Here is a 57671-nt window from a genome sequence, read left to right as displayed (position 1 = left end):
GCTGCCGCCAATATGGTTGGCGGCGGTGGAGTTGGCTCGGCCTGTCGTTCAGCCAGTTTGTATTCACTGCGTGGATTGGCGACGCTGGCACGTTTGGAGTCGTCGGCTTTCCTGCTTTCTTTGGCCTTGCTGGTTTCCATAGCTGGCGGCATAGCATTGTCCATGCTCGCTGCTTCTGGTGGCGCAAGCTCGGCGGCGACCTTAGCCTGCTTCGCCAAATCTGCCTGAGCTAGTTGTGGTAATGCTGAAATGATCTTTTCTTGTGGCACATGCGCATCTGGAGCGGCCACAGTCACAGGGTCTGTCGGGAAAGTTTCCTGGTTCTGCTGCATGACCACGGGTATGGCAAACAGTACGCTCGCAGCCAGACTCAGTGGCAGCTTCCAGCGCCATAAAAATGATGGCGGATTGCCGCTGCCTTCAGGGCCAATGACATCATTGGCTGCCGCTGGCACAATTGCTGGCGAAGTCGCTGTCGCTAATGGGGCTGCAAGAGCACGTTCGGCCTGCGCGATGATAGCCGTATCCAGCTCTGCCGTCGGTTGTGCTTGCGGCAAATCTTGCAGCAGGCTGGCGAGTTCGCCCTTACCTTGCAGGAAATCCTCAAATTCAGCTTCGTGCATGTCGTCGTTCCTAGATGTCATGCTGGCTCCCCCTGTTTCTGGGCATGCAATTCTGTGCGCAATTTTTGCATGGCATAACGCAATCTGCTTTTTACGGTCTCCGTGGATACGGCGGTAATGGCGGCAATTTCTTCCAGACTCAGGCCATTGAATTGCTGCAAGACCAGCGCTTCTTTCTGTTCGCTGGGCAGGTTCCTGATGGCTTCATGCAGACGCTCGGTCTGCTGTTTTTTTTCCAGCCGGGTTTCTGGTGACCTGGTCAGCGGTGTCGATTCTTGCGTGCTTTCCAGTGTATGTTCATATTGATCCGGGTCACTGTCGAGCAGGCTTTCCCTGTGACGCAATATGTCGATCAGGCGGTTGCGGGCAATCTGGTACAAGTAGGTCTTGAAGCTGGCAAGCGCGGTGTATTGCGACCTGGCCGCATGCAGTGCAGCCCAGCTGTCCTGCACAATCTCATCCACCCATTCCTGACGCGGTGAACGCCAGTCTATAAAGCGATACAAACCCAGGCGATGGCGCTGGTACAACTCTTTGAAGGCGAGCAGGTCGCCATCGCAATAGAGCAGCATCAAGGCCTCGTCTGTCTGGGGTTCGGTCATCATGGCTGCTAGTTTAACGGAAAATTCCGTCTCACCAGCATAATTTCCATGTGCCGTTAAGGTGAAACTGTAGCGCAAGCAAGCAGCTTTCAGCGTTTTTCTGGCAATCATTAACTTGCCAGAAAAACGCCCAGGCCGGCCTTTCCCTTGTATTAGGGCGCGATGCGTATTGCCAGCGGAGTTGTCCACGTCTTGTCAGTATCGTTATAGTACAGATAGGCAGAAGAGGCAGGCCCGGTATAACTGCCCGGCACCGTCGCCACAAGGTCCACCGCCAGTTTTTTCACTTCGCCTGGCTTCATGTCACGGAAATACAGTATCACTTCACGGGCTCGGGTTTCATAGAAATCGATCTGGCCTTTTTCACGCATTTCTTTCAACTGCCAGTTCTGGAAAGTCAGGCCACCGGGTAAGCCCAGACGTACCAGACTCATGGGCTGGCCGATTTGCGTCTTGTTGCTGATGACTGCATCCAACCTGACAGTTTCACCCATTTTCAGATTTGCCTTCGCCAGCCGGGTGTCAAGATTGATGACGGCGGCATTTGATGAGGCCGGTTCATTGCTGCGATATTCAATCGCCATGGAGTAGGGCAGGGCAGAGCCGCTGGCAGTCTTGAGGGTGATGCTATGTTTGCCAGGTGTCAGCAGGTTCTCAAAACCATTGAACAACAAGGGCTCACGTTTGCCTGCCTCATAGCTTTTCTCGCTGACCACGACGCCATCGACAAGCAGGCTGACTTTACCAGCAGTGGGTGCAACTTTGGTCGCCTCGTCAAAAGCGATCATTGCTTTCAGCGCCAGCACAGTGGCCTGTGTTGCACCCCATTGACCATAGCCGCTGCGGTTTGCCTGTAACCAGGTAATGCCTTTGCGAGCCTGTTCAAGGTGGCCATCTGCTTTCAACATGGCCAGCACCGCCAGCGATGTGGTTTCTATATGCAGATTGCTGCCACCGCTGCGGGTGATGGAGTGATTCGCGTTAGTCCACGAACCATTGGCATTTTGCATGCCTTCCAGTTTATTGATTGCGGCACGCCGGGCTTTTTCTGAGGCCGCCGTTTTTGCAGAAGGTGCCAACATGGTGCCGCTTGCCAATGCCAGTTGATAGGCGTCTTGCGTGGTTTCTGCCAGCTTGACGGATTTGCCTATTTCCTTGTCCAGCCCGCTTTCACCAGCGCTGACCAAGGCCCAGGTAATGTAGGCATCAGTCACTTCTGGTGCTGCACGGCCAAAACTGTCGAGCGCCTTGGCATCACGTTGGTAACCACCATTGCCATCACGTCTGGTTTTAAGCCAGCTTGCAGTACGCGCCAGCATGGCGCTATCGACGGAACCATAGATATTTTTCATATCGGCAAATTCCAGCAAGCCATAGGCAGTCAGTGCTTCATGGCCGGGGTCTCCACCAAACCATTCGTAACCTTTTTTCGGTGATTCAAAACCAGCCAGTTTTTTGTAGCCGCTATCGAGCAATTTGTTGGTGCGTTCCAGCAAGGCGCTGTCTGCAACATCATGTTGCTTGAGGTATTGCATGATCATCACGTTAGGGTAATTGGTTGATGAGGTTTGCTCGAAACAGCCAGACGGCTCGCGCAACATGCCTTCCAGTCCAGACACCATGGTCGAGAGTGGCGAGGTGTACACTTTGATCGAAGTCTGCACGCTGCCTTTGTTGGCCTTGCTGAGATCAATGTCGTGCGTGACCTGTCCCTTGATTTGGCCTGACTTCTCCAGCAATTGCGGAAAGCCAGGAGCAACCACCGGTATGCTGCGCAAGACCTCATCTTTCAAACCCGATGCAGTCGCTGACAACTGCACCTGAGACAAACCCTGTGTGCCCGTGACTTCAAGCGGGATGAACATGCTCTTGCGCTGACCAGCAGCGATAGCGCCCACTTTGTCGTTACTGTTACTGGCTTTCAAGAGCTTGCCAAAGTTGCTGTTGAGCGTGACATTGACAGCCTGCTCGCCTTCATTGCTCAGGGTGACGGGGATCAGCGGCTTGTCACCTGCCGATATTTCCAGTGGCAGCTTGGCCGACAAAGAAAATGGCAAGGAAGATTTGAGCACGTTTTCACTATGCCCGGCCTGCCCGCCACCAACACCTTCCGCTGTGACGCGGAAGGATGTGACCGCATCCGACAAGGCCAGCTTCAAAGTGGCCTTGCCATTTTTGTCGGTTTTTACTGACGGCGCCCAAAGCACGGTGTCGCGGTAGTCATCACGCGGGCCTGCATAGTCAGGCGTATATGCCGGAACCGGGAACACCCGTACTGCTGCCAAGGCTGCTGCTATCTCTGCTGGTGGCAGCGCTAATTTCGCTTCTGCCCGGGCAAAGTCTTTGTCAGCCTTGGGTGTTTCTGGAAAATATCTTGCTTCCATCTCTGCAGGTGGAGCGGCCACGATACGGCCTGCTGCAAATCCTTCTTTCATTTTTGCCATTGCAGGTTTTTGCGGTGCTGCTGGTGCTTCAGCGGCCGCCAGTTTTTTTAGCTCTGGTGCTGCTGCAACTACGGGAGCAGGCGCAGGCACGGGGGCTGCCATTGGTGCCGCCATTGGTGCCGGAACCGCTGCAGCTTTCATCAAAGGCGCAATATAGACAGGCGCTGCCGCATTCATCTCTTGCCGCCTGATATGGTTGCCGGTGACGGTAACCTTTTGTACGGGTGCGAGCACCTGCACCCAGTCAAAGCGTCTGTAGCCACGCGTGCCCATCAGCATATCCAGTGCCAGCGCGCTTTTGTCCTCACCCAGGTCGGTATAAAAATTGGGCTCTTCTATCTTGCCGGGCAATTCACTTTCCAGCATAAGACGCGACAGCATATTGGCACTCTTGTCATCGGCAAACGACAGCACAGTGTCATCGACAACAGACAGCGCCAGTTCTGCTGGCACAGCTTTGCCGCTGGCATCTCTGGTGCTGATGCTCAGGGCGACTTCGCCGCGCGGCACATAGGTCTTCTTGTCTTGTTCTACCTTGATCTCAAGCCGGTTGCGGCGATTGCGGAACACCAGACGCTCTGCCAGCGGGTCCAGGTTCTGGCTAAACAGCGTTACACGGGCGATGCCTGCAGTTGAAGTCGTGACAGGGTCTTTGGCTTGCAAATACATGACTGCCGGTTTGGCTGGGCCAGCCTCCATAGTGCCTGCATCAAATAATTTATCGCGCACGGTGGCAGCCACCACGATTTTTTGCGTGGTGCTGCATTGCACGGCAACACGCAAGGCTTTTTCCTGCCCATCCAGATCATCATAGCTGCGCATGACACAGCCTGTTTCTTCTGCCAGCGGCAAAGCATAGTGCTCAGTGACGCTGCTGGGTTTGCTGACTTCTGCGTGATAACTGCGACCTGTCGCCGGGGTGAATACCAAGCGGCCCAGACCATTTTTATAAGTGCTGAATTTGGCAACGGTGTTACCAAGGTCATCAACCAGTTTGCCCTCGGCATCTGCTGGTTTCCCTAATCTGGTTTTGGCTTCAAAATAGAGACGGGCAGGCAGACCCGCAACCATCTTGCCACCTTCAGGGAAGAAAGACAGCGCCAGCTTGTTTTGCAGGATGGGGATGGATTTTGAAATTGATTCAGTGACGCCGCCATCTTCCACCAGTATCGTCAACAAACCGTCACCAGTGCTGATGTTTTTCGGTAAATCAAATTTCACCAGCGCCTCACCGGTGGCATCTGTGGTGACATTCACTCGCGGTAATTCGACACCATCGACAGTAGCCACTGCGACCAGGCGCTTGCCAGATAGTATCTCGCCTGTGGGGCGTTTGACGGCAATCGTGGCGCTGACCTGCTCACCTGCACCATAGGATTTTTTCACAAATTCCAGAGTTTTTTTTATGCGTGGCGCTTCAAAGGCAGACACGATGACGGCACGTTCCAGGGTTTTGCCATCGCTGCTTGTTATACGTATCTTGTATTCACCACCTTGCGCCTCAGGGGGCAATTCAAAGTCATTGGCTGCACCGCCCGCCTCGACACGCAAGCGCTTCTTGATCACACTAGCGCCCTTGGGGGAGATCAGTTCCGCCGTTGACTCATTAATCGCTGAACCCGCCAAATTACGGGCTTTCAAGTCCCAGCTTTTAAACCAGATCGTTTCACCGGGTTTATAGAGTGGCTTATCTACCTGTATGTAGAGATTGCGACTCTCATGCGTGTCAAAGTAGCTATTGATCAATGCTGGCAATTCTTCTGCGCGCACTTGCCTGATTCTGGCTGATGCCGCCGGCGCAGGTTCTGCCGCAACCGGGCCCAGCACTGGTTTTTGCCCGTCCTGAGATGCGATAGGTTTATTTTTCTTGTTGCCTGCTTGCTTGGAGTGTGTTGCATCCGACTGCGGGCTTACCATCACATCACCCGTGGCAGCCACGCTCTCTGCGACATCGCCAAACTGATAGCTGCCCAACATCAGCAGCAACAAGGGGCACAAAATAGGTGCTTTAAAGTAGTGGCCAGATTTTTTCATTATTGATAATTTCCTGTATTTTTAGTGTGAACGAGGGCCTGGGGAACCCCCATAGAGGTGCTGCATGACATCAGGTATTTGTCGTGCGCTACATTTGCCGCGCTTTAATTCGGGTCAGGTACGAAACCACCGGGGAAGGGATTGGCATCATGATGGCGGCCACGCGGGATAATGCCGCGTGCGACCAGATGGGCATAGGTGTCATACTGGATACTGATGATTTCTTCAGGCTGCGGGCTGGCACGGCGAAAATCGGTATTTCTGACGCTGCTGTCTATGCGTTCGCCATGGCCTGTACCTATCCTGGCATCCATGGATTTTTCTGCCAGATCAGACTTGCTCTTTGCTAGATTGCCCATCGTTTCAGCAGAAGGTGAGTTGGAGGCTACAGGTGCCGGGGCCGCAGCTTCGGCGCGGCGTGAATACAAGGGTTCTACAGGCACAGGCTCCTTATATTCTCTGAACAGGGCAACGCCAATGACACCGACATTGTCTGGCCTGCCTGTGCGCGCCGCATACGAATCAGGCAACTGGGTGAAATAGAACGCTGCCACTTCATCCATGCTTTTGCGCCAGCCCTTGATCTCTACTGGTTGCCTTCCTGCCAGCACATAGCCCGATTGCTGGGGCGATGCCGTGGCACCCGTCAAGACATTGACACCATCGACAGACAAGACCGACAAAATACGCCCACCCGTCTTGTTGGTGATTTCTACTGCATAACGCTCTCCAGGCTTGCCTGCCACATAATTATTACCCTGATGACGCCATATAGGCAGCCTTTCCCCCGTGCTTTGACTGATGATGCTGACGCCAGCAAGCTGCCCCGCATTTGCCATCGTGCTTATCGTGGCCATAGTTCCCATTGCCAGAGCAGCCAGTACAGATATCCATTTGTTCATTTTCTTCTCCATAAAAAACGAGGGTGATACTCATTAAACGGAGCAGCAAAACAAAAGGGGTTAAGATTTTTGAAAAATAATTGAATAGATTGCGGTGTAAGCGTCATCTAGTCTCACATTTTCAATTTTTAAGGATAATATCAAGCTATCGCGGTATAGCAACCAGCCGCAGCTTACATTTGAGGAATACCCATGAACACAGAAAACACCAGCGAGTCGGCCATCCCGGCAGCAGATACACAATTCCTGGACGCAGTTGAAGTGCGCGTACTGGGCGTGCTGGCAGAAAAAGAAGCCGCCACCCCTGACAATTACCCCTTGTCACTCAATACTCTGGTGAATGCCTGCAACCAGCTCACCAGCCGCGACCCCGTCATGTCCGTCACCGAGTCCGAAGTGCTGGAAGCCATAGACAGGCTGGCTGCCAAGAAGCTGGTGAATGCCATCCACCAGGCCGGTGCCCGCGTTGCCAAGTATGAACACCGCATGCGCATCAAATGGATGCTCGACCAGCCCAAGGTCGCCGTGCTAACCATACTCATGCTGCGTGGCTTCCAGACCGCAGGAGAAATCCGCGCCCGCGTTGGCCGCCTGCATGAATTTGCCAGCGTCGCCGACGTAGAAAAATGCCTCGACTACCTGATGGACAAATATCCACCTCTGGTCGCCCGCCTGAACCTGACACCAGGTACCAAAGAGCCACGCTATGCACATCTGCTGTCTTGCGATGAAGCCAATTTGGATCAGGCCGAAGCCAGCAGCCCTGGCAGCACTGGTGGTTCAAAAAATGACAGGGTCAGCCTGCTCGAAGCAGAAGTTGCCCAACTCAAACAGCAGGTTAGTGACTTGAGTGCCCAGTTTGCAGAATTCAAGAAGCAGTTTGAATAGAAGTTTCGGGTATGTTTCTTGAAACTATTGAGGCAGCATGATTTCAAAACAATATGTCAGCCGCGTCAGCTTGCGCAGGGATATCGTCGAGTCTTTTGAGCGTTACCCGTTTTCATTACCGGCTATAAAAAACTTCGAGTATGTGGATCTGCATCCCAAGATCACCTATTTTGTTGGTGAAAATGGCTCAGGTAAATCTACCTTGCTGGAAGCTATTGCCGTTTCTTTGGGTTTCAATGCCGAGGGTGGCACCAAGAACTTCAGCTTCGGCACGCGGCGTTCGCATTCTGTGCTGGATGAATATTTGCGCATTGCCAAAGGTGTGCGCAAGCCACGCGATGGTTTCTTTTTGCGTGCCGAGAGTTTCTTCAATGTGGCCACTGAAATTGAAAAACTGGATGAAGGACCAGGTGGTCCGCCGATTATCAATTCCTATGGCGGCATCTCCTTGCATGAACAATCGCACGGCGAATCCTTTCTGAAACTGATGACTGAACGCTTCGGCGGCCAGGGCTTGTATATACTCGATGAACCTGAGGCCGCCTTGTCACCACAAAGGCAACTCGCAGTATTGTCACGCATCCATGACCTGGTCGAGGACAATTCGCAATTCATCATCGCCACCCATTCACCCATACTCATGGCTTATCCCGATGCCTGCATCTACCAATGCGGCAAGGAAGGCATTGCAGAAATTGCCTATGAAGAAACCGAACACTACAAGGTGACGAGGGATTTTCTGGCAAATCCCAAGCGCATGATGGATATGTTGATGGAGCGTTGAGCTTTGGATTGCAGTGGATCTTTGAAAGACCAAAAAACTCAAAGAGGGGGCACAGAGAATGCGCCGTGTCCCTCTGTGTTGAGATGTCTTGATACTGATTATTTTTGATTGAGCATAGCAATCACGACGATTACTGCGATTGCCAATAACACCGCCCCCGCAATCTTCCATGCAGAATACGGGCGTTCACCCTGTACTTCGCCAGTCTGGCCATTCACCAGGAAGCGGTACACCTTGTCACTGTATTTGTATGACGACAGCCAGATAGGCAGCAGGATATGCTTGAAGCTGATATTTGAATAGCGCGGTTGCATGGCGCTGATGCGCTGGTGGTCACCACCGATATCGCGGCAGATGGCATCGCGGATCACGCTTTCCATCTGGTTGCGCGCATCCACAAAGCCGGGTTCCAGGCCGACCTGGTAAGCCTCTACCGTGAAGCCGGACACATAATCATCGCGATAACCCTGCAATTTTTCCAGATTCCAGGGGGCCAGGTTTTCCGCATATGAAGTCGGCAGGGTTTTTGAACCTATGACCAGTACATCATCAAAGGCCACCTGCACCGCACCCGCCGCCGGATACCAGTTGGTTCTGGTCACCTGCCGGGTCTTGGTTTCGCCATTTTCGGTATAGGTTTCTGTCACCGTGTAGTCAACACCGCGCTGGCCCTGATAGGTGGTATAGCTGTCGGCATCATAAGTCCAGTAAGGGGTGTAGATACCCTTGAGGCCACGCTCAGCCCGGTAAGCCTTTTTCAGCGCATTGGGGGCAAACCACAAACCTTTGACCCAGTCGGCAAATTTGCCACGCGCTTCAGATTCCTTGATATCAAACGGTGCAATCGCCTTGGGCCTGATTTTGCGCGCAGCATAAGCATTGGTCGCGATCAGCGGTACGGCACAAAACGGGCAACGGTCAGACACCAGGTTGGCCGCCAGTTGCGATTCTGCCCCACAGCCTGTGCACTTTACGTTCTGGCTGGCGATGGTTGGCTCATTGCCTGCCTGGTCTGCCAGATACGCCTGATAGTCCAGCTCTTCTACGGCCGCAATGGTGGCTTCCTGGTCTTCCGGTATATCATTCTTGGAACCGCAATAGGGACATTGCAAGGCATGCTGGCCAGGCGCGTATTCCAGCTTGGCACCGCAAGATTTACAGGGATAGTTTTTTGTCGTCACAGGTGATGATTCCAGAACAAAACACTGGGCGTCGCCCCCAGCAGGGGCGACGCCATATCAGATGAAGGATGGATTGCGTAGGGCTGCGATGGATTGTTAAGGCAAAGGTGGTGGCATGGATGCAAACAAGCCAGCCAGGTCAGCCTGGTCACCCGCTTTGCCCCAGGCAGCCATGCCCTGACGCCACACCAGGCTGTCACGCGTCAGGCTGCCATTGCCCACTTGCGATTGCAGCACATGCATATCGAAGGGCCCTGTCTGCGCGCCATTCTGTGCGACAAAGTATTGCACTGCCGTTGGCAAAGGTGGCGGCATGCCAGCACCTGCAGCCGGGGCAGCGGCTGGCTGCGGGTTATTGCCAAATAGTGTGCCCATGCTCTGGCTCAGCATACCGCCTACACCCACGCCCATCATGGTGCCTGCTGCGCCGGGGTTTTGGGCCGCATCACGCAAGGCTTGCGCACCCTGATACTGGGCAAACTGGTTCATATTGCCTATCACGCGCATGGCACCTTGCTGGTCTATGGCTTTTTCCACCTCTTCCGGCAAGCCTATGTCCTGCACCTGTACTTCGCACAGTTCCAGACCATATTGCACAAAGTCAGCCGCAATTTTTTCCTGTATGCGCCTGCCCACTTCGGTGACCTTGGCTTCCAGGTCGATGATGGGCACACCAATCTCAGGCATGACTTCCTTGATGCGCGTGCCGATCTTGCCGCGCAGGTTTTCTTCTATATCCGCTGTCGTAAAGTCAGCCTTGGTGCCCACCAGCTCCACCAGCATGGCCTTGGCATCGACTATGCGTATGCCATAAATACCAAAGGCAGTCACACGCACCACGCCAAATTCAGGGTCGCGCATGGTCGCAGGGCCAGCCGTGCCCCATTTCATATTGGTGAAACGGGTCGTCTTGAAGAAATATACTTCTGCCTTGAAGGGGCTGTTGAAGCCATATTTCCAGCCCTTGAGCGTACTCAGCAAAGGCATATTGGCGGTCGACAATTCATACATGCCGGGCGTGAACACATCCGCGACCTGCCCCTTGCCCATCTGGCCTTCATTGACCATCACCGCAATCTGCCCCTCGCGCACCGTCAGCTTGGCACCCATCTTGATTTCATTCTGATAGCGCTCAAAGCGATGCACCATGACATCGGGACTGTCATCCAGCCATTCGACAATATCGATAAATTCATTGCTGAGCTTATTCCACAGACCCATAGTGTTCTCCAAAAAACAAAATTCTTGCAGGATGCTGGCAGGCAATTCTATTGATAGCGGCCAGCAGCTATTCGGCGAATAGGCGCAAGTGACTGAATTTCACCAGCACATTCGGCGTAGGCAGAGTATTGCTGAATTGGTACATTATCACAAGGGTGGGGAGATATTTTAGGAAGAAAAAGCGCATTGCGTATTTCGGACGATTTTGATGCATCACTAAGTCGTAACGGAAATTATGTTCAGTTTATTGCCAATGTCTCCGTGAACGAAGGTTCTATAATTGTAAGGAAGCTATAAAATGAGTAAATTTTTGGCAATTGTATTGTTACTCGTCAACTTCAATCAGTGTTACTAAATTTAGTCGTTTTAGTTCATCAATTATTATTTGGTTTAGTCCGGCAGCATTTATATCGACAGTTTTTAGAAATTTCTTTGCGGAAGGAACATCGAGTTTAGAATCTGGATAAAGCTGATCTAGTGCAGTAGCAGCGATTCGAGATAGGCCGAGCTCGACATATGATTTACTGGATTCTGTTGCAACACCTAACTCCAGTGCTAACGAAAAATCGAATATTTTAGATGTCATTTCACCTTTACTTTCGGTTCGAAGTACGAGTGTCAAAATATCAATGTACATTTTTCCAAACTGTACAAATTGGTATCTTATGATGTCTTCAATTACATCAAAAACAGATCGAATAACTTTGTTTACATTTATTTGTATTGGACGAACATGTGTTTCTCGCTCCCCGCTTTCTTCGGAAAGGGAATTTATTTTTTTGCGTTCGTAGTCGAGTGCTTTTTTGACGATGAGCGGATATGGAAGACCTCGCATCCAAGGTAAAGCATAGACTGCCACATAATTGCCATACTTTTCTGAGTACCCAATTATTTCCTTTGAGACCAAATTGAAGATATTTGAGTAGACGTCATATGCTCGAACGTCATGAGGATTAATCGGTATTATTAGGTCAAGATTACCTTCTTTGACTATTAATACCAGTTTCTCATAAAGTCTTTTTTGTCCAAATGGATCTATAGTCCAATTGGACGAAAGTAGTTCTGCTGGCAAATTAATCGCTTTTGACGCATCAATCGCAGTTTTCGTCACATTTGCTAGTCGCTCCTTTGAAATTTTTGGAACAACTCGCGTCACAAACTCCGATATATCTCCACGTGCTGCCCTAGCTATTAATAATCCGGTAGCTGATCTAATTCGACTTGGGCGATCATTGTTGCGTGCCAATTTCGGCATGTCCCCATTTAATGCCCTGATTACTTCATCATATGAATCCAGAATAGTTTGTTTGAATGCAGGAAGTATCTTGAATTTAACTAGATTATTCATGGATTGTTGAGGCCATTGGTCATAATCTACTAAGAAAACATTTCCTACAATATCCTTCCTCATTCTGCCTGCACGCCCTGCAAAGTTCCATAATAGAGCAGGTTCCAATATTGTCCCCTTACCGCGAGTTGGTGTTCCAATGAAGACATTTCGTGCGGGAAGATTAACGCCTTGAAATAGAGTAGTCGTGCACGTAAGGAAACGAATTGCTCCTGATTTAAACGCAGCTTCAATTGCCTCGCGTAATAAATTGGGCATTTTCCCATAGTGGAATGCAACACCATTACGTATCATTGACGCAAGGTTATATTCGTTATGTATATGTTTTTCTATGAAGGTAGCAAGCTCTTCAAGAGCATTGTTCTTTTGTATTTTGTATTCTGCCGAAATTTGTGACGCGACTTTCTCTGAATCACTTGGGCCAGTGGCGTAAACTAGGGAACCTCCTTGCGATCCAAGTTCTAGGGCGACTTTGGCAAGTCGCGATCCTGTAATATTAAAATCGCGATCACTGGAAATTTGACCTATTGGTTGGATACCTTTTGAAGTCAATAATTGAAGAGTTAGTCCGTTTTTATTTTCAGACTCATTTACGAGAATTCTGTTTTGAAGTACAGGTGAAACAGTGGTTGTAGCGTAAGTCAGATTATCTATACCCACAGACTCTGCAGCTTCTTCGAAACCTTCCGCTCCAGGCGAAAGCATAACAATTCGTGTGTTTTTCCCGCGTTGTATCAGCTGATCTATGCATTCTTGAAGGATCATGCCACGTGATCCGTCCGATAAATTTTGTGCTTCGTCAATTATAACTAAATCAAAAGGTGCGTTTGAAATAGCTATTAGTACCTGCAATCTTTCTTGAGTTAGTACAAATATTTGTTTTGGATTTTTTTCAGAATCCAGCGACGGAATCGCCGATACTCGAACACCTGCTACGTTTTCCATTCTCGCTTTAATTGTTTGAAGAATTTCGGCAAGAAGCGCTCGCGTAGGCGCAACGTACACAGTAGAAAATTTCGCTGCGAATTCAACAGAGCGACACATATGCTCAATTACCAAAAAGGATTTTCCAGCTGATGTTGGGGCTGAAATTGCAAGAGATTTTGTATCTGGTAACGCTTCCCATATTGATTTTTGATAGTCTGTAAGCGGGAGACGAAGGCCTCCAATAGAGACGGTGTTCAATTCTTGAGATAAACGTCTTTGTAATATTCCGAGCAATGTGTCATTTGATGAATCATAGTCCTTTTCTATATAAGCTAGTCCTGGAAAATTTCCTAATTCCGTCATTATTCGGGTGCATCGTTCATGAATGCTTTTCTCTTTGCTAATAAGAAAAGAATTAAGTGCAATGGATTGCGCCATTGTCTTAAAAATGTCTGAGTTAGTTTGCGCAAACACAGAGGCGCAATAGAGCAGCATGAAGTGCTGGTCAATACTCAACTCTACATGTTTGTATTTTAATTTATTTGGAAGAGTTGACCCCGCCCCTTTGCATTGAAGTGCCTGAAATGCAGTCCAATATTCAGGATATTTTACTAAGCGGTTCGCGAGATCTGTCACAAAACTGCTCATTTTTTCTTGCCTTCCGGTTTTTGCGCATGAGATATTTCACTTATTCCCATTTCGGAATAAAATGCTTCGCGGAGTTTGTCAACACTAGGTACAGCGACAAAAAAAACTATGCACTTATTTGGATTTGCGCCGTGATCCTTCAAGTGTTTCAGTGTTGCATCATAGTGATGACGGCCTTCATTGCCATATATCCCTGAAAAATGTTTTTCGTGAATATCAGTAGGGCCATCTGAAACAGGAATCACGTTAGAGAAATGTTTTTTTTCCGAATAGCAGATAACACCTACGTAGCGCTCACGACGTTGAATTTCTGGTTTGCCGATTACGTCGAAGTGATCAAGAGCTAGTTTGCGTACTTCACCTTCAAGTACATCTAAATTCCCCAGATCGCCTACTAGTTCATATTCGCGCAAATATTGCTTCTCATTCTTTGAAAACCCGGCTACTGATTCAGCAAATTCACGAACGCCAGCGTTAGCAGTTTGTGAAAGTTTTGATTCAAGAAAATAAATTGATAATTGACCTGAATCGAAAGTTGCATGAATACCGTCAAGACCATGAATTGGCATATTTGTAGATGTCTTTAGTGACATCTTTGCTGCTACTTGCGCAGCTTGTAAATGATGAACAGCAACACAGTAGGCTAGTACTTCTCCGACCTCACTAGCTCTGGATGGATACTTCTTATTAAAATCGACGAAGACGTCTCGAACCACACGAACTATTTCTGTGGTGGCAGAAATATCCCCTGGGGCGGCATTTTGTATGGTTTTTTGAAATTCTATGCGACGTTTTCGCGAGAGTGCATAATTTACGCATTGCTTCCAAAGAAATCTAGCAAGGCTATGGACTTGCGGCATATCTTCATTAAAACGGACATAAAGTAAAGTTGTAGGAGGAAGGAGAGATGCATCATCAATTTTTGATGAATAAGCACAATTGACAACAGTATTTAAAGCAACTTTGTCTAGTAATTCTGCGAGCGAATGCTCCAGTTTTTTATTTTGATCTTCTACACTCAAGGAATATTTTCCCTATCTGCAAGTCAACGTTTTAGTATTTGCGCGAGGCGCATCCCACGAATACCAATTTTATTATATTAGATAACTTACAAAATAATTAATAATTGAGGATTTGGTGTAACTTTCTTAAAATATAACAATATTAAAGCTGACTTCCCTAAAATATTCCCTGTGAAGTGTGGTTTTTTAATATGTCGTTAATGTGTTTTCAATAAAATTAATGATGATCTGTTAGATTATTTGTAATAATTAGTGATTCGTTAGAGTAAGTTCTTTTTTGCTGATTTATGTGTGACTTATTGGATATGGCTATACTAGTAGTATAAATTTGACCTATTCGCCTCAATGACTTTGCCCACTATCGTCAACGTCTTTTTCGAGATAGGCAGATCCTGCGCTGCGCTCTTGAAGTCAACACCTGTAATTAACTCCAGCATCTCATCAATAATATTCTGCGCTTCTTTTTCTTTCATCCCACTGTCTTGCGCAACTTTCAGGATATGTGCCCGCGTTGGTGATTTGCCTTCGCCAGCTATGTCCATGAAATGCTCGCCGCGATAACCAGCGCAATAGGTCAGGTCATATGGCGGGGCGAGTTCCCATTCATTGTTTTTGTTGAGCAGGTAGGACAGGTTTTTGGCATGGTCGTCGCGATTGTTCATCAGTACGTTGAAAACGCAGCGTTGTAATGCTTTTTTTAATTCTCGTGCATCCCTTGTCAGTCTGCGGGTTGCGCGCATGAATTCGCTGTAACCTAAACTTGGTGTTTGAAAGTGGACGTGCAACATGCCTGCGAGCGAGTGGACGTGAATGCGCTGCTCCTTATCTCGGTCAAAACGTTTTGTGCCAAATGCTGTCATGCCGTCTGGCAATTCAAAGAATTGTGTGTCGCCCATGCCCAAGCCGCATTTGCGTGCCAGCCGGGCATACAGTTCTTCCAGTGCGCAGCTATCGCTGGCGTCTTCTTTTGCAGGGAACTTGATGAGCCAGGATTCTGCATCTGGCATATATTCAGTGCTCATTTTCCCGGTTGCTGGTTGGTAGTAAACCAGCGCCTTGGGGCGTGCACCGCCGGGGGAGCCGCCTGCCTTGGCCAGTTCATCAAGGACTTCGTGGCTATCGTCTGCCAGCAATGCCCGCACTTCTTTTGCGAGTTCTATTAATGCTAGGTCGGTGACTGCCAGATGGGTCTCGGTGCCGGGTTCATAGGTAAAAGCACCCATGGTGTTATCACCAAGATAGGCGAGCATGTCTAGTACAGAGACAGTGTCGGTATCGATGCCTTTGGCTTTCATGCGGCGTTTCATCAACTGTAAACCCCAACTGTCCGGCAAGGAGTCGTAGACTAATCCCGGCACCCGCATGATGGGCAGGTAATCGGTCTGTTTGTCAGGGTAGGCATTTGGACGCAGTGGCAGGCGTATGGGGGATAGATCCAGGCCACGTGCGAGTGCAACAGGCGAATACTGGAACAAGATATCGCGGCCATCGTCGGCCAGTGTTCCCATCCAAAGGGATACGCCATGCGCGTTATAGTTGACCTTGAGTTCTTTCATGACGGGCTTTTGGTTTTGCGATATGCCCGCTGCCTGGCTTGTACGGCAGACTTTGCCCGCATGTCTTCTATGGTATTGGTTTGCGGCACCAGGACCGTCTGTAAATCTGGCGTGGCATTCAGTGACTCAAGTATGCGGACAAAGTTGGCCAGTGTGCATTTGCCAGTACGTTCAAAGCTGCTGACAGTTTGTGCCGAGATGCCTGTGCGTTGCGCCAGTTCTTCTATGCTGATGTTCAACAGCAAGCGCCGCTCACGTGTTCTTTCGCCGAGTGTCAGGCAAATTTCATCAGGCAGTAGTAAAGAGAAATCCATTGGTTTTATATAGATTAGGCTTAGATAATCTAACTTTCCAATAGAATTATACTGGTTATGATGCTGGCGTTGGCTTAATTTTTGAGCAAATTACTCTGCAAAATGTTGCTTCTTGATTAATCCTCACCCTCACTGTTACAAGGATGAGGCATTGACTCAATGTGAATCGGGCAAGCAACTCACCCCGCCTGATCCACCCTCTCCAGATGTCCTGCACCGGCCCCCCAGCTCCTGAGCTTATGCCCCTTTACCGCATAAAAGAAAATCATCAGATAACAAGGCAGCATGACCCAGTAGGCGGTTTGGGGATTGCCTGTGTCGGAGAATTTTCCGTATAGCATCGGCAGCAGTGCGCCGCCGGCGATGCCCATGATGAGCAGGGCAGAACCGGCTGCGGTGTATTTGCCCAGGCCTTGCAGGGCCAGTGGCCAGATGGAGGGCCAGACCAGGGCGTTGGCGAGGCCCAGCAGGGCGAGGAAGAATACCGTGTTGGGTACAACGGGTACGCCAGCCCAGGCGATGATTGCCTGTGCAATACTGGTGTCGGTGGCGGAGCTGGTGGCGACGCCGACGGTGAACAGCAGGCCGCTGATGGCGGAGAACAGCAGGGCAGTTTTTTGTGTCATCAGCTTGGGGATGGTGGTGGCACCAAGGATGTAGCCTATGACCATGAAACCCATGGTGTAGGAAGTCAGCACGGCATAGTTGTTGACACCCAGGTTGTGGCCATACAGGCCTATGGTGTCACCAGCGATGACTTCGACGCCAACATAGGCAAACAGTGAAAGCGCACCCAGCACCAGTTGCGGGTATTGCAGCACGCCCCATCTGGTGACTTCTGGCTGGTTCTTTTCCTCATCTGCCCGCAATTCTGGCAGTGAAGAAAAATGCACGATGCCCATCACCACCAGCAAGCCGCCCGCCATGATGGCATAGGGACAAACCAGGCGCGATGACAGTTCAGAGCGCAAGGCGAGGCGGCCAGCATGATCAAGCGCTGCCAGTGCCGTGTCAGAATACTGCTCCATGCCGGACAAAATCAGGGCAGAAAACACCAGTGGCACGACGATGCCCGCGCCCTTGTTGAACAAACCCATGATGCTGATACGCATGGCAGCGCTCTCGCGTGAGCCTATGCAAACGATGTAGGGGTTGATGGCTGTCTGCATCAGTGTCATGCCGGTGGCCAGGGTGAACAGGGCCAGCAGGAACAAGCCGTAGTAGCTGGACTTGGCTGCCGGGATAAACAGCAATGCCCCCACCGCCATGATGCCCAGGCCGAGGGTCATGCCGTTCTTGTAGCCGGTGCGGCTGAGTATGGCTGCCGAGGGCAGGGCCATGACGGTATAGGCGATGTAAAACGCAAACGTCACCCACAACGCCTGGAAGTTATTCAGGTCGCAGACTATTTTCAGGAAAGGGATGAGTGAGCCATTGAGCCAGGTGGCAAAACCCAGGATAAAAAACAAGAGGCTGATAAAGAACATGGCGATGACCACGTCCTTTGTTGATCCTGACGCTTGATCATTGTTATTCATGAGGTGTTCCAGACGTATTTAAAGTGGTCACTTGATCTTGAGCTGTAACAAGTACTTTTTGATCGTGCAAAAAAAGCCTCCCCTGCTGCTTATGTGGGGAGGCTCTTCTGGCGCTCTTCGCATGGTGAGCTGAATCACTTCAGATCACTTTGGTGCAGATGAGCAAAGATCAGAACTTGGCTCTGACGCCTACGCTGTAACGAGCGCCGTTTTCATACACGCCTACTGGCAAACCATCGGTAGTATTGGTGCGGATGACAGAGTTGGTCAGGTTCACGCCAGAGGCAAACAGGCTGATTTTTGGTGTGATGTCCCAGTTGGCCGTGGCGTCCCACTGGCCATAGGCGCTGGTGACATCCTGGCCACCTTCATTCAGGCCACCGTAAGATTTGGAGCGGTAGTTATATGAAAGGCGGAAGCTGATGCCGTTCTTTTCATAGTAACCACTGGCGTTCAACTGGTTGCGTGAATTGCCTATGACATTCAGTTTCTGGCCGCCAGCAATCGAACCCGCCTTGGCATCAGTGAAGGTGTAGTTCACGATGGCGCCAAAGCCATTGCCAAATGCCTGTTGCCATTGCAGTTCCAGACCATTGATGACGGCACCGTTGTCGGCATTGTGCGGACGTGTTACCGGGCGGGTTACACCGCCAACATTTTCTTGTGCTGTCGAGGTGTAGATAAAGGTATCCAGGCGCTTGGTGAACAAGGTGGCAGACAACAACGATGCATCAGAAAAATACCATTCTGCACCTATCTCGGCCTGGTCCGCATGGTAAGGTTTCAGCAAGGGATTACCAGCAGTGGCTGCATTGGTGGTGCCGCTGACTTCGGTGCTGGCGCTGAGGTCGCTGTAAGTGTTGCGTGCCATCACGCGGGCTACTGCGCCACGCAGTATGAGGTCTTTGCGCAAGTCATATACGACGTTCAGGCTGGGCAAGACATCATTGTAAGTACGTGTCGTGCTGCCGATGACGTAGTTGCCCTTGCCTGTCAGGTCTTGATAGGCTTCAGATGTTTGCTCAGTCTTGACCAGGCGTACACCAAAGTCGCCGCGCCATTTATCCAGTGCATAGTCGGCCTTGACATAGGCGGCGGTGATTTTTTCCTTGATCTTGTAATACTCGCCCTTGGCTTCTTTATAGACCATGCCCTTGTCATACATGGCAAAACCCTTGCTGGCGGCCAGGCTGTCGTTTACCCATGCATATTGAGTCAAGGAACCGGCGGTTGCAGCCGCCTGGCTCAGCAATGGTGACGGGCCAGTCGATAAATCAGCCAGGCTGAAAGCCTGCCAGCCAGGACTGCCAGGGCCTACTGTGCCTATGGTGCGGTGGTTTTGCACAGTGTTGTCACGGTATTTCAAACCAAACTTGATGTCCTTGATGAAGGAGCCAGTCAGGTCCAGCGTCACGTCAGCCTGCGCATAATTTTCTTTGCTTTCCATCTTGCGTATCCAGTCACGCGCACCTTGCAGCGTGAGCTTGCTTGGGTCCAGCGGGCTCATGTCAAGATAGGTTACTTCATAGGTATTTGGTGCGGTATTGATCGTGGCGCGGGTATTGCCAGTGAACCAGAAATTGCGGTCATGTTTGCTGCCCCCCTCTGCCTCGGTGCTGCCAAGCTGTCCATGTACTTTCCAGCCATCACCTTCATAATTGCCTTCCAGATCCAGCACCTTGGATTTGATGTATGCTTCACGGTAGATAGGTTCAAACGAGACGCCCGTCGTCGGCCCTACAGTACCACCGACAAAAGCCTTGGTGCCGTCAGAGGTGGTGATGAAGCGTGGATTGGTGACACGGATAACATTATTGCCATCAGCCAGGCCACCTACTTGCCACAGGTAGTTCTGGTTATTATTGTCCATGCTCATATCTGAATTGATGTAATTCAGGGAGAGGTCGCTGTCACGGTTAGGTTTGATTTGCAGGGTGACATTGCCAGTCGTGCGCTCACGGTCCTGGCGGAAAATTGCTGAACCACCACCCCAGGATGCATAGGCATTGGGCGTGGCGACATTGTTTTGATCGATGATGGTGTACTTGGTGGAGTCAGTAAAATTCTCCAGGCCATCACGGCGCATGGTGCGTTTTTGCTTGCTCAGGGACAGCAGGATACCCAGCGTACCTTCATCATTTTTCCAGTTCACCAGGCCAGAGACTTGCGGGTCTGTCTTCTTGGGCAATTCAGAGTAAGTCGCTTCCAGCGAGAACTGTGCAGTCAAAGGGGTTTTGAATTGCAGGGGTTTGCGGGTCTTGACATTGACCAGGCCACCGATACTGCCTTCATCCAGATCTGCCGATGGGCTTTTGTAAACATCAAGGCTGCCGACCAGTTCAGATGGCAGGATGTCATAGTTAAAGCCACGGCTTTGCGAATCATTTTTCCACCAGTAGGCTGAGGCTACCGACTGGCCATTCAACTGTGTCATGTTGAGGCTTTTATCTGTGCCGCGTACAAAGATATCGCGGCCTTCACCCCAAGTGCGGTCAACAGAAATACCAGGTACACGTTGCAGGGAATCAGCAACGTTTTTATCCGGGAATTTACCCAGGTCTTCTGAGTTGACGCTGTCAACGATGTTTTGCGAATCGCGTTTTCCAGCCAGGTTTTTTTTCAGTGTATCGCGTATGCCTCGCACTTCGACTACTTGTGAGCCAGGTGCGCCAGCGGGTGTTTCGTCTGCCGCGTACACCACATTAAATGCGCTTGTACCAAGGACGATGGCGATCAGTTGCGGTAACAGTTTTTTCTTGAATACGGGTTTGTTCATGTAAGTCTCCTTCAGTTAGTTTTACTCATAGGTATCACATCTTTTTTTATTGCAGCAACTTGACCTCACCAGAGAATGCCACGGGCGGGGTAAAAAACTTTCTTCTCAACTCTTTTTAATCCTGGCCTTTTTTCTTGCTGCAAACAGCAAGAAAAAAATGCCGACGCCGCACTAAGCGTCGGCAAAAATAGTCATACTTCTTGGGGGAGGTATGATCTCAGCGCTTGAGCCTGTACACACTTTCAAAACTGTTCTGTATCTTTGTTGCTGCTTCCTTGCCTGTGATCGTGCCATTCAAGAGATCGGCATTCACGTTCCATAATTCCTGTTCCATGCTGGGCTGGCCGCGGTTCAGTATCTGTGCGTTGACACGGATGCTGGATTCACAAGTGGTGCGCCATTCCATCATTTGCTTGCCTATGGGGTCACGTACTGCGATCAAATGATTCGACAGCGAAAAAAATCCGGTGACGCGGTTGGTATACAAGTCGGCAAATTCTTGCGAACCCAGCCATTCAAGAAACTTGTAGGCATCCTCTTTATTGCGGGACTTTTTGTTGATACCTATGCCTATATCCATGTGATCGAGGATGTAGCACTTGTCACCAGTTGCGCGCACGGGTGGTGCAAACACACCAAAATCCAACCCTTGCACCTGATTGAAGTAAGAGATATCCCAGGACCCAACCGGATAAACCGCCGCCTTGCCAGAGGCGAATTGATGCTGGCTGTCGCTATAGGTTTGCGTGCTGGCTGTGCTGGGCAAATACGAGCCCAGCTTGGCGGCATAATCAAAGGCGGCCACATACTGTGCATCAGTAAATTTTGCCTTGCCAGCGATAAGCGCCTTGCGGCCTGTTTCACCATGCCAGTAGTTGGGTCCTATGCTGGTGAACAGGGTTTGCGTGGCTTCCCATTTTTCTGCCGTGCCCAATGCTAGCGGAACATAGCTGCCATTCTTTTTCACTGCATCCAGCACGGTCAAGAATTCAGCCTGGTTTTTTGGTGCTTGCAGATTGAGTTTCTTGAAGATTTTTTTGTTGTACAAAAAACCGTGAATGACAGATGCCACAGGCATGCAAAAAGTCGCTTTCGCATCATCAGTCTGCCAGGCCAGCAAGGCAGTGGCTTCAAAATGCTCCATGCCTGGCTTGCCATCGAGTTTGTCCAGAAAGCCTTTGTTATACAAGGTCTGCGATACATCGAAAGGGCGGCAGGCGACCAGGTCGCCTGCTGTACCACTGCTAAAACGTGTCAGCAGTGTGCCGTCATATTCTGTTGGCGTAGTGGGCGTGAAACGGACATCGATGCCAGAGTGGCGTTTGGTAAATGCGGGTATCAGGACTGTTTCCCACAAGGCTTTGTCATCCACGCGCCAGCTCTCCAGGACGAGCGTGCCAGCATTGGCTGTGCTCATCATGGCGGTGGCGCATAACATGGCGATGTGGGGGATGCGGTTCAAGAGAAACCCTGTTCAGAATAGTTATCCGGCTAAACCAATCGATATAAATGAATTACCTGAAACTGATACTAGCAACCTGATGAATGTAATGCCACTTGCCTATCTGTTGAGGTCGGATTTTTATAAGTGATTGATTCATTGAGGATTTGTGTGAGCAGCTCAGGTGAGCAGCTTACAAATCCTTACCCGGTTTTGACACTGGTATTGTTGCTTGCTGGGATGTGGACGATTTGCAGATGTGTGGATACCTAAGCTGGTAAAACTTAACTTAAGAATTCCTTACAAAACTTTACAAAAGTCCAGATTCAGGTGTTGTGAATTGCGCAGACGAGTGTCCGCCTGTCTTTTAAAGACAAGCTGAGGCAGGAAGAAAATGCTGAGATGCTAGTGATATGCCTGCTCAGGCATTCGCCGCGCCTGGCAAAGTGATGGTGGCCTTCAGCCCGCCTTCTAGATGGTTTTCCAGCGCCAATGTGCCGCCATGGGCCTGGATGACGCTGCGGGCTATGCCCAGACCCAGGCCCATGCCAGTTTCATTCTGGCTCCGGCCATGCACCAGGCGTACATAGGGATCAAACAAACTTGGCAAGGCGTCTTCCGGCACACCGGGGCCATGATCGCGTACCTGTATGACGACAGTATCCGCAGTAGCGTGAACGCTGATTTCAGCCCGTTCGCCATAGTAGAGGGCATTGTCCAGCAGATTTCCTATTGCACGTTTTAGCGCTAATGGCTTGCCATAGACGGTCACGCCTGAATCAGTAAATGCCACATTATGCTTGGCCAGATAGGCACTGCGCACCAGTCTGCGTATCAGTGGATCGAGTCTGACTTCGGTAGGGTTTTCATGGATGTCGCTATCTTTTACGCATTGCAATGCGCCCTTGACCATCATGTCAAGATCATCCAGGTCTTCTTCAAATTCACCACGCAAGACATCATCATCAAGCAATTCTGAACGCAGCTTGAGACGCGTGATGGGCGTGCGCAAATCGTGTGAGATGGAAATGAACAGGCGCTCGCGGTCTTCGATATAGCTCTGTATGCGCTGGCGCATGGCACTGAAGGCGCGGGCGGTGTTGATGAATTCCTGGCTGCCAGTCTCTGGCAAGTCTGGCACCTGCTCACCCTTGCCAAAGGCAGCTGCGGCATCCGATAAAGCCGCCAGTGGGCGCGTGATCCAGCGTACCACCATGATGGACAGCAGTAATACCGCTGCCAGTGACAGGCCCTGCAAAACCAGGCGGTCAAAGGACAGGGGATCATTGCCCTTCAAAAAATAAGGGTTGGGCATCAGTGCCGCCAGGTATAACCAGTTACCCGGTTCCAGCTCGGTCTGTATCACCAGTACCGGGGCGGGTACTGGCTTGATGAGCAAGATATGCTGCACCCAGCTTTCAGGCAAATCGGTGATGCGGGTGCCTTCGACAGATGTGGTCAGTTGATCTGGCCAGGCAAAGGCGACTTTGAATTCAGGATACTGCGGCAAGTCAGTTTTTAGGGTGTAACCGACCTTGCCCAGCACCGTATGCGCCAGCGCCTGTGATGCTATTTCTGTGATGGGTACATAGGCATTATTCGCCTGTACAAAAAAACGCGTGCCACCCATCTCGCGGAATTGCTGTATCAACACGGTGCGGTAATTTGGCGGCAGGCTGCGGAAGAAGCGTATCGCGCTGGAAGCACTGTGCGCCAGGTATTGCGCTGCCGTGCTCGCTTCTATCTCGGCCTTGGCACGTTGCTGAGTGGTCCAGATGGCGCTGCCCACCAGTTGCGTGAGCAGTACACCGCAGACCATGACCAGCGACAAACGGCCCAGCAGTGATTGTGGCAGCCAACGCCTGAGCATGATGTCAGATTCAGGCACTTGCCACGCTCACATCGGCGGAAAACACATAACCCGCCCCGCGCACGGTCTTGATCAGGGTCGGTTGTTTGCTATCATCTTTGAGCAGCAGGCGCAGGCGGCTGATCTGTACATCGAGTGAGCGGTCCAGCGGGCCTGCGTCGCGGCCACGGGTTTCTTCTGACAGTACATTGCGGTCCAGCACATCGCCAGGGTGCTCAACGAAATATTTCAGCAATTGATAATCCAGTCCCGTCAGTGCCACCAGTTCACCGGTATTGTCGGTGACCTTGCGCTCCACCAGGTCCAGCGTGAAACCCAGGAAGCGGTAATAGCGTGGTGCCGTCGGCACATCGGCAGAGCCAGTACGCCGCAAGATAGCCTTGATGCGCGCCAGCAGTTCACGCGGGTTATAGGGCTTGGCGATATAGTCATCGGCACCAAGCTCCAGCCCGACGATACGGTCAGTGTCGTCTGAACTGGCCGTCAGCATGATGATGGGTATATTGGATTTTTGCCGCACTACCTTGCACAGGGCAAAGCCATCGGTATCGGGCAACATGACATCGAGTATCACCAGCGACAACTGGTTCATCTGGCTGTTGAACTCGGCCACGAAGCTCTCGCCATTGTGCGAGAGGATGACTTCATACTGATTTTTTTCCAGATAGGTTTTCAGTAACACCCGGGTCTTCTGGTCATCGTCGACTATCAGTATTTTGCGCGTCATCTTTATCTGCCTCACATTTTATGGAGTTTGTTTTTTATTATTGCTAAATGTCTTGTACATCGCCATCAGCCTGGCCTGGGTGTCGGCGGGGCTTAGCGTGGCATCGATAAAGTATCTGTGTATGACGGCGATGATGGCATCCTTGCTGGTCTCGTCAGTAGCCATGCGGTGCACCAGGCTGGGGGCTTGCGTAGCTGTACCCTGGGCAAAGGTTGTCCATGAGGCACGGGCACAGCTATCCATACGCGCAGGGTCTGCATCGCGCCTTACTGATACTGAACCTTTGACGGCATTGTAGTCAGCTTGCACGGTTGGCGTGGCGACCAGGCGGGCCAATTTCTCTTGTGCGGCGATACGCGAATAATCATTGGTGAACATCGAAAAGGTATCGACACTATACAAATGGTATTTGCCTGTGCCCGGCATGGCCGCGCAGGAGAAAGTTTCGTCAGTGGCAAAACCTCCATCATTGAGCTCACCCTTGACCCAGTCGCCAGTGATCATCATTGCTGCTTCGTTTTTTGAAAACTGCTTCACCACTTCTGTCCAGGGCCGCTCATCGACAGGATTATTCATCCAGCCTTTCATCTGGCGCAAGCGTTCCAGCGCATGGGAAAAACGCTTGTCCATCACGGCCTGGGCATTTTGTTTGACGAATAATTCGCGGTGGTATTCAGGCCCGCCTTCAGCCAATATCAGGTTTTCAAACAGGGTGGCAACTTGCCAGGGTTCGCTGCTTTGTGCCAGTGGTATCACGCCTGCGGCTTTCAGCCTGGTTGCAACCGCGACCAGCTCATCCCAGTTTTCTGGTGCTGACAGTTTCAGCGTGGTGAATATTTTCTTGTTATAAAACAGGGTGTTAATGCGGTGTATGCCCAGCGGCGCTGCCACCACATGTTTGCGGTGCTGTATCAGGTTTTGTATGGTCGGGAAGAAACTGGTATTCCATTTATTGACTACCGCAACCTTATCCAGTTCCAGCAGGAAACCCAGGTCTGCCCATTCGCGTATAGAGACACCAATAATTTGCGTGACCTCGGGTGCATCATTGGCCAGTACGCGGCTCTTCAATACCTTGCCCGCACCTATGCCTGCACCACCAGGGATGCCAGCATCACGCCAGGTGATACCTTCGTCTGCCATGCGAGCCGCCAGCAGGCTTGCTGCCTTGCGTTCGCTGGCAGAAGTCCACCAGTGCAAGACTTGCAACGTGCTATCGGGTTGCGGTGTGGCTGCATGAACTTTGACTGTGCAAAACGCCACGCACAAAACCCCAAGCACCGTCGCCCTGGCAAAGCGCCAGGCTGGTGGTGATGCAGCGAGATGATGGGTGGGCGAAATCAAAAGAGCTTTTCCGGGCAGGTTATTGCAGCAGGGAAATCAGGTTTTCAGGCTTGATCAGGAAGATCGAACCGGATGCATATTACCAAAGGGGGCTGCTTTCTGGTAGGCATTGTTCTGCGGGCTTACGCAAAACCGCCCCAGCTGCGTTGCAGCTCCCTAAGTTTTACCGTTGTACTAAAGTACTGTCTTCGTCGCTACGGTGTAGTCGGGGTTTCAGACAATACATTGTCTGCCGACGGAAAGAACCTCCCTTGCCAGGGAGGTTTCCTTGGCGATAGCCTTGCTGGGACAATTTTGCGTAAGCCCTTTTTTGTGACACAGAATCTCGCGGAGTTGTTGTTTTCAAGAGATAAACAACACTCAAATCATATATGCGTTTTTAATCCCTTCTTCTAACTACCACCCTCTCCAATAAATCAAAACCCCATTGTGTCAACAAAGCCAAAGCCGCGGCAGGTATGGCACCTGCCAGCAGCATCTGGTTGTCATTCAAGGCCAGGCCTATGGTGATGCGTTCACCGTAACCGCCTGCGCCGATGAAGGCGGCGATGGTTGCCGTGCCCACGCTCATGACTGCTGCCGTTTTAACGCCAGCCAAAATCATGGGAAGGGCCAGAGGCAAGTCTATATTCAACAAGCGCTCACGCGATGGCAGACCCAGTGCCAGTGCCGCCAGGCGTAATCCGGCAGGTACTTGCACCAAGCCGACGCAGGTATTGCGAACGATGGGCAGCAAGGCATATAGCGACAAAGTGATCAGGGCGGGGACAAAACCTATCCTGCCGAGCACAGGTATCAGCATCGCCAGCAAGGCCAGAGAAGGGATGGTTTGCAAGATGCCGACAGTAGCCATGACCACTTCACGCAAACGTGGTGCAAAGGCGGCAATGATGCCCAGTGGTATACCGACCAGGCAAGCCAGTGCAACCGAGAGCAATACCAGTGTCAGATGCTGCCAGGTCAGCTTCAAAAAATCTGCGCCAAATAATTTGGACATGAAACCTGCTCGTTCAACGCTTGCCGGTGACTTTGCCACAAATTGCTGCGCCGCCTGGGCAAAGCTCTGTCCGTCGATTTCTACCGCTGCATTCATCGCTATCATTTGCGCATTATCTATCTTGCCTTCCAGTTTCTGTATGGTTGCCCAGGCCTGTGGGAAGCGTGCTGGCACATCCAGTCGGTACAGCAAGACAGCATCATAACGCGGGAAATAATTTGCATCATCCACCAAGACGCGCAGACCCAATTGCTTGATCTTGGCATCGGTAGAATAGATATCGATGACATCTACTTGTCTTGCAGTCAGTGCTTCATAAGCGATGCCATGATCAAGCCCGCTCGCCTGTTGCGGCAAATGATAACGTTTGACAAGACCTGGCCAGCCGTCGGCACGACCCAGAAATTCATGGGAAAGGCCAAAGCGCAAGCTGGGTTTTATCGCCAGATCGGTCAGTGATTTAATATCGGCAGCATCAGGTCGCATCGCCAGCGCATAGGTATTATTAAAACCCAGAGGCACAGCAACTCCGAGACCTTGTTTAGCCAGTTCAGCCTGCGTCTGCTGCATGCTGATTGCGCTCTCATGTTTTAAAATCTCGGTATTGATGGTACCCATGTATTCTGGATAGACATCGATACTGCCATTTTTTAATGCATTAAAGACGATGGCGGTATTGCCCAGCCCTTGCTGATGTAATGCAGGACTATGGGATGCCGCAGTTTGCGTAAGGATTTCTCCTAGCACATAGGATTCAGTAAAACGTTTGGAACCAACCTTGAGCGTATCAGCGGCCTGGGCCTGGGCTACAAAACTGTATAGCAATAGCAGTTTCAGAGCCAGGGACAAAAGGTATTGCAACCTGCACCAGATCAGCATGGGTTTGCGCTCCGCTAAATTGTGATCGACACTGCGATGGAATATTTCCCTTGTATTCTACATGCCGTTTGCAAATGTCCATTTCCACCCTGATTCTGGCTGAACTGCCGCTATTCTTGTTTTTGCTACAGACCTACACTGGAAACACCAGATTACCAAATAACACCTGAAGACCTCTCACCACAGAGGCACAGGGACACAGAGAAAGACAAGAGGAAAAAACCTCTGCTTAAACTGGTAACAGATCATTTCTCTCGCCTATGGCGAGTAGTACGTAATGAACGAGTTTTTCTCTGTAGTTGTCCTCTGTGACTCTGTGTCTCTGTGGTGAGGGGTTTTTGTATTCAGTAATCTGAAAGTGAATACATTATGGCAATGATGGCCAAGATGAAGTCAAACAAATCAGGAGTGCTCATGTCCAACGCAGGATCTACGTATATACCCATCAAGGAAGTCAAACAGGACATGCATGCTGACGACGCACTCAGTGACTTCAGCGCACGTGAAATCACGCTCAATGAAGTCAGCAAGCGTGTCTATGTCGCTGGCACAGGGCCTGCAGTTATCGTCATGACAGAAATGCCTGGTATCAGCCCGCATGTGGCACGCTTTGCACGCTGGGTGCGTGATGCCGGTTTTACCGTGTATATGCCTTCACTGTTTGGGCGTGATGGTGTGGTGGTATCGGCAGAAGAAGGCGCCGCCGTGTTCCAGAAAGCTTGCGTCAGTGCAGAATTCCGCGCCTTTGCGGGCAAGGGTTCCAGCCCGGTCACCTTATGGTTGAGGGCGCTGGCGAGGCTTGCGCATGAAGAATCTGGCGGTCCTGGTGTGGGTGCAATAGGCATGTGCTTCACTGGCAACTTTGCCCTGTCCATGATGCTGGAGCCATCAGTGCTCGCACCAGTGGTATCGCAGCCATCCTTGCCTATGGATGATCCAGCAGGCACGGGGATAGAAGCTGCTGACTTGCAAGCAGTGCGTCAGCGTCTGGAAGCAGAAGACCTGACAGTCTTGGCTTACCGTTTTGCAGGTGATGCATTTTGCCGCGCACAACGTTTCGCTGCATTTTCAGAAGCTTTAGGTGAGCGCTTCATCAGTAAGGTATTGCCAGATAGCGCCGCCAATCAGGATACTGCGCCTTTTTTTAGGCGCTATGTGATGACGCCGCATAGTGTGGTCACTGCTCACCTGATAGATGAGGCGGGCCAGCCAACCGTTGCTGCACGGGATGAAATACTGGCTTTCTTTGCGAGCCGCTTAAAGCAAGCGTAAACAAAAAATGCCTGGATCTGAATCCAGGCATTTGCGGTGATACTGTTTGCCAGCTTACTTCTTGAACGCTGTCACAGCAGCACGACCAACCGCAGGATCATCGGTAAAGAAACCATCAATCCCGGCTTTCAAATAAGCCGTTATTTCTGCAGTGGAATCACCACGCTGCGTCAGCGAAGTGGCATCACCCAGGCGCATGCTGACTGGCAGGAAAGGATTCTCTGGGCGCAGTGTCCAGGTATGGACTTTCAGACCAGCGGCGCGGGCATCAGTGATAAAGCTGGTGACTGGACCCAGTTCATTCTTGGCATCGCGCGGGATGATGACTTCCTTGTAGGGCGATACTGCATCTGCATACTGTGCGATTTCTTTCAAGCCTGCGGGCTTGACGAGATCTGCATAAGTGCGGCTGCTGCCTGCTGCGACAAAGTCATACGGCGCATTGCGTGGCGCGCCGTTGACAGGTGCATTCAATGGGTTATCGATCAATTGCACCAGGCGCATTTCTGTCATGCCGCGCAATTCTTTTAGATTCGCGACTTCAAAAGACTGGATGAACACCGCTGCATTTTTGCCCTTGTAGCCATTTGCTACCAGCACATCCACCAGGCGTTTTTCCAACGGCAGACCTATGGATTTGAAATAAGTGGGATGTTTGGTTTCAGGATAGATGCCGATGACGCGGTTCTTTTCCTTGGCCTGTTGCTTGACCAGGTCAATGACTTCTTGCAGGGTTGGTACTTCAAACTGGCCATCATAAGCCGTGTTGGCTGGGCGATTGGCCGGGATGCGTTCCTTGGCGCGCAGGGTTTTCAATTCTGCCAGCGTAAAATCTTCAGTGAACCAGCCAGTGACCGGGATGCCGTCTATGGTCTTGGTGGCTTTGCGGCCAGCGAATTGTGGCAGCGTGGATACATTGGTGGTGCCAGAAATTTCATTTTCATGGCGCGCAACCAGTACACCATCCTTGGTTGGCACGAGATCCGGCTCAACAATATCAGCACCGTCATCTATCGCTTTTTGATATGCGGCCAGCGTATGCTCAGGGCGCAGCGCAGACGCACCCCTGTGGCCTGTCACTGTCGGCACAGGTGGCCAGGACAAACCAGGGTTTTGCAAATCAACAGCCTCGTTGCTACTGCCGCCGCAGGCACTCAGGCTCATGCCTGCAAAGACGGCGCACAGCAAGTGCGCGGTGTTTTTTGATATATGTTTCATCAAAGTATTCCTCAAGATTCATTACAAGAAAATGAGGCCAGGCTAACTGGCCAGATATGCGTCATAGCCATCATGATGGCGATGGCAGAAATGTAAGGCTTAAGAGTTACCGGATGATGACTTGAGGAAATATCGGATGAGTTGATTATGTTGTTGAAGACTGGGCTAAAATGAAAAAAGGCCAACCAAAGCTGGTTGACCTTCTTTGCGGCTACATGCAGTGATTCACCAGCATTTTGTATTACGCAGCCTGCAGACTTGGGTAGTCGGTGTAACCTTTTGCGCCAGGCGTGTAGAAGGTAGCTGCATCAGGCGCATTCAAGGCGGCGCCTTGCTTGATGCGTGCAGGCAGGTCAGGATTAGCCAGGAAGCTGGTGCCAAAGGCCACGGCATCCAGCGCGGAGTTACTGATCGCTTGTGCAGCTTCGTCAGCGTTGTAACCCATATTGCCGATCAAGACACCTTTGTAATTGGCGCGTGCGACGGTCATGACATCACCAGTTTGCGCCTGGAAGAAGTCAGAACGCATCAAGTGCAGATACGCCAGATTGTATTCATTCAAACGCGTTGTCAGATAGGAGATCAAAGCTAGAGGATCGCTGTCTTTCATGCTGTTATAGCTGTTGATTGGTGACAGGCGCAGACCAACTTTATCGGAGCCAATTGCATCACTGACTGCAGTCAATACTTCAAACAAGAAGCGTGCGCGGTTTTCTATGGAACCACCATAGCTGTCAGTGCGCGTGTTGGCACTGTCACGCAGGAACTGGTCTATCAAATAGCCATTTGCACCATGTACTTCTACACCATCAAAGCCAGCAGCAATCGCATTTTTTGCACCTTGTGCATAAGCAGCGACCAAGGCAGGGATTTCATCCAGACGCAATTCGCGTGGCACTGCATTCGGGACTTTGCCGTCAGGCGTGTGGACTTCGCTGTCGATCGCTATGGCACTTGGGCCGACGTTTTCTACACCGTTGTTGAATGCTGGAACTGCAGCGCGGCCAGCGTGCCAGATCTGCATGAAGATTTTGCCGCCTTTGGCGTGTACAGCATCGGTCACAACTTTCCAAGCTGCGATTTGCTCGGCATTGTAGATGCCAGGTTCAGCGTAGAAAGCGGATGTATTTTCAGCCACCATCGTGCACTCAGTCACGATCAGGCCAGCTGTGGCGCGCTGGCTATAGTATTCCGCCATCAGGGCGTTAGGCATGTGACCCGCATCAGCACGTGCACGTGTCAAAGGGGCCATCAGGATGCGGTTAGCGAGAGAGACAGAACCGGTTTGCAGAGGATTGAATAGCATTTCTTAATTCCTTTATTTGGGCGATAGGAGCGAGTGTACAGCGTTTGGGGCAGCAAAAAAAACTGGAAAAACTTAAGCCTGGTAAGCAAATTCAGCACTCCATATGTAGCTGACTCAGGGTACTTCAAGATAAAAATTAGACTGGTCGTCTAGAAAAAACTTGTTGCAATAAATGCCTTGTGATCATGTTGGTACGAAAAAGTATTGCGTTTTACAACTTGAGCATCTTGCGGGTAGCCAACATCGCACTTTCCAGCGCACTCATGTCACGCCGCATCTTGGTCAGCAAGGTGGCACCCAACCACATCTGGTACAGAGTCAGTGCGCAATGGTCTGCATCCAGATCCGCAGGCAATGAACCATCAACGATACCTTCGCGCATGCAATCTGCCAGCCTGGCGATTATACTGTCAGTGCCGTTTTGCAAGGCCAGGCGCATCGCTTCAGACAAGTCTGATACTTCACCACCCAGCTTGGCCGCCAGACACTGGCATTGCACACCTTCACCCGGACGCTCCGGCAACCAGCCCTGCCAGTAACGCATGAGACGCGTGGCCGCCAGTACATCTGTGTTTTTTAATACGAGATCCACCGCAGCCAGGTAACCAGCAAAATAATCATCCAGCAAGGCTTCGCCAAACAATTCCTTGGATTTAAAATAATGATAGAACGAACCCTTGGGTACGGCTGCCGCCTTCAACACCTCATTCAGGCCGACCACGGAAAAGCCCTTGCCCAGAATAATGGGCTTGGCTGTATCGAGGATATGTTGCCTTACGTCAGTGCGCGGAGTATTCATAGCTTGAATTCTAAAGCAAATTAGACCAGTCGTCTAGTGATTTGCTTTCGCAGGGGGAAATGAGTTTGGAAAGTGATAGCGATTGGTGTCGACTAATTAATGGAGGAAGGTGACAAGCCGCCTTGCTTAAGCGGCTTGTGCTAATTGCTCAAGCTATTTTTTGACGAAAGCATCAAAAAAATATCTGTTGATGCAAAGAAAACGCAGGCTGGCTGTCCTTACCGTCCAAAAAACTCTGCATGTATCGCCTGTAACGCCAGTTTCCTGTCCTCTTGCTGCACCAGCATATATGCAGCCACTTCGCTGGCGCCGGCAGCCGCCAGGCAGACATGCACGCCGGCTGCAATCGCCGCCGACAAGGCGCGACTGGCAATTGCGCCGCCCACATCAGATGCTTCCAGCACACCATCGCCAACCACGGCGACAATCGCCACATCAGCATTGCGTGATACTTCGACCACACCGGCCAGGTGATGCTCCATCAGTGCAGCGTAGGCAGCATCCAGATTATCGCGTGATACCAAAATATTGATGGCAGTCTGTGCCGTCAGCACGCTCTTGATATTGATGCCATTTGCATCCAGGGTATTTGTCACCTGCGCCAGGATGCCTGACTTGAAGCCGACACCGGGACCGTGCAATTTCAGGATCGCCACGTCTTCTGTCGAAGTGACACTCTTCACCACATCGCGCGTCACCTTGCGTTGCGCATTGATGACGGTATAAGGTTGCAGGCCACGCTCAGGGCGGGTGATGTTCAGTATACGGATGGGGATATTCTGGTCGAACAGAGGCTCTACCGTGCGCGGGTGCAAAATCTTGGCACCAAAGTAAGACAACTCTGCTGCTTCCAGATAATTCAATTGCGTAATCGTGTGTGGTGCGCTTACCGTGCCTGGGTCGGCACTGAGAAAACCATCAACATCTTTCCACACATCCAGTGATTCTGCGCCTATGCAACAGGCAATTGATGCGGCTGAATAATCAGAGCCGCCACGTCCAAACAAGGTGGCCTTGCCGTCACGGTCAACGCCATAAAAACCCGGCACGACAATGACATCATCGCCTGCCAGTGCCCTGGATACGGCTGGTGCACTGGCATCAAAATCGCAGGCAGCATTGCCAAATACGCCATCGGTGATCAAACCTATGTCTTCTGGCAAGGCTTCACGTGCGCGTATGCCATGGCTGAGCAAGACTTCGGTCAGCAACAGGCTGGACAGGCGTTCGCCATAGCTGAGGATGGCATCATTTACAAAAGTAGGTACGTCGCCTATGCAATGTATGCCTGTCAGGTAACGATCCAGCTGATTCAGGCGTACCGAGAGCGCCAGTTCTATGCGTGCGCGGTCGGCGGGAGCGCTGATATTGGCTTCCAGTATCTGTTTTTTCAGGGCGCGCAAGTTTTGTGTGTAATCCTGGCTTTCAGCCAGTGCTGCTGCTGTTCCTGCCCCTTCCCTTGCGGCTTGCACGCAGGCTATGAGGGCATTGGTAATGCCATAAAAAGCAGATACCACGAGAACTAAAGGTTGTTGATAGCTTTGCACCACATTGACAACGCGGCTGATATCTTCAGGCTGGCGCAGATTGGAGCCACCAAATTTAACGACGATTTTTTTCATTGAGTTTCCAGGGCAGGGATTGCATGTTGACCACAAACATTCCGCAGACAGAGATGCGAAATGAAGTATATCGAAACGACTAGGTTAATGCAGCGCTGCAATCAGGTCAACGCGGCTGTTCTGGCCTATGAAAAAAACTGATGGCAAAACACGGTCATATTCCTCCATTTGATCTGGCGCTTACTCTCTATAGTTGTAGCATCGCCCGTACTATGACCTTGCCTCACCATGAAAAAATGCCTGGCCCCGGATCACCCGCACTGCACGCATTGGGTAGCAGAGGGTGAAACCGTTTGTACAGCGGGTCACCAGCAAAGGCCAAATCCGCAGCGGCTGGAATTACTTCATGCATCTGCGGACAGCCTGGTGCAAAACCACGAAGCAGTGGCGCCCGTCAACTTGCATCTGCATTTCAGTGGTTATGATCCCCGCGCAGCAGGCGGACGGCAAACCATCAGGCTGGAATTGCGCGGTATATTGCCGCCAGATGTCACCAGCATAGAGGTACAACTACGCTCTGATCTCATCGCCATCACCGAATCAAAACAGCGTTTTCAGCGCACCGCATCAGGCCAGTGGCCTGAGTTGCTCATCAACTTTTCATCCAAAAACAAAGAGCATGGTCAATATCCGGTCGAGGTTGTCTTGTTGCATGAGCAAGCCAACAGGCCGAGGCGAAAATGGCTTTGCACCAGCGTCATCTTCGTCCCGCGTGCCGATGCCTCACTGACCGAAATTCACAGCGTCTTTCTGGCGACGCAAAAAAATGTCAGGGTGATGGCAGAAGATGGTGCTATTGCCACATTCAGCGGCCTGGGCCAGTCCAATGGCTATGCGCAAGGAAATATAAATATAGAAATTAATGCCAAGGATGCTGCCATCGCCAAAATGGAAATGCGCGCACCCACAGGCAAATATGAAATTGCCATGGGTACCATCGCCTGGGATGAAGAGCTCATCGAAGTCAGCCCTGAAGCAATGAGCATTGCTGCGCCAGCAACGCCCCTGCCAGCACCAGTCAGGCCAGCGGTAAAGCTACCAGCAATTTCAACAAAGACAGCAGCACCGACAAAAACCGCCAGCCTGATCGCTGGGCAGGAACGGATAAGACTCTTTGCCATGGAAGAATGGGTGCTGGGCCGTATGGAGGAGCAGCCGCAAGCCGATATCCTGCTCAGCCATCGCGACCATAGCGCAGATGAAAACGCCAGGCTGACCCGTCGCATCAGCGCCCGCCATGCCATCATCCGCAGAAAAGGGGCGGGCGCAGAAATCACCGATGTATCGCGCTATGGTACTTTGCTCGATGGCATCTGCATGGAAAAAGACCAGGCCTATAATTTGCGAGCAGGCATGCAAATCGAATTCTGCGCCAGCTTCAGAGGCATAGTCAAACTGCAAGTCGTGGCAATTTTGCCACATGCTGTCATTCTAGGTGATGCTGCTACAGGGCCAGGCAGTAGCTTGCTTTACTTGATTAAGCCGCAAACCAGAACTCTGCCTTCAATACAAAATTTACCAGAAGGATTACCAGTGATACTTCATTTTCAGGACGGTTTCTGGCATAGGGATAAGCTTACTTTGCAAGATACCAGACTGGATTCACTTGCAGATTTGAGAGCACTCACTCAGTTACCGGCAGGCTGTCGTTACTTAAACTCAGCATATCCAGATAACAATCAATAGAACGGCAGAGAGGCTCAACATCCCCAATTGTGTAGCGATGCAGTCGGAGCGTTTTTACCGGGTTTTGCAGTAGAAGACAATAAAACAAACCTGCCGCTACTGTTTGATCCATTGATGGCGATAATGAAATCAGGAAAGCCATCACCATCTATATCGGAGATAGCTTCTACGCGCGAATCCCAGCCGAAGTAACCCAGTGCATATTCAAATTTCTTGCCATTATATTCAATGAAGTAAGTTGCCCCTTCTCCATAAGCTGCGCCGTTTTTTCCTTTCAAGCCATTTTGAACGCGCATGCCAAATTGCACGCCGTTCAATTCCAGCCGGTATTGATAATCCAATTGAGGTTGTAAAATACCTGTCCCGTTTTTGAATACATAAATGGGCTGCTTGCCTGGCTTGAATTGGACGCCTGGTACACGCAGATATTGAAGACCGTCGTACTCATCCAACTTATACGGACGATTGGATGGCTGATCCTTGGTCGGGATTTGCTCGACAATTTTCTTCAGCCAGTCTGGCATTTTCTCTTTGCTGGATGCGGGCCTTATTTCTAGTGAATTATCTTTTAGGGCAAGAGAGACCCATTGATCTCCGGGCCATTCGGAAGGCAATATTTTTTCAAACAGCTTGGGCACGCCGTAACTTCCCACATCCTGTTGCCATTCCCCCGAAATGAGCAAAGTACCAACCTCCTTATCAGCCGCATGACAGAAAGACGTGAACAAGGAAATATTCAATAACAGCAAGAATGGTCGGAAATTTTTCATGTATTAATATCTAACAAGAAATTTATTATCTCCCGGGCAATAGAGTTCGGGGCATGTAGATGATGGCATAAAGTCCACAGCATTATAAATACTAGAACTCATTTCATACAGAGGTTAAGATGCGTTTGCCTTATCACTTGAGCTGGTAAGGCGAACGACGCAGTCAATAGCAATATCTATTGGCAACGAGTCCAGCGCGTCACGTCTTGTACTGCATCCCAAATTGTCTTGTTCGCACTCATCCTATTTATGAAATGAGTTCCAATAAATAATCGGTGAGACTGGCACAGACACTTTAAGCTGATTGTTGAGCAATGTAAATAATTGCAAATGATGTCTGGTTTGCAGGGACAGAAAACTCTTGATGCAATCGCGGTTAAAAATTTGAGAAATCCAAAATGCTCAGCAGAAAGTTATATGTTAAATATGCTTTTTTCTTTACGCTACTGTAATGACTGATAGTATCAAAACCTTTCATAGTACGATCTAAGCCCAAAACCCCCTTCTGTTCGCGTCTTTCAAAACTACTCCCGGTGCTACCATTTTTGCTCAGGTGCAAAACAAGTTTCAGCACCGCGCAGCGCTTGAAGGAGTCTCGCATGTTCAGCATCTTTGGTTCGTCCAAAATCAAATGTCCCCAGTGTGACCATCACAATATACAAGAAGCGGTGTATTGCACGCATTGTGGCCTCATGCTGAGTAGTCCACGGCATGAACCTGTCCTGCGCCAAAAACGCTGGTTGCCGAAAGAGAATGAAGTCGCCATGTATTTTGGTGTGCGACCGCTGAGCAGTATCGCCAGGCAAGACTTGCATATTCCCGTCAGCGCGCGCGCCTATGTAGTACAAGAGGGCCGCTTTGTCGAATTGCTCGCGGGTGATTACATCAACCAGGATATTTCCAGCCAGCTCATGGGTTTGCAAACAGACAAGGCAGCAGAAATCCTGCTGACTCGCCTGAATCCTTTCGCCCTGCTATTTGCCTTTGAGGATTTACACACCGCAGAATTCCTGGCTATTGCTGCCAAATTTGTCATCAGCGTCAAGATTGCCGATGTACCTGCGTTTGCCACACATTTCATGCATGCGCCCGGCATCATAACTTGCCAACAACTGCAGCAGTTGCTGGAACCCATGGTGCGTCAGATCGCTGTTGAGTTTCTGGGTGCGCAATCCTTGCGTGAGTTGCAAGACAATGCCCATTTGCGCCAGCAATTGGATGAGCGTCTGTTGTCGACCTTGAACCAGTCCATTGCACAATACGGCTTTGTTGCTACCCAGGCTGTTACCCGCGAAGTGCGGCACGACAAACTGACAAATGACAGAGAAAAACTGGGCGAAAAAATCAGCAGCCTGCATCTGGTCATCGATGGCCAGCGCGCCCAGCTTGAGCACAGCAAGCTCGTCGATGCACTTTACACCAATACCGAATGGCAAAAAATCGCCAGACAAGAAGAGCAAATCCGCTTGCGTTATCGCCATGAAGAAATGCGTCATCAATTTGGCAAGGACTTAAGCTGGCTGTACATGCAAGGCCAGGTCGAGGGCGCTAAAAAACGCCTGAGTCGCGCCAAGTTGCGCCAGGATGAAAACGAGAGATTGCAAATTATACGTGCACGCGAGTTGGAATTGTATGGCCGCATCGTCGAAGCCGGCACCCGCAAGCAAGCACTGGAACGTGGAGCCGGCGACACCATCAGAGAACTTGAACACAGCCTCAAGCAAAAATCTGAACAACGCCAGAATGAAGCCGACCAGTGGTTGCATATACGCACCATGGCGCGCATCAAGATGCGTTCAGAGTCAGAAATCACACAGTTGCAAGGAAAGGAAGCTGCGCAACTGATGCAGCAAAAAATCCAGCATCAGTTACAAAAATTCCAGCTGGAACATGAATTCACGCAAGCCAGCCTGATAGCAGACCAGGATCAGCAAAAGCTACAGACGGAACTACTGCGCCACAAGCAAAACCAGTTGACACGCCGGGAACAGGAACTGGAAGATGAAGAGCAAAAGAATCGCCTGATACTTGTCAGCATAGAAGCCGAAGCCAGGGCGCGCGAATTCCAGCGCATACAAGCCTGGGAAGAAGAATTGCAGCAACAGCGCAAACGTGGATTGCAGCGCGAAGACAGCATCAGTGATATTGATACCGAACTCAAGCTCAGCCAGGTACAGGAAAAAATCAATGGCATCCGGCGCGGTGATGCGCAGGCCGATGCCATGGTGCAGCATGAAAAATTACTGGGCACCCTGAAAGCCCATGCCCTGTTTGAACAACAAACCCAGCAGCATCAGCATCAGGCTGCGCTCGCCAGTGTGGAAGTTGAAACCCTGAGGCAGCAACTCAAACAGCAAGATGATGAACGCCGCTGGAAAAAAGAACTGCAGCAGACAGAAGCCGAGCGTGCCGATAAATTTGCCAGGCTGAGCCTGGAACGTGAGCAACGCCAGGCAGAACAGGCACACGATGCCCTGCTGGCCCGCATCGCCATAGAACGCATGAATGCCATCGCCAACTTCAGCGAAACCGGCAAGATCGCCACCGCCGAACCCGCCAATGCCCTGGCTTTGGCCGAGATCGTCAAAGTGCAGGCACAAGCCAGCTTGACGGCAGAACAAATCCTGGCCATGCAGGCGGGTAGTTCCGAGCATGCCGCACTGGCCATGAGTGCCATGGCCAGTACCCAGCAAGGCATGACCTGGGACCAGGTTCTCAAGATGCTGCAAGAACGCATACAGGATGAGCGTGAGCAAAGAGAAGCTGAACAGAAAAGGCGTCACGAGATAGACCTGAGCATGGCGCAAAATGCGGGTAACCGTGTAGCCCCAATTGCTCAGGCAGGAAGAAAATAAGTCATCACAATGCAAACGCCATTACAAAAAATCCGTGAATTGCGCGCATTGCTGGATGAGGGTTTGCTATCGGAAGAAGAATTCAAGCAGCGAAAAAATGCCATACTCGATACCGAGCTGGCTCCTGTCATCGCCAGGCAGGGCAAGCAGAGCAAACCGGAGAATGAGCAAGGCACAGACCTGGGTTTTCTGGCCGGGCAAGAAGTCGGCGGTCTGTCGAAACGCTACCGGCTTGAGCGGCTATTAGGGCAGGGCGGCATGGGCCAGGTATGGCAAGCCAGCGACCTGGCAACCCAGGCCGAGCTGGGTCATAGCGAAATGGTGGCACTTAAGATACTGCCACCACAACTCACCCAAAGCGCCCTGCATGCCCGTCTGCTGGTCGAAGAAGCTTCGCTGGTGCGCAAGCTGGCGCACGAACATATCGTCAGGGTCTATGACTGGGCGCGTGATCCAGCTACCAATAGCTATTTCATCATCATGGAATATCTGGATGGACAAGACCTGGAAACCTATCTGACCCGCCATACCCGTTGCACCCTCAAGCAAGTGCTGGATATGTTGGGCCCAGTAGCAGATGCGCTGGACTATGCCTGGGCAAAACATAAACTCGTTCACCGTGATTTAAAACCCAGCAATCTCTTGCTGACACAAAGCGGGGAAACCAAGCTGCTGGACTTTGGCATCTCTGCCCGTTTGCGCAGCCATACCCAGGCTGGCCTCATCTCCACCAGCATGACGCCATCACGTTCGCCTTACGCTGGTACGGCAGGCTACCGTGCGCCAGAAGCTGGCAGCCACCAGCACAGTCCCGCGCTGGACGTGTATGCCGTCGCCGTCATGATTTACCAGATGCTCGAAGCTGCCATGCCCTTCGGTGAATATCGTCATCCGCAGCAGCAACCAATACAAGCTGCCTCGCTCAATGCTGCGCAATGGCACGTCTTGCAAAGTGGCTTTGCCATCCAGCCAGACCAGCGTCCCGCCAGTGTCCGTGCTTTATTACAGACCCTGCAAGCCGCAGGCAAGTCTGCTTTGAATGCCGTAGCAGGCAAAGCGCCAGGCCACAGCAGGCAACAGCCTGAGTCGGGCGTCTCTCCAATAGAAGTCGCAGCCCGCCAGCGTGCAGAATTAAGACGGCAACGCAAGGAGCTGGAAAAGCAAAGGCGCGAACAAGCCAGCGCTGCCTTGCATGCCCTCATCGCCAGACAAAACCGCCAGCGTGCCATTGAAGATGCCCAGCGCCGCCAGAAAGAAGAACAGATAAGGCAATACAAAGAGCAGCAAGAAAAACAACGCCAGCAAGAAGAAGCAATTGCTGCCATGAGACAAGCAGACGCGCCCAGTGATGTCACTATCACCTGGGAAGAAGCGCAACGCTATCTGGCTGCGATCAGCCGCAATGCTGGCCCTGAAAATGGCTCAATACCAGGGATTGTGGCGTAGATAAACACATGCCATGGCTAAAAAACGGCACGACCCCGCTTGCAGAGCAACTTACTCACGATCAAATTGATTAATTTTTCACTGCAGCAAAAATTGCATCGGCAACTGCTTTGGGTTGAGACAGCATAGGCACATGGCTGGTTGGCAACGTGGTCGTCACGGCATTGATCTTTTTCGCAAAAGCAGCCTGCAAGGCCGGATCTATCGTGCGGTCTTTGCTGGCCTACAACGGAATACATATGTCTTTACAATCTCCCCACCAACTCCCGCATCTGCACATGCAATTCATCCTCCCATTCCACCTTCAACTGCTGCTTTGCGCGCAGATAATGATCAGTGAACAAGTCGAGATACATCTCCAGCGCCCCCGCAGCCGCAGTCTCACCAGCCAGTCCCAGGCATAGGGCTGCCACTTCCGAGGTACACAAATGATCATCCCGTCGCGAGCGGCGCAAGCGGTAACGTGAAAGTTGTTCTGGTAACAAGCTCAGTACAGGGAACTTTGCCAGGTAAGGGCTTTTTTTGAAAATCTTGCGGGCTTCTGGCCAGGTAGCATCCAGCAAAATAAACAGCGGGCGCTTGTGGTTATCCTGTTCTGCATCTACAGGCAGCAACTCCGAAATCACCCGCTCTGGAGTGACAAATTCACCAGGGAAGACAACATACGGCTGCCATTGCGGGTCAGCCAGCACGGCCAGCAAGGCTGGATCGACTTCAGTGCGTGCCCAGCCAAAGGCCATGGTGTCGGGCACCACATCGGCAATTAGCCAGCCGGTATTGCTGGGTTTCAGCGTCTCATGTTCAGCCATCAGCAGGCACACCCCCGCGCGGGTCGGCACGACGGGGCGCAATTCGCAAAGACAATGGCTAAGTATCAGCCTGCAGCCGCTACACCGCTCACCCTTGGGGCCACCACGCGCAAGAAACGGCCTGGTACTGCGCTCAAGACGGGCAGAACGCAAGCGGGATACAGCGTGTGGCAGGGGAGTGGGTTTCATCAGTGAATCAGGATAGGGCATGCAGGCAACAAAAGCAGCATGCCTGTTCAGACAGCAAACAGGCAGACAATCATATCGGAGGGGATTTTGGCGTCCTGCCTAACGATGCGGACGCCATGCCAGCCAACTCTGGGCCGAAGAAACGGGCACTACAAAAGCCAGCACCCGGCTGTAACTCAGTAATGGCGATCAGCGGTAAAAAGCCTCAACCACACCCTTGACTTTGATCATCAGGGGATTGCCCTTGCGGTCACGGGCCTTGCCAGCAGCAACGCTGACCCAGCCTTCGCTGATGCAATATTCTTCAACGTCATTGCGCTCTTTGCCGTTGAGCTTAATACCGACATCGTGTTGAAACACTTCGGCGACATGATAGGGGCTGCGCGGATCAACCGACAGGCGATCTGGCAATGGGGGGAGTTGTGTAGTGTCGTTCATGATCGCAATTATCCCTTAGAAGTGGTGACGATTCAATGACTCTCATACTTTGGTATAAATAAGCTAATGTGAAGAGCGCAATGAGCTAGGTCAGTTTGAATTCAGAATTTCTCGCTTAGCCCATAGGATCGCCATCAACAAAGCGGCAAAAATACTCAGAACCAGCAGGATTTGCAGAAGAAAACCCAATCTGGTCAGAGAATAAATCGATAGTTAAAACAAATTAATTCAATAAATTGAATTAAATTTACCTATTGATCTTCCGTCTCTACAATCGATCGGGTAGTAGAGCTCATCTCTTCCTCTTGACGTAATGAGCTCACTTGTCACTCAATCAAAGGAGATAAGAATGTCAAACGAAGCAAAATGCCCATTCTCAGGTAACGCCCGCACCGCAGTGGCAGCCAGCCACCCAAACGCAGACTGGTGGCCAAATCAACTGAACCTCAAGATATTGCACCAGCACTCCCCTGCATCCAATCCGCTGGGTGAAGATTTTAACTACGCAGAAGCATTCAAGACTCTGGATCTTGACGAAGTCATCAAAGACCTACATGCCCTGATGACAGATTCGCAAGAATGGTGGCCTGCTGATTACGGTCACTACGGCCCCTTCTTCATTCGCATGGCCTGGCATAGCGCGGGTACCTATCGCACCAGCGATGGTCGCGGCGGCGCTGGCGCTGGTGCGCAGCGCTTTGCACCCCTCAATAGCTGGCCTGACAATGGCAATCTCGACAAGGCACGCCGCCTGCTCTGGCCCATCAAACAAAAATACGGCAACAAACTGTCCTGGGCAGATTTGATGATCTTGACCGGCAATGTTGCGCTCGACTCCATGGGCTTCAAAACCTTTGGTTTCGCCGGTGGACGTCCCGACATCTGGGAACCGGAAGAAGACATCTACTGGGGGCCCGAAGGCAAATGGCTGGATGACCAGCGCTATAGCGGCGACCGCGACCTGCAAAAACCGCTGGCCGCCGTGCAAATGGGCCTGATCTATGTCAACCCGGAAGGCCCAAACGGCAATCCTGACCCGCTGGCATCAGCCCGCGACATCCGCGAAACCTTCGCACGCATGGCCATGAACGACGAAGAAACCGTTGCCCTGGTCGCAGGCGGCCACACTTTTGGCAAAGCCCACGGCGCAGGTGACCCTGCCCAGGTAGGCGCAGAACCCGAAGGTGCCAGCATAGAAGAACAAGGTCTGGGCTGGAAGAACAGCTTTGGCACGGGCAAAGGCGTGCACACCATCACCAGCGGTATAGAAGGTGCCTGGACACCAACGCCCATCACCTGGGATAACTCCTACTTCGAAACCCTGTTTGGCTATGAATGGCAACTGACCAAGAGCCCGGCTGGAGCCCATCAATGGACCCCCACCGATCTGGCCGCCAAAACCACAGTACCAGATGCGCACGACCCATCCCTGCGTCATGCACCCATGATGACCACAGCAGACATGGCCCTGCGAGTGGACCCGGCATATGAAAAAATCTCGCGCCGCTTCCTGCAAAACCCGCAAGAACTGGCAGATGCTTTCGCCCGTGCCTGGTATAAACTGACCCACCGCGACATGGGGCCCATCACCCGTTACCTTGGCCCTTTGGTAGCAAAAGAAGAACTGATCTGGCAAGACCCTATTCCAGCAGTCAATCATGCTCTGGTCGATGAGAGCGACATTGCCAGTCTCAAGGCAAAGCTGCTGGCATCTGGCCTCAGCATATCGCAATTGGTCAGCACTGCCTGGGCTTCGGCATCCACCTTCCGTGGCAGCGACAAACGCGGTGGCGCGAATGGCGCGCGCATACGTCTGGCACCACAAAAAGACTGGCAAGCCAATCAGCCAGAACAACTGGCCAAGGTGATGGCCAAACTGGAAGCCATACAGGCAGAGTTCAATGCTGCCCAGACTGGTGGCAAAAAAGTCTCACTGGCTGATCTCATCGTCCTTGGTGGTACCGCCGCAGTGGAAGCTGCCGCCAAGAAAGCGGGCCATGAAATCCAAGTGGCCTTTGCCCCAGGCCGCATGGATACGACGCAAGAACAGACGGACGTAGAATCCTTTGAAGTCCTCGAACCTGTCGCAGACGGTTTCCGCAACTACCTGCGCAAAGGCCTGGAAGGCTCTGCTGCTGCACTACTGATCGATAAGGCGCAACTGCTCAAACTCAGTGCGCCAGAAATGACCGTGTTGATTGGTGGCTTGCGTGCCCTGAACGCCAACGCCGGACAATCACAACTCGGTGTATTCACCAAACGACCAGAAACATTAAGCAATGATTTCTTCGTCAACTTGCTGGACATGAATACCAAGTGGCATAAATCAGGTATAGAAGGCGTGCTCGAAGGCCGCGACCGTGTGAATGGCGATGTGAAATGGACAGCCAGCGTGGTCGACCTCGTCTTCGGCTCCAACTCACAATTGCGGGCACTGGCAGAAGTCTATGCCAGTAGCGATGCGCAGCAGGTTTTTGTGCGCGATTTTGTGAGGGTCTGGGTTAAGGTCATGAATGCTGACAGGTTCGATTTGCTGTGAACCTGAAAAACTCGCATGAATTGAGGCGTTGACGTACTGATCTGGTAGTGATTTTTGGCTACCAGATCAGCATTAGCTACATCTTGTAAACTACCAGAGCTTGTTGAATCCTATATCTTGCTATGCCTGCAAAAACTTAGCATGCGAATCTACTCTTGCTTGAGCTTGCTGGCATGCGACATCATTCTGACGCCAAAGAATGTACCGATAGGGAAAGCGAACAATAAGGGAGTGGCCAAAATATACGAAGCAGTAGATGCCCATGTTTTACCTTTTTCAACAGCATCGCTGGTCTTGTAATGTGCAAAAGTCCAAGGAATAAAAATTCCGCAAGCAATCAACATTTTTACCAGCTCGTCTCCACCTTTGCTAAAGCTTTCATACAGCGAATACAGACATAGCAGTGACATAAAAGCATACATCACAGCGAAATAAAGATGCATGCTCGTGAGTGGGCGCACAGGTGAATTACTGTCCCATGAAGAAGACATAGTGGTGATCTTTCAAATTTTGATTTTATTGATACGTATGCGCCCGGTGCGCTGTGAAAAATACTACACGATGATGCAATCTTAATCAAACGCAAAGCAAATTCGGAGAAAATTCACAGATAAACGCAATTGATTGATCGCAGTTTTACGTGCGTCGCGTACGGACATTAGGCACGTCAATCTCGTATCATAGTGAGGCTTGGCCCAGGTGACGAAATCTCAAAGGCCAGACTAGCCACCCCAATAGCTATCCTCAATGCACATCAACTAGTCTTCCCGACTCCCGCCACCTTCAAAGTATCCTTGTCAAACCCAGCCAAACGTTTATACCGCAAAGAAATCGCCTCAAGCTCAGCCTGCGCAATCACCTCATTCACATCAGAAAAACCCTGAGGCGCACGCTCTTCCGCCATCTGCATCACCTGCTCAGGCCCATTCATGCGGTTGCGCAATACGATGCCCGTAGTACGCGGCAAACGCTCAGCCTCATACTCACGCAGCGCATACAAAATATTCGCTTCACCAACGAGACAGTCAGTCAGGTAGCGCGCATCCAGTATCGCCTGCGCACTGCCATTTGAACCTATAGGGTACATGGGGTGGGCCGCATCACCCAGCAAAGTCACCCGCTCAAAAGTCCAGCGCGGTAATGGGTCACGATCTACCAGTGGGAATTCATACACCACTTCTGACTTTTCGATCAGATCAGGAATATCTATCCACCCCCATTTCCAGCTATCAAAGGGTTTGCTGAATGTGGCTTTATCCACCTTGCGGTTCCAGTCCGAGGTTGGCAATTCACCACCCGGCACACGCAACTCGGCAATCCAGTTAATCAACGACCGGCCTTGTTTGCGCAAAGGCTCAGAGATAGGGTAGCAAACAAATTTCTGGTCCTGATGTCCCGCCATGAACATGCTGCGTCCGTCCATATACGGCGCAGCCTCCGTCACACCGCGCCACAGCATACGGCCAGAAAAACGTGGTTGGTCTCCCTGCGGGTATAAAAAGCGTCGCACTGCCGAATGTATGCCGTCCGCACCGATGAGCAAATCAGACTCCACCAGCACTGCCGCCTTATCCACCTGTCTGGTGAAAGTAGAAATTACCTTGTCCGCCACCTGTTCAAAAGACGTGAATGCATGCCCCTGATGAATGCGTCCAGCACCCAGACGTTCGATGGCATTCTGCAGCAAAGTCATCTGCAATTCGCCACGGTGTATGGAATATTGCGGCCAATCATAACCAGCAGCACGCCCGCGCGGCTCTTGCCAGATTTTTTGACCAAACTTGTTGAAATAAGAAAGTGATGAAGTCTCGATACCCAGTTCAGCCAGGCAGTTTTCCAATCCCAACTGGCACAATTGCTGGCTCGCATGCGGTAGCAAATTGATGCCCACACCCAGCGGCTTGATCTCATTGACTGCTTCATACACTTCAACATCGATGCCGCGCTCATGCAACATCAGGGCAAGAGTCAGGCCACCTATACCGGCACCGGCGATTACTACTTTCATGTCTTCCTCCCGAAATTTAACGATGCTGCACGTTTTTAGATGCGGCTATATTGTTCTACTGTATAACAATTATTCGAGATTACACAAGCACTGTTGCAAATTTCCAGCCGCCTGGCTCTTGCGCACTAGTAATGTGAATTCGCTAATTCAAGACAGGCAGCATGTACAATACTTCTAAGAACAAGCTCACTATATTGCCTGATCATGCCCAAACAAAAAACAGACATCCTCAAAGCGCAACCCAAGACCAGGGCAGCAGCCCCGAAGCGCCAGAGCAGCACGGCACAGCTCCCCACTTTCAACGCCCGTATAGAAGGCATAGACTATGGCATTCTTGACGAACTGACCGGCTACGCCGTGCGCCGCGCCCAGCTATCCATCTATGCTGACTTCAGCGCCAGTCTGGGCGCTTACGACATCACACCTCAGCGTTTCTCATCTTTAGTGATTGTCAGCAACAACCCGGGCATTTCCCAAACCCGCCTTGCGGAAGTCATGGGCATAGCCCGCTCAGGCGTAGTAGCCATTATCGACAATTTTGAACAAGCTGGCCTGCTGGAACGCCAGGACTCCGGCGACCGCAGATCCTACAATCTGCACCTGACCAAAGAGGGCCAGAAGCAATTGGAGAAATACAAACAGGCCGTGAAAGAACATGATGACAGGGTCAGCCAGCAGTTGTCGGTGAAAGAGCGTCAGCAGTTGCGCGCCTTGCTGGGGAAGTTGTGTATAGATCCTAAGTAAGGGATTCCTTCTGCACAAACAAACTTGCAGTCGTCGCAGGTTTTGTACCTTCACGGCCACCTGGCTACCCCCAGCACGAAATCCAAAAAATTCCAAATCCCCACTTGCAAGCAATCCAAAATATTATTATATTGAATAACTGTTATACGACATAACAATATTGCGTTGCAATAAAAAATTGCCAGGCCGGCCAGCAAACAAGCTTAGATGGCGAAAAGCAATGTTGCGTCGCATCCGCATCTGCAATACCAACAATAATTCAGGAGACAGCAATGCAATTCAACATCAAACCGACGATATTGGCTCTGCTGATAGCAACAATCGCAAGCACGGCCCAGGCCGACATCACCATAGGCGTCAGCCTGCCACTGACCGGCCCCGCATCTGGCCTGGGCATTCCTACCAAAAACGGCATAGCCCTGTGGCCAGAGACCATCGGCGGTGAAAAAGTTAAACTGATCGTCCTCGACGATGCATCCGATACCACACAGTCCAGCAAAAACGCCCGCAGGCTCATCACTGACGATAAGGTAGATGTCATCGTCGGCTCCACTGCCACACCCGCCTCCGTTGCCTTGGCAGAGGTTGCATCTGAACTCAAGACGCCACAAATATCGACCTCTCCTGTTGAGGTTGCGCCCGGCAAAGGCATCTGGACATTCCGTGTCGCCCAATCGACACCGCTCATGGCTCATGCTGTAGCCGACCACATGAAAAAAACAGGTGTCAAAACCTACGCCTATCTAGGCTATTCTGATGCCTATGGCGAAACCTGGTTCAAAGCAATTACTGCCGCTGCCAGTAAAAATGGTTTGCAGTCTGTTGCCACAGAGCGCTTCAACCGCCCTGACACCAGCGTCACAGCACAGACGCTGAAACTACTTGCTGCCAAGCCAGACGCGATACTGATAGGCGCATCTGGCAGCGGCGCAGCCATGCCACACAAGGCACTGATAGAGCGCGGCTACAAAGGCAAGATCTACCAGACACACGGCGCAGCCTCGCGTGACCTCATACGCCTGGGCGGCAAAGACGTAGAAGGCGCCTTCGTCGTCGCAGGCCTGGCCATCTTGCCCGAACTTCTGCCAGACAACCACCCGTCCAAACAACTGGCCACAGACTTCACCAATCGCTATGAAAAACAATATGGCGAAGGCAGCAGAAATCAGTTCGCAGCGCATGGCTACGACACCTACCTGCTACTGAACCGCGTCATTCCCCTGGCCCTGAAAAAAGCCAAACCCGGCACGCCAGAATTCCGTACAGCTTTAAAAGATGCGATGGAATCCGAGATCGACATCCCCATCACCCAGGGCGTCTTGCATTACACAGCAAATGACCATTTTGGCCTGGAAGAAAAGGCGAGAGTAATGCTGACCATACAAGGTGGCAACTGGAAGGCCGTCGGCCCTTGAGATGTCGGGCGAAACCAGAAATGAAACCCTGATCGTATGAGCAAGCGCCGCCAGAATTGCGGCGCTTGCTTTTCTCATCTCATTGATTGCTGGCGTCGCTTTCAAGTTTCCCCCACAAGCGTCGGTATGTGCCGTCACGATCGTGGTCATGAACTTGTTTTGGGATATTGAAACGCCTGCCATTGCGTGGGTCTGTGCCACGCCCTGCGATATACAGCCAGTTCCCTTGATTGCTGTACACATCATAATCAATGAGCTGAGCTTCAAACCACGCAGCACCAGCCCGCCAGTCGCAAGCCAGCTCATGGATAAGATAACTGGCAACCACCTGGCGCATGCGGTTGGATAAATAGCCTGTCGCAGCAAGCTCCGCCATGGCTGCATCAATAAACGCATTGCCTGTCCGGGCCAGACACCAGTCGTTAAATTTTTCCGCATCATGTGGCGGCATTGGCAAATCGGTCAGGCCCTTTGCGGAATATAACTGCCGTCCGTATTTGAGATGCAGCAAGCGAAAATAATCACGCCACAATAATTCAAACCAGATCCAGTAACTGCCATCATTGGCACCAAGCTCTGCTTCAAATCTTTTTAGCGCGCTAAAAATCTGGCGTGCTGATATCGCACCAGACGCCAGCCAAGGAGAAAATTTGGTCGAATAATCCAGCCCCGACAATTGATTGCGGGTTTGCTTATAGGTATGCGGTAGCTTACGCTTCAAATAGATTTCTACATGCGCGCAGGCGGTAGTTGAACCACCAGAAAACGCAGACAAAAAGTAGGGGAAAGATGAACGATCATCATTCAGCAAAGCTGCTTCAGCACTTGGCTTTACCGGGGCAGCGTGTGAGTCGATCGCCCACTTCCTCGCAATCTGGCCAAAGTTGTCCGGCAGAGCTGGCAAGGAATGCGGTGCTGGTAGCGGCGCGGGCGGCTGCACGCCTTTGGCTTCGATAAGGGTACGAAACTGCGTAAATACATCAGGCAGCGCATCCGCCCCGAAGGGTAGATCTGTTGGATCAAGCAAGCTAGATTGCCAGTGCGTATGCACAGTTAAGCCAGCAGCGCGTAATGCGTAGATATCATCTTGCTCATAAGGTGCCGCAATCTCTTCACAGTAAACTACCTTACTACCTAGTTCTCTGGCAAGCAGCGGCAGAAATTCCACGGCACTCATGCTGACTTCCAGTAGCTGGCTGCCCATTGCGTGTAACTGCTGACTTAAATCAGCTAAGGCAGATTCCACAAAGCGCTGGCGATGTAGCCCAGGGTGCGGCAAGTTCCAGCGCTGTGCCTGCAAAGTAGCGGATGGGAGACAATACACAAATACCAGGTTTTCAGCGTGCTGGCAGGCGCGAATTAATGCCTGGTTATCTGCCAAACGCAGGTCATTGCGAAACCAATAAATCACAATGCCCGGTGTGTTGGACGTGCTCGTCTCTTGAGCTTGCGCTGTAATAACATTTGAACTATGACTCATCGCTTTCCTTATTCTGAAACCGTTGCTCTCGTCTCACCAGTCCAGTTCCAATTGCCCGCTGACAGGCTGCTTGCTCGACAGAGTTTGCTGGCGCATCTTGCCAGGAGTCTTTTTGCGCGAACCGTGCTTTTCTATGACGGCCAATTTTGGGGCCTGCATGTGGGGCTGCTTGCGCAAGTCAAATAGCCGGCTCTTGGCAATGCGAGTTGCCTGTTCCAGATCAACTATAGGCGCAGGGATATCGACACCCACTTTCACACCACAAGCTGCCTGCACATCTGGCGGCATGCGCCATGGTTCAAACAACCAAGTGTCTGGTACGCGACGCATCGCAGGCAGCCAGCGACGCACGAAATGCCCATGGGGATCATGGTCACTGGCCTGCTTGACTGGATTATAAATGCGCGGCACGTTCATTCCCGTAGTGCCTGATTGCATCTGCATCTGGCTCCAGTGTATGCCTGGTTCATAATCCAAAAACTGGCGTGCGAGCCAATGCCCGACTGGCCGCCAGTCCAGCCACAAAGGATAGGCAGCGACAGAAACCAGCATGGCGCGCATTCTGAAGTTAAGCCAGCCTGTTTGCCGCAACATCGTTACACACGCATCAACCAGTGGCCAGCCAGTACGGCCAGAAATCAGAGCCTCAAAATGCGCCTGATTGAATTCCTGTTCACGCAAACCATCATAGCCGCGATGCATATTGCGGTATTCGATTTCTGGCTCGCTCTCCAGTTTTTGAATAAAGTGGCAATGCCAGTACAAGCGACTGATAAAGGCTTCCAGCCCTTTCTTGTGACGCTCAGCCGTTACTGGCAAGCTGGCGATATGGTCGCGTGTGGCATGCACGATTTCCCGCAAACTAAGACAACCAAATGCCAGATACGGCGACAGGCGCGAACAAGCCGTGGGTGCCGATAAGGGCGATGAAATCCCGCCCCGGTATTGATGACTGCGCTCACGCAAGAAGCTATCCAATATCATCAAGCCATTCTGCCTGCCACCACGCTGGCGTGCAGGTGGATCGTAAGGCTCCAGATGCAAGTCCTGTACTGAAGGTGGCAATCGTGGGAGTGTAATTGCAGGCGTCAACGGTGAAAATTTTGTGGCGCTTAAGGGCGGCAGCGCTACACAGGGCGAGTCATTATGCGCATTCCAGCTGGCCTGCCAGTCATCCCTGCTCCGCAAACGACGCACCACACCAAACTGGGCAAACTCATGCCATTCCACTCGCTGCGCGCGGCACCAGCGCGCCAGCGCCTTGTCACGCTGGTAAGTGACACTGTTACCCGTTTCTTCGTGTGAATAAATAGCCGCGAATGGCTGGTGGGCAAAGACCTGTGCAAATACCTCAGTGACTTCACCCGTCAGGATATGCAGTTGACCACCACTTTTGCGTAAAGCAAGGTACAGCACACGCAGGCTCTCTAGCAAAAACTGGTAATGCTGGTTCGCCGCATCAGCCTGCGCCCACAAGGATGGCTCAACCACGTACAAACACAGCACAGGCCCTTTGCTGATTGCTGTATGTAGCGCAAGATGATCATGCAAACGCAAATCGCGTTTGAACCAAACGATGCTATATGTCATGCGGGCATTATATCAACGCCCGTTTATTTTATCCGGCATGCGCAAAAACTGGCAGGCAAGCCTGCTACTCCTGTTTAGTGGGCACCAGCTTACTTACATCAAAGCCTTGCGCCACCAGCCGAGCTACCAGCGCATCGTACTTTTCTTTATCAACTTTCTTCGTGCGCGACAATATCCACAAAAACTCGCGCTTGGCTTCACTGACGGCAACCAACTGGTAATCCTTGTCCAGATCAATGACCCAGTAATCACCCCACACCATAGGCAGGAAAGACAAAAAAGCCGGAGCAAAGCGCACTTTTAATTTCGGCGAACTTGAATTGCCCACCTGTCTGGCCTCGCCAATAGCCTCAATGACCTCACCAGCACTGTCCTGACAGCGGTTGACGACCTGTACCTTGTCTTCCGGTAATACTGAATACGTTGCCGAGGTGGAAGCTACACACTTCTTCTGGAATCGATTTTCAAACTTTGCGATTTCATGCCATGTGCCCATATAGCGTGGTACATCCAGTGCGGCTATCGTCACAACAGGCTTGGCAGCAGCTTGCGGTGCATCGGCAGCATGTGCGTTCAGGCTTAATGCAAACAATACTGCGGTGATGATCTTCTTCTTCATTAAATTCTCCAAATGACTTCATGGTAATTGCAGCCCTTGACTACAGTGTGGCGACACTTCCCTGACATAACAATATACAGTTAATTTGACAGACGTATCACAGCTCCCCGGGCGAGCTCAAACATTTGCCAGCTATCATCTGCCATGAGCTACCTGTCCCATGCAACCGCATGCGCTGGCTGGCCAGCTGTCTAGAATTCATAGGCCAGTGCAGTGATGGTGCCGCGCCAATATGGCTTGCGCCCGTCAGCATGAAGCCATGCAGCTTCACCGCTTAGCGGCACCAGCATGCCATCGCGTTCCTGATAATTGAACCAGCGCCCTTCCCAGGGTGTGTGCACGATAAGCTTGCCCACCAAGGCAGCGCGGGCTTCAACCCGCACTGATTCAATCAAGCCAGCCTGATTAAAACTGACCAGCATGGTCGCGCTAATCGCACCATCGGCAAGCGTCGCGCTGGCTGTATGCTCATCAACTGCCTGCCACTGCACCCCCTGGCTGGGGAGCAAGGCAGAAGGGTACCAGGCCGCCTCGGCAAAAAAACGCATGAATTCAGCTTCGGCCAGATCGCGCGCGCTGATCTTATCCACCATGCTCCACAGGCCAAGCAGGGAGGGGGTCAATATACCTTCACCACCCACATAGGCATCATGTACATAAACAGCTATACCCGGCACCATGGCAATGCGCGCATCCCAGACAAAGCCCGGCCTGCGGGTAATGACCCGCTGTGTTGATGTAAACGACATCCACTGCTCACCAGCCACACTCAGGTTAAAGCTGCCAATATGTGTAACACTCGCAGCAGAAATGATGGCCTGGCCATCCTTTAATACCGTACGAAAGTACCGAGCCACCGGGGCGGGTAGGTGTTCAAGTTCCTGCGCGCTGTATCGCGATGCTGTTGCCGCCAGGCGCGCACTCTCCAGCCGCACCAGCAAGACCCGCGTCTTATCTGCCCAGCGCGCCGCACCATAGAAGGCAAGACCTGCGACGATAGCGGCGACAGCAAGCAGCGCAAGTAGCAACGATACAATCCAGGTCATAGTGAAATTGCCTGCTTGGTGGAAAAGAGTTGGAGTAGATTATGCACAAAACGCTAGCGCGTGTTTGTTGGGTATCAAACATAGTCGGGCAGGTAAAGGTCGAATCAAATATGAAGGCATTTGTACATTTCTTATCTCAGCCGCTTGGTAGAAGCCCTCGCCAACTCAATCAAGGCCGCCTTCGCCGCAGAATGCCGCACTGGTAGCAAAGCCTCCACCCCCATCGCAATCTGCCTCGCAGCCTCAGCCCGCGTATCCTCCAGCGCTTCATTGGCGACCAGCCACGTACTGACCTCGGCGGCATCTGCAAAGCCATTCGCTGCCAGCACATCAAAGCCTTGCGGGTCGCGCTGGCGGGCCAGTAGCAAGGGGTAGGTCAGCAGGCCGGTGCTGAGGTCGGTGTAGCGGGTTTTGCCTGTGTCGTCGGTATCGGGGGCGAGGTCGATGACGTCGTCGATGAGCTGGAAGGCCAGGCCCATGTGGCGGCCGAAATTAGCGGTGGCGTTGACTGTGGCGGCGTTGCAGCCGCCTACGGTGGCACCGGCGCGGCAGGACCAGGCGAACAGGCCAGCGGTTTTACCGTCGATGATACGCAGGTAATCTTGTTCGCAGGCTTCCAGGTTGCGGCGGCCTGACAGCTGGTCTGATTCGGCAGCGATCATGGATTCTATGACTTCAAACAAGTCGTCCGCCAGGCCGTTATAGCCTATACGGTACAGTGAGCGCACGGCGCGTGACACCAGCAGGTTGCCTGCCAGCACACCGGCACCCACGCCATATTTTTTCCATGCGGTGGGGTGGCCGCGGCGCTGGTCGGCTTCGTCGATGATGTCGTCATGCAGCAGGGTGGCGGCGTGTATGGATTCGGTGATAATGGCGACCTGTACCGCTTCTTCTGACAAGAAGCGCCGCATCAGCATGGAGCAGAGCAGGGCGCAGCTTGCGCGCAGGCGCTTGCCGGACTGGAATAGCGAATCAGCTAGCACACCGTCGATGAGGTGGCGTTGGTGGCTTGCGCCGTATTCACGGAAGTGTTTGTCGGTCTGGTCAAGTGCGCTGATCAAACGCGCACGCAATTTGTCGAGGTCGTCGGCCAATGCCTTGTCATTGATGGAGCCGACGACATCATTGATCAGCGTGTTGACGCCGGATGTATTGGTCTGTGCTTCTGCCGTGCCTGATTTCGAGTCAGGCGCATTGCTGGCCCATTTGGATACCGGTGCCACACCTCTGCTGAGGTTGTTGATAAAGCGCATGGCCCTGGATTCAAACTCTGGCAGGCGTTGGTCCCAGCCGAGCTGGCGCACAATGTCGCCAGCCTTGACAGAATACTCGGCAACGCGGCTCGTCATGCCACCCAGCCAGGCCATGGTTTCGCCAGAGAATACCGGCACCAGGTCCAGCAGATGCGGCAGGCCCGCCTCAAAGCGCAGCCTGTCTATAACCTTGAGTGGTGTCAGTGCCGTCGGTTCTTCCAGCGGGAATAACTGGCAGCGTGCGGCACTGGATGCAGTCAGATCAAGTATGCGGTTGACTGCATGGCGTGCAGATTCATTCGCGCTTTCCATGGTCGCCACATCGGTCGCAGTACGCACAAAATCACCAGAGACAAACAGATTGCTGATGCCTATATCCACTTCAGGCCGCGCCGCCCATGAACCAGCGGTATTGACGAACAGCGGCGCATCGTTTTGCATGCCCTGTTCTGTCCAGCGCAGTGACGGGTCTATCGAGCAAGCAATCACGACAGCAGCTTCCAGCTCTGCGCGGTCTGCCGGTGCAAGATGGGCCAGGATTTGTTGCCAGACTTCTTCCTGTATTTCTGCGGGCGTGCAATCTTTTGCAGGTTTGCGTATGTATTCACCCGGTGCATCAAAATCAGAGATGCAAACGCTGAGTATGCCGCGCACGGTACCATCGCTATATTGCTTAAGCCCGCGTGGCCAGAAGCGTTGCTGGCATAGCGAGGTCAATGCCCACGGCGCATCCAAAAATATCGTGTGCCCGTGATTCAGTTCTATGTCTTGCCCGAGATAGAAGAGGATGCCATTCATCCACTCGGTCTTGAGTTCGTCCAGCCTGGCCAGGCTAGGTGCTCTTGCCAGCATCTCTTCATTGCTGATGGACTGCAAGGCTTCCAGCGGCAGCGCCAGAATGAAATGATCGGCTGCCAGTTCTGTACCATCACTGAGTTGCAGCGCCCGTGCAGCGTCACCATCCCACAACACATTTTCTACAGACACCCCCTGGATAAACTCCACGCCCAGATGTTGCAGATGCGTGACCCAGGGTGCTATCCATACTTCACTGGTCGGGCCATTCAGTACGCGATCTGCACAACTGCGGTAGATATCGCTGAGCAGCTGTATGCCCACCACTACGTTGGAGCGTGCACTCATGTCTGCCGCACGGCAAGCCACGAGGGTGCGCGTCACGGCATTGATGACATATTTCTGATAAGCCTCTGAACGTGACGGTGCCTGGAAATAGTCCCAGGCCGAGATATTTTCAAATTCGCCAAAACGCCGCTCGTCTGAACTGGTCAGCATGGTGAACACACAGCGCACATAATGCAGCATGTCTTCACGCGGCACATCGACACCGCTGCCCACAAAAAGATCGTACAGAAAAGACAGCAGCGACGCCGCATCACGCGATGATGAACGCAACTGGTTAGGCACTTCCCAGCGCCCCTTCTTGGACAACGCCAGTGTGCGTGTAGTATGCGCCAGATTGTCGGCCACGCTGCCATAAGAGCCATCGGCCAGCACACAGGGTATGCGTGCCATGGTGTCTGGGATATGCCGGTAAAACCCGGGGAAGAAGCGAAAGCCATGCTCACCCGGCAGCTCTTGCTGGCCTGCCGTTGCCGAACCCTCTACCGGTATGCTGCGTGACTTGCCACCCGGCGCGGCCAGCGCCTCCACTACCGTCACCAAATAGCCACGCTCGGCCAGCTCATGCGCTGCCGTCAAACCTGCAATGCCTGCGCCTGCAATAAGTACTCTAGTCTGCTTCAACGAGCTGTCTCCTGAGATAAGGTCGCGGAGATAAGCTCATCCGCCATTTTTCAGTGGGTAATTTGTCAGCAGGTATTATGCTGGCAGTCTGTTGGTCTTGGGCAAGCAAAGTGTGAGTGGGATAGTATTTGTATAAAAAAACAGACATTCACCATAAGCTTGCTCTGTCCGGGCTTATCCGCCCAATCATCAACTCATTCCTCTTGTGCGAAAAGCACTTGTTCCCATAGCACGACAGTGCCTTTTGCCCGATAAGCTCCAGTTGAGAATAAGTACAAAAAGTTATTTGCACGCTGATATGGGTAAGATATTGTTCACATACAAAAGAAATTAAGGGAAATGCGCTCACAGGCGATCACTTGCTGGCAGTGCTGGCGGCTTTGTCCAGCCCGCACCGCTTGCACATTGTTGCCGCGCTTGAGACGCAAGGGCGCAACTACATCAGCCAGCTCCAACTGTCTCATGATGGCAAAGCATTTAGAACTCATTTCATAAATAGGGTGAGATGCGTTTGCCTCATAACGTGGGCTGGCAAGGCGGACGAGGCAGTCAATAGCTTTGCCTATTGACAACGAGTCCAACGCAGTCCAGCGCGCGTTATGAGGCAAACCCTTCGGGAACTGACGATTTGGGCGCATTGCAGCGTTGTGCCGCTTGCAAAGGCGGACGCCTTAGCTGCGCGTCACGTCTTGCACTGCATCCCAAATCGTCTTGTTCGCACTCATCCTATTTAT

General features: G+C 51.6%; 41 protein-coding genes and 1 pseudogene (1 of these 42 running past the window's edge). 9 read left to right on the top strand and 33 right to left on the bottom strand.

The features are described 5' to 3' along the window. The 4 genes from Q8K39_RS11830 to Q8K39_RS11815 form a co-directional block, all read right to left on the bottom strand. A protein-coding gene (locus tag Q8K39_RS11830) for a hypothetical protein (RefSeq protein WP_305260411.1) crosses the window boundary here: on the bottom strand, positions 1-644 show its 5' portion. 526 nt of this gene lie to the left of the window's left edge; only the first 644 of its 1170 coding nucleotides appear in the window; the start codon lies at positions 642-644; the stop codon falls past the left edge of the window. Next, a complete protein-coding gene (locus Q8K39_RS11825; protein ID WP_305260409.1) occupies positions 641-1336 on the bottom strand; it encodes a sigma-70 family RNA polymerase sigma factor in 696 nt (231 codons plus the stop codon). The genes Q8K39_RS11830 and Q8K39_RS11825 overlap by 4 nt, the downstream gene beginning before the upstream one ends. Positions 1337-1377: 41 nt before the next feature. After that, positions 1378-5703 carry an MG2 domain-containing protein gene (locus Q8K39_RS11820; protein WP_305260406.1) on the bottom strand — a complete coding sequence of 1442 codons (4326 nt, stop codon included), beginning with the start codon at positions 5701-5703 and terminating at the stop codon, positions 1378-1380. Between the two features lie 104 nt (positions 5704-5807). Beyond that, on the bottom strand, positions 5808-6605 hold the full coding sequence (locus Q8K39_RS11815; RefSeq protein ID WP_305260404.1) for a hypothetical protein: 798 nt from the start codon (positions 6603-6605) through the stop codon (positions 5808-5810). Between the two features lie 192 nt (positions 6606-6797). Between Q8K39_RS11815 and Q8K39_RS11810 the strand changes: the two genes are divergently transcribed. Both Q8K39_RS11810 and Q8K39_RS11805 read left to right on the top strand, forming a co-directional pair. Then, a complete protein-coding gene (locus Q8K39_RS11810) occupies positions 6798-7493 on the top strand; it encodes a YceH family protein (RefSeq protein WP_305260402.1) in 696 nt (231 codons plus the stop codon). Between the two features lie 37 nt (positions 7494-7530). Then, positions 7531-8277, top strand: a complete 747-nt coding sequence (locus Q8K39_RS11805) for an AAA family ATPase (RefSeq protein WP_305260400.1) — start codon at positions 7531-7533, stop codon at positions 8275-8277. Positions 8278-8375: 98 nt separating this feature from the next. Here the strand turns inward: Q8K39_RS11805 and Q8K39_RS11800 are convergent, their stop codons facing one another. From Q8K39_RS11800 to Q8K39_RS11740, 13 genes are all read right to left on the bottom strand, one after another. After that, on the bottom strand, positions 8376-9458 hold the full coding sequence (locus Q8K39_RS11800; RefSeq protein WP_305260398.1) for a hypothetical protein: 1083 nt from the start codon (positions 9456-9458) through the stop codon (positions 8376-8378). 96 nt (positions 9459-9554) lie between these two features. Then, on the bottom strand, positions 9555-10679 hold the full coding sequence (locus tag Q8K39_RS11795) for an SPFH domain-containing protein (protein ID WP_305260396.1): 1125 nt from the start codon (positions 10677-10679) through the stop codon (positions 9555-9557). A 325-nt stretch (positions 10680-11004) separates the two neighbouring features. Beyond that, positions 11005-13602, bottom strand: coding sequence for a DEAD/DEAH box helicase (locus Q8K39_RS11790; RefSeq protein WP_305260394.1), 2598 nt, complete (start codon positions 13600-13602; stop codon positions 11005-11007). After that, on the bottom strand, positions 13599-14624 hold the full coding sequence (locus Q8K39_RS11785) for a DUF1837 domain-containing protein (RefSeq protein ID WP_305260392.1): 1026 nt from the start codon (positions 14622-14624) through the stop codon (positions 13599-13601). Before Q8K39_RS11785 ends, Q8K39_RS11790 begins: the two co-directional genes overlap by 4 nt. Positions 14625-14938: 314 nt before the next feature. Then, positions 14939-16180: a type II toxin-antitoxin system HipA family toxin gene (locus Q8K39_RS11780; protein ID WP_305260390.1), complete on the bottom strand. Its 1242-nt coding sequence runs from the start codon at positions 16178-16180 to the stop codon at positions 14939-14941. Then, on the bottom strand, positions 16177-16494 hold the full coding sequence (locus Q8K39_RS11775) for a helix-turn-helix domain-containing protein (protein WP_305260388.1): 318 nt from the start codon (positions 16492-16494) through the stop codon (positions 16177-16179). Before Q8K39_RS11775 ends, Q8K39_RS11780 begins: the two co-directional genes overlap by 4 nt. Positions 16495-16673: 179 nt before the next feature. Further along, on the bottom strand, positions 16674-18032 hold the full coding sequence (locus Q8K39_RS11770) for a sugar MFS transporter (RefSeq protein WP_305260386.1): 1359 nt from the start codon (positions 18030-18032) through the stop codon (positions 16674-16676). Positions 18033-18201: 169 nt separating this feature from the next. Further along, positions 18202-20808, bottom strand: a complete 2607-nt coding sequence (locus Q8K39_RS11765) for a TonB-dependent receptor (RefSeq protein ID WP_305260384.1) — start codon at positions 20806-20808, stop codon at positions 18202-18204. 217 nt (positions 20809-21025) lie between these two features. Continuing rightward, positions 21026-22246 (bottom strand): ABC transporter substrate-binding protein, encoded by a 1221-nt coding sequence (locus Q8K39_RS11760; RefSeq protein WP_305260933.1) that lies wholly within the window; start codon positions 22244-22246, stop codon positions 21026-21028. Between the two features lie 424 nt (positions 22247-22670). Further along, positions 22671-24119 carry an ATP-binding protein gene (locus Q8K39_RS11755; RefSeq protein WP_305260383.1) on the bottom strand — a complete coding sequence of 483 codons (1449 nt, stop codon included), beginning with the start codon at positions 24117-24119 and terminating at the stop codon, positions 22671-22673. Positions 24120-24129: 10 nt separating this feature from the next. After that, positions 24130-24846: a response regulator gene (locus Q8K39_RS11750; protein WP_305260381.1), complete on the bottom strand. Its 717-nt coding sequence runs from the start codon at positions 24844-24846 to the stop codon at positions 24130-24132. 18 nt (positions 24847-24864) lie between these two features. Continuing rightward, entirely contained in the window at positions 24865-26190 is a 1326-nt protein-coding gene (locus Q8K39_RS11745) for an ABC transporter substrate-binding protein (protein ID WP_305260379.1), read from the bottom strand. Between the two features lie 379 nt (positions 26191-26569). Then, positions 26570-28066, bottom strand: coding sequence for a glycine betaine ABC transporter substrate-binding protein (locus Q8K39_RS11740; RefSeq protein WP_305260377.1), 1497 nt, complete (start codon positions 28064-28066; stop codon positions 26570-26572). Positions 28067-28480: 414 nt separating this feature from the next. On the opposite strand from Q8K39_RS11740, the gene Q8K39_RS11735 reads away from it, so the two are divergent. Continuing rightward, a complete protein-coding gene (locus Q8K39_RS11735) occupies positions 28481-29338 on the top strand; it encodes a dienelactone hydrolase family protein (RefSeq protein WP_186957161.1) in 858 nt (285 codons plus the stop codon). A 54-nt stretch (positions 29339-29392) separates the two neighbouring features. Here the strand turns inward: Q8K39_RS11735 and Q8K39_RS11730 are convergent, their stop codons facing one another. The 4 genes from Q8K39_RS11730 to Q8K39_RS11715 form a co-directional block, all read right to left on the bottom strand. Continuing rightward, positions 29393-30556, bottom strand: coding sequence for a glycerophosphodiester phosphodiesterase (locus Q8K39_RS11730; RefSeq protein WP_305260374.1), 1164 nt, complete (start codon positions 30554-30556; stop codon positions 29393-29395). Between the two features lie 241 nt (positions 30557-30797). Continuing rightward, positions 30798-31862 carry an alkene reductase gene (locus Q8K39_RS11725; RefSeq protein ID WP_186957159.1) on the bottom strand — a complete coding sequence of 355 codons (1065 nt, stop codon included), beginning with the start codon at positions 31860-31862 and terminating at the stop codon, positions 30798-30800. Between the two features lie 211 nt (positions 31863-32073). Then, complete coding sequence (locus Q8K39_RS11720; protein WP_305260371.1) at positions 32074-32661, bottom strand: TetR/AcrR family transcriptional regulator; 588 nt, start codon at positions 32659-32661, stop codon at positions 32074-32076. 218 nt (positions 32662-32879) lie between these two features. Beyond that, positions 32880-34283: an aspartate kinase gene (locus Q8K39_RS11715; protein WP_186957157.1), complete on the bottom strand. Its 1404-nt coding sequence runs from the start codon at positions 34281-34283 to the stop codon at positions 32880-32882. Between the two features lie 228 nt (positions 34284-34511). On the opposite strand from Q8K39_RS11715, the gene Q8K39_RS11710 reads away from it, so the two are divergent. Continuing rightward, positions 34512-35969: an FHA domain-containing protein gene (locus tag Q8K39_RS11710; protein WP_305260368.1), complete on the top strand. Its 1458-nt coding sequence runs from the start codon at positions 34512-34514 to the stop codon at positions 35967-35969. A gap of 14 nt (positions 35970-35983) precedes the next feature. Here Q8K39_RS11710 and Q8K39_RS11705 read toward each other — a convergent pair whose 3' ends face one another. Further along, positions 35984-36739, bottom strand: coding sequence for a hypothetical protein (locus Q8K39_RS11705; RefSeq protein ID WP_305260366.1), 756 nt, complete (start codon positions 36737-36739; stop codon positions 35984-35986). 599 nt (positions 36740-37338) lie between these two features. Here Q8K39_RS11705 and Q8K39_RS11700 point away from each other — a divergent pair. Then, entirely contained in the window at positions 37339-39594 is a 2256-nt protein-coding gene (locus Q8K39_RS11700) for a hypothetical protein (protein ID WP_305260363.1), read from the top strand. Between the two features lie 9 nt (positions 39595-39603). Next, positions 39604-41040 carry a protein kinase gene (locus Q8K39_RS11695; RefSeq protein ID WP_305260360.1) on the top strand — a complete coding sequence of 479 codons (1437 nt, stop codon included), beginning with the start codon at positions 39604-39606 and terminating at the stop codon, positions 41038-41040. A gap of 70 nt (positions 41041-41110) precedes the next feature. On the opposite strand, the pseudogene Q8K39_RS11690 reads toward Q8K39_RS11695, so the two are convergent. The 3 genes and pseudogenes from Q8K39_RS11690 to Q8K39_RS11680 form a co-directional block, all read right to left on the bottom strand. Then, a pseudogene (locus tag Q8K39_RS11690) lies at positions 41111-41263 on the bottom strand (alpha/beta fold hydrolase); the annotation flags it as partial. A 22-nt stretch (positions 41264-41285) separates the two neighbouring features. Then, positions 41286-42038 carry a tRNA-uridine aminocarboxypropyltransferase gene (locus tag Q8K39_RS11685; RefSeq protein ID WP_305260358.1) on the bottom strand — a complete coding sequence of 251 codons (753 nt, stop codon included), beginning with the start codon at positions 42036-42038 and terminating at the stop codon, positions 41286-41288. 189 nt (positions 42039-42227) lie between these two features. Beyond that, positions 42228-42476 (bottom strand): DUF3297 family protein, encoded by a 249-nt coding sequence (locus Q8K39_RS11680; RefSeq protein WP_186957221.1) that lies wholly within the window; start codon positions 42474-42476, stop codon positions 42228-42230. A 349-nt stretch (positions 42477-42825) separates the two neighbouring features. Here Q8K39_RS11680 and katG point away from each other — a divergent pair, with 349 nt between their 5' ends. Then, the gene (gene katG, locus Q8K39_RS11675) at positions 42826-45015 is read left to right on the top strand and encodes a catalase/peroxidase HPI (RefSeq protein WP_305260356.1); all 2190 of its coding nucleotides are present in this window, start codon (positions 42826-42828) and stop codon (positions 45013-45015) included. A 149-nt stretch (positions 45016-45164) separates the two neighbouring features. Here katG and Q8K39_RS11670 read toward each other — a convergent pair whose 3' ends face one another. After that, a complete protein-coding gene (locus Q8K39_RS11670) occupies positions 45165-45425 on the bottom strand; it encodes a hypothetical protein (protein ID WP_305260354.1) in 261 nt (86 codons plus the stop codon). A 344-nt stretch (positions 45426-45769) separates the two neighbouring features. Then, complete coding sequence (locus tag Q8K39_RS11665) at positions 45770-47023, bottom strand: flavin-dependent oxidoreductase (protein ID WP_305260352.1); 1254 nt, start codon at positions 47021-47023, stop codon at positions 45770-45772. 204 nt (positions 47024-47227) lie between these two features. Here Q8K39_RS11665 and Q8K39_RS11660 point away from each other — a divergent pair, with 204 nt between their 5' ends. Both Q8K39_RS11660 and Q8K39_RS11655 read left to right on the top strand, forming a co-directional pair. Next, a complete protein-coding gene (locus tag Q8K39_RS11660; RefSeq protein ID WP_305260350.1) occupies positions 47228-47767 on the top strand; it encodes a MarR family winged helix-turn-helix transcriptional regulator in 540 nt (179 codons plus the stop codon). Positions 47768-48039: 272 nt separating this feature from the next. Continuing rightward, positions 48040-49182 carry an ABC transporter substrate-binding protein gene (locus Q8K39_RS11655; protein ID WP_305260348.1) on the top strand — a complete coding sequence of 381 codons (1143 nt, stop codon included), beginning with the start codon at positions 48040-48042 and terminating at the stop codon, positions 49180-49182. 79 nt (positions 49183-49261) lie between these two features. On the opposite strand, the gene Q8K39_RS11650 is transcribed toward Q8K39_RS11655, so the two are convergent. From Q8K39_RS11650 to Q8K39_RS11625, 6 genes are all read right to left on the bottom strand, one after another. Continuing rightward, positions 49262-50662, bottom strand: coding sequence for a DASH family cryptochrome (locus tag Q8K39_RS11650; RefSeq protein ID WP_305260346.1), 1401 nt, complete (start codon positions 50660-50662; stop codon positions 49262-49264). 33 nt (positions 50663-50695) lie between these two features. Continuing rightward, the gene (locus Q8K39_RS11645; protein WP_305260344.1) at positions 50696-52252 is read right to left on the bottom strand and encodes a deoxyribodipyrimidine photo-lyase; all 1557 of its coding nucleotides are present in this window, start codon (positions 52250-52252) and stop codon (positions 50696-50698) included. 64 nt (positions 52253-52316) lie between these two features. Beyond that, positions 52317-52871, bottom strand: a complete 555-nt coding sequence (locus tag Q8K39_RS11640; RefSeq protein WP_305260342.1) for a lipocalin family protein — start codon at positions 52869-52871, stop codon at positions 52317-52319. Between the two features lie 191 nt (positions 52872-53062). Then, positions 53063-53917 carry a DUF6544 family protein gene (locus tag Q8K39_RS11635; protein WP_305260340.1) on the bottom strand — a complete coding sequence of 285 codons (855 nt, stop codon included), beginning with the start codon at positions 53915-53917 and terminating at the stop codon, positions 53063-53065. Positions 53918-54048: 131 nt separating this feature from the next. Beyond that, the gene (locus Q8K39_RS11630; protein WP_305260338.1) at positions 54049-56937 is read right to left on the bottom strand and encodes an FAD-dependent oxidoreductase; all 2889 of its coding nucleotides are present in this window, start codon (positions 56935-56937) and stop codon (positions 54049-54051) included. Between the two features lie 314 nt (positions 56938-57251). Then, positions 57252-57401, bottom strand: a complete 150-nt coding sequence (locus Q8K39_RS11625; RefSeq protein ID WP_305260336.1) for a hypothetical protein — start codon at positions 57399-57401, stop codon at positions 57252-57254. Positions 57402-57671: the final 270 nt, after the last annotated feature.

Source organism: Undibacterium sp., assembly GCF_030683615.1.
GTDB classification, from domain to species: domain Bacteria; phylum Pseudomonadota; class Gammaproteobacteria; order Burkholderiales; family Burkholderiaceae_D; genus Undibacterium; species Undibacterium umbellatum.
Note: the sequence above shows the minus strand (reverse complement) of the source record. Positions and strands in the feature narration are given on the sequence as shown.

Coding starts and splice junctions, on each gene's coding strand:
- Q8K39_RS11825 (WP_305260409.1), bottom strand. CDS start 1,336: ATGATTGCCAGAAAAACGCTGAAAGCTGCTTGCTTGCGCTACAGTTTC.
- Q8K39_RS11820 (WP_305260406.1), bottom strand. CDS start 5,703: ATGAAAAAATCTGGCCACTACTTTAAAGCACCTATTTTGTGCCCCTTG.
- Q8K39_RS11815 (WP_305260404.1), bottom strand. CDS start 6,605: ATGAACAAATGGATATCTGTACTGGCTGCTCTGGCAATGGGAACTATG.
- Q8K39_RS11810 (WP_305260402.1), top strand. CDS start 6,798: ATGAACACAGAAAACACCAGCGAGTCGGCCATCCCGGCAGCAGATACA.
- Q8K39_RS11805 (WP_305260400.1), top strand. CDS start 7,531: ATGATTTCAAAACAATATGTCAGCCGCGTCAGCTTGCGCAGGGATATC.
- Q8K39_RS11795 (WP_305260396.1), bottom strand. CDS start 10,679: ATGGGTCTGTGGAATAAGCTCAGCAATGAATTTATCGATATTGTCGAA.
- Q8K39_RS11790 (WP_305260394.1), bottom strand. CDS start 13,602: ATGAGCAGTTTTGTGACAGATCTCGCGAACCGCTTAGTAAAATATCCT.
- Q8K39_RS11780 (WP_305260390.1), bottom strand. CDS start 16,180: ATGAAAGAACTCAAGGTCAACTATAACGCGCATGGCGTATCCCTTTGG.
- Q8K39_RS11775 (WP_305260388.1), bottom strand. CDS start 16,494: ATGGATTTCTCTTTACTACTGCCTGATGAAATTTGCCTGACACTCGGC.
- Q8K39_RS11770 (WP_305260386.1), bottom strand. CDS start 18,032: ATGAATAACAATGATCAAGCGTCAGGATCAACAAAGGACGTGGTCATC.
- Q8K39_RS11765 (WP_305260384.1), bottom strand. CDS start 20,808: ATGAACAAACCCGTATTCAAGAAAAAACTGTTACCGCAACTGATCGCC.
- Q8K39_RS11760 (WP_305260933.1), bottom strand. CDS start 22,246: ATGTTATGCGCCACCGCCATGATGAGCACAGCCAATGCTGGCACGCTC.
- Q8K39_RS11755 (WP_305260383.1), bottom strand. CDS start 24,119: ATGCTCAGGCGTTGGCTGCCACAATCACTGCTGGGCCGTTTGTCGCTG.
- Q8K39_RS11750 (WP_305260381.1), bottom strand. CDS start 24,846: ATGACGCGCAAAATACTGATAGTCGACGATGACCAGAAGACCCGGGTG.
- Q8K39_RS11740 (WP_305260377.1), bottom strand. CDS start 28,066: ATGCTGATCTGGTGCAGGTTGCAATACCTTTTGTCCCTGGCTCTGAAA.
- Q8K39_RS11735 (WP_186957161.1), top strand. CDS start 28,481: ATGTCCAACGCAGGATCTACGTATATACCCATCAAGGAAGTCAAACAG.
- Q8K39_RS11730 (WP_305260374.1), bottom strand. CDS start 30,556: ATGAAACATATATCAAAAAACACCGCGCACTTGCTGTGCGCCGTCTTT.
- Q8K39_RS11725 (WP_186957159.1), bottom strand. CDS start 31,862: ATGCTATTCAATCCTCTGCAAACCGGTTCTGTCTCTCTCGCTAACCGC.
- Q8K39_RS11720 (WP_305260371.1), bottom strand. CDS start 32,661: ATGAATACTCCGCGCACTGACGTAAGGCAACATATCCTCGATACAGCC.
- Q8K39_RS11715 (WP_186957157.1), bottom strand. CDS start 34,283: ATGAAAAAAATCGTCGTTAAATTTGGTGGCTCCAATCTGCGCCAGCCT.
- Q8K39_RS11710 (WP_305260368.1), top strand. CDS start 34,512: ATGAAAAAATGCCTGGCCCCGGATCACCCGCACTGCACGCATTGGGTA.
- Q8K39_RS11705 (WP_305260366.1), bottom strand. CDS start 36,739: ATGAAAAATTTCCGACCATTCTTGCTGTTATTGAATATTTCCTTGTTC.
- Q8K39_RS11700 (WP_305260363.1), top strand. CDS start 37,339: ATGTTCAGCATCTTTGGTTCGTCCAAAATCAAATGTCCCCAGTGTGAC.
- Q8K39_RS11695 (WP_305260360.1), top strand. CDS start 39,604: ATGCAAACGCCATTACAAAAAATCCGTGAATTGCGCGCATTGCTGGAT.
- Q8K39_RS11685 (WP_305260358.1), bottom strand. CDS start 42,038: ATGAAACCCACTCCCCTGCCACACGCTGTATCCCGCTTGCGTTCTGCC.
- Q8K39_RS11680 (WP_186957221.1), bottom strand. CDS start 42,476: ATGAACGACACTACACAACTCCCCCCATTGCCAGATCGCCTGTCGGTT.
- katG (WP_305260356.1), top strand. CDS start 42,826: ATGTCAAACGAAGCAAAATGCCCATTCTCAGGTAACGCCCGCACCGCA.
- Q8K39_RS11670 (WP_305260354.1), bottom strand. CDS start 45,425: ATGTCACTGCTATGTCTGTATTCGCTGTATGAAAGCTTTAGCAAAGGT.
- Q8K39_RS11665 (WP_305260352.1), bottom strand. CDS start 47,023: ATGAAAGTAGTAATCGCCGGTGCCGGTATAGGTGGCCTGACTCTTGCC.
- Q8K39_RS11660 (WP_305260350.1), top strand. CDS start 47,228: ATGCCCAAACAAAAAACAGACATCCTCAAAGCGCAACCCAAGACCAGG.
- Q8K39_RS11655 (WP_305260348.1), top strand. CDS start 48,040: ATGCAATTCAACATCAAACCGACGATATTGGCTCTGCTGATAGCAACA.
- Q8K39_RS11650 (WP_305260346.1), bottom strand. CDS start 50,662: ATGAGTCATAGTTCAAATGTTATTACAGCGCAAGCTCAAGAGACGAGC.
- Q8K39_RS11645 (WP_305260344.1), bottom strand. CDS start 52,252: ATGACATATAGCATCGTTTGGTTCAAACGCGATTTGCGTTTGCATGAT.
- Q8K39_RS11640 (WP_305260342.1), bottom strand. CDS start 52,871: ATGAAGAAGAAGATCATCACCGCAGTATTGTTTGCATTAAGCCTGAAC.
- Q8K39_RS11635 (WP_305260340.1), bottom strand. CDS start 53,917: ATGACCTGGATTGTATCGTTGCTACTTGCGCTGCTTGCTGTCGCCGCT.
- Q8K39_RS11625 (WP_305260336.1), bottom strand. CDS start 57,401: ATGAGACAGTTGGAGCTGGCTGATGTAGTTGCGCCCTTGCGTCTCAAG.